This window comes from Symbiopectobacterium sp. Eva_TO (assembly GCF_053848865.1).
The window spans coordinates 2299239-2356909 of sequence record NZ_JBSPEY010000004.1; the positions used below are offsets into that span (position 1 = coordinate 2299239).

The window sequence follows — 57671 nt, forward strand, 5'->3', positions numbered from 1 at the left end:
AACAGTGCGTTAGAAAGATGTGTATAACGATATGGCTTAAATCTATCCGGCGTCTTTATGGCCAAGGATGCCCGCGCCACGATGAGTTTCGCACCTGATATTCCTAAAAAGGCCATCGGCTTCATTGAGCCATTTTCATTTTTTGGTTTTATATCAGGCCGTCAGGCCGTTCATGTCATCAATAATCAGTCTTCGCAAAACCAGATGGGTAACTTCGTTAAATTGCTGACTGTTAGACCAGCATTACTGTTCAAACACGGTATTTCGTGTCGTTATTGCCCAAGCTATTCGAGCTAATTTATTTGCTAATGCACAGCACACAACGCAAGAATGTTTCCTGCCCAACTGAGACCTTACCCAATCAGCTAATCTCCCTGATTGATGGTCAATTCTTAGGATAAATACCCGCGCACATTGAACAAGCAATCGGCGAAGGTTTTTATCTCCACGCTTGCTAATACCCAGCCGAGTATTCTTCCCTCCAGTACTGTATTGGCGGGGTACAAGACCGGTGGAAGCGGCAAAATTACGACTGTTTTCATATTGTTTGCCATCGCCTAACTGTGATGACAAAACGCTGGCTGTTATCGGTCCAACACCAGGGATGGTCATTAAATGCTGGCCAGTTTCATCTAGAGAGAGTGCCTGCCCAAGTTCTCTTTCGAGCTCTGCTATCTGCCCAACCAAATATTGGTAATGATCGTGTAATCGAAGCAGCAACTGTGCCAGATAAGGTGGCAAGTCATTATCAGCCAGAACAGCTGAAAGCCTTTTGATTACCGCAATACCTTTCGGCATGCTGATACCAAACTCCAGTAAAAAAGCATGCATTTGGTTAGTCGTTTTAACGTTGTCTCTGACCAACGACTCCCTGACGCGATGCAAGGCTCGCATAGCCTGCTGAGCCTCAGTTCTTGGCTGCACAAACCGCATGGAAGGGCGTGATCCGGCTTCGCATATTGCTTCGGCATCAACGAAATCGTTCTTGTTGCTCTTGACAAAAGGGCGGACAAACTGCGGAGAGATCAACTTTACTTCATGCCCCAGCTCACTGATCCGACGAGCCATAAAATGGGCACCGGCGCAGGCTTCCATTACAACGGTAGTAGGTGTACACGTAGCCAGAAACTCGATGAGTTTGGTGCGGGTAAACTTTTTCCGCAGTAATGCCTTGCTGTAGTGGTCAACTAATATTGGCCACCGCATTAGACTGTATGTAGAACAGTCGCTCAGATTCGTTTGGAGTTAAGCCGCCGTTATACCAGTGAGGCCGGATAGCGCTGTAATACCCCGTGATGTAGCGGATAATCGCGTCCTGGGCTTCGCTGAAGCTGTTGTAACCCTTTGTCGGCACCCATTCTGTCTTCAGGCTGCGGAAGAACCGCTCCATTGGCGCATTATCCCAGCAGTTACCCCGCCGACTCATACTCTGCTTTATCCGGCAGCGCCACAGGGCTTGCCGGTATTGACGGCTGGTATAGTGGCTGCCCTGGTCGCTGTGGAACATGACTCCTGTTGGTTGTCCCCGGAGTTCCCAGGCCATCTGCAACGCTTTAACTGTCAGCGCCGAGTCCGGCGGCGTCGACATGGCCCAGCCCACCGGTTTGCGGGCGAACAGGTCTAGCACCACCGCAAGGTAAGCCCAGCATTTGCCCGTCCAGATGTAGGTCACATCGCCGCACCAGACCTGATCCGGCGCGGTAACCGCGAACTGGCGGTTGAGATAGTTCGGTATTTCAACGTGTTCATTGCCGCCGCGTTTGTATTTGTGAGCCGGTCGCTGGCAGCTGGCGATACCCAGCTCCTTCATCAGCTTGCCAGCCAGCCAGCGCCCCATTTTGACACCAGAGCTGCCGGTGACGATGGTCGCGATACTTCGAGCGCCGGCAGAGCCGCCGCTGGCGTTCCAGGCTTCCATGACGCGACTACACTTAACCACGCGCTCACCGTCGGGTTCATTAGCGGAAGCCTGCCAGTGCCTGTAGCTGCTGCGATGTACCTCAAAAGTTTGGCACAACGCCGTGACCGGGTATCGCGCCCTCAGCCTGTCGACTACCGTGAACCGTTGAGTGAGTCCGACATTAAGAGCGCCGTAGCCTTTTTTAGGATTTCGTTCTCCATTTCAAGGCATTGGACTTTTTTCTTCATCTCACGCAGCTCGAGCTGTTCAGGGGTAAGAGGAAGTCCCGTTGGCGTTTTTCCCTGTCGTTCAAGGCGAAGCTTATTGACCCAGCGACTAATGGCAGAATGGCTGACATTAACCGCCTCTGCGGCCTTAACGTATGTGTAGCCGTGGTCGACAACCAGCTTTGCGGCTTCGAGCTTAAATTCCGCCGTAAAATGTTTACCCATGAGGTCACCTGTCGTGTTGATGAGGTGAGCATATCACCTCCGATCAGGTGGCCAGTATCAGTGTGCCACTACATGCCTGATTTATCCTGACAATGAATGTGAAAAGAATGTTTGCCGAGATCGATACCAATAAGCGTGACGTTTTGCATGATGGCCTTCTCCATAAAGAAACACCCTGTCAGCGTACCGCTCACAGGGTGGGGGTGACCATCTCATTAGGCCAAACACGCGTTTCATCATCAGGACTGTGGTGATGGCCATATCTGAGTAGTGGAGCGGTCGTCCACGCCGTTCAGTAGTCGTTTTTTCCGTCCATGCAGCAATGACTGATTCATCTAGCCATACGGTTAGAGAACCGCGCTGCTTGAGGGCCTTGTTATAGGACACCTCGTTATACACAAGTCCGCAACGCCTTATATGCCAAGGGTTAGCGGGCTGAAATAGGCAGCCAGTGGGGTTGTAAATGAAGTGAAACCGACGTGTACTATCGCCATTTACGGCGCTGAAAAATGACACGGGATTCAGATGGCTGGGCACACCAAGAACTGGAAGGGGTAAATCTTGGTGACACGAGGCTCAATAAGCGTGCCAAAGGGCTTTTGATACGGCTGGCTGAGAATCCGCAAGCCAGCATTCCGCATGCGTGCCTCGGATGGTCTGAGACGCTGGGTGCTTACCGCTTCATGGAGAACCAAGCATTCGAATGGCGAGACATTCTGCAACCTCACTGGCAGCGTACGCAGGAAAGGATCCGAGAACACGAGGTTGTGCTGTGTATCCAAGACACTACCGAGCTTGACTTCAACGGGCAGCAAATCCAAGGCTTGGGTCCCTTGAACTACGAAGCCAGGCGTGGTCTGTACCTGCATCCGACCTACGCGGTCAGTCCGGATCGCGTGGGGTTGGGCGTACTGGATGCGTGGATGTGGGCAAGAGAGCCGAAGGATGCAGACGGAAAACGCGATGGGATCAAGGAGAGTACGCGCTGGCTCGAGGGATACGAGCGAGTTGCTGAACTCGCCTCGGAGTTGCCAAACACACGTCTGGTGTACTTAGCCGATCGCGAAGCGGATATCAAGGCGTTGATGCAGCTCGCTGATGACCTTGGCACTCCGGCTGACTGGTTGATCCGCTCGACTCATAATCGCAGTCTGGACTGTAATGAGAAGCTTTGGCAGAAGGTTGGAAAGACCGTGCCGGTGGGAGAAATCCAATTCGTTATGGCGGCTCGCGCGGGGCAGAAGGCGCGTACGGTGAAACAGGCGCTGCGCGTGAAGCGAGTGTCGCTGCGTTGCGGGTTGGCAGTGACTTGTGTGATAGCCAAGGAAATTGAGCCGCCAGCAGGCGTGAAGCCGGTCGAGTGGCGGTTGCTGAGCAATCGCGTACCTGAAGGACGAGAAGATATCGTGGAGCTGATCGACTGGTATCGGGCTAGATGGGAAATCGAGATGTTCTTCAATGTGCTGAAGAACGGCTGCTGTGTCGAAGCGTTACAGTTATCGACCGTGGATCGCATTGAGCGGGCATTGGCGCTGTTCATGATCGTGGCATGGCGCATCGCCTATTTAATGCGTATGGGACGAACCTGTCCAGAGCTAGACGCAATGTTGTTCTTTGATTCCGACGAGACTCATGGAGCTTACCTACTGATGAACAAGCGTATGCCCAAGGGCCGCCCTAAGCTAAACGAAGTATTGCGCTTAGTTGCGCAACTCGGAGGCTTTCTTGCTCGAAAAGGCGACGGTGAACCAGGCGCAAAAACTATCAGGAAAGGCTTGCAGAAAGTCATGACGGCCGCCGAAACGCTACGCGCGCTCAGGCACGAACAGAGATGTGTATAACGAGGTGGTTATAGGAGGGCCAGTTAGTGATTTTAAAATTTTGTTTTGCCATGGAGACCTGATGTTGAAACAACTATGGTGATCTGATCCGATGATTACCCAAACTTTCTATTTATTCAACAAAGCCCTTAAGAATATGTCTAATTATCGCAAACCAAATAATTGTTTATATTTTGTTTAAATAAACGACAATAGAATTTTCAAAAAATTCAGCAAGCAGGAATGAAAATGCCGCTAATTGTCATGAAAAAAACAACCCAAATAGCATCAATTATTACTTTGTTTATCAAGCGTGACCGGGTGCGATCACTGGAGAAAGAACCCGCGTGAAACGCAAAATAATAAAAAATCTGGGATCGTTCTTGAAACGAGTATTGAAGATTACATTGTTATCCCCGTCGTGATAAACAACAAAACATTAAATTTTCTCGTTGATACTGGTGCCAGCGTAACCTTTATTGATGAAAAAATAGCGAACACGATAACACGTCCCTTACTCTCATCAGAAATTCCACAGAATTATCGCCAAGAATTTTCAAACGTCACGACGGTTTCTGGACGATTGGAGGGCCATCAGTTTGCCCTATTGAAACCAACCACCTTCGTCATCGGCACAAAAGAGATCAATGACAGCAACATATGGGTTTCTCTCGATTTATCACTGCTGACGCAATCGATGGGAACAAAAATAGACGGCATTATCGGTATTGATACGTTTAGACGGTTCAGTTGGAAAGTCGATAATGACCAAAAAAAGGTTATTATTTCCGACACGCTCCCCTCCGCATCGGATTATCAGGCGTGCACCGGCTATGATGACAGCTACAACCGAATGCCACAACTCTGGTTTAAATATAAAAATAATGATGTGGCCTTTCGCATGGATACCGGCGCCGATCACAGCTTCGTTTCCAATGAATTCCTCAATTATGTCAAAGAAAACAAGCTATCGCTTGAATTATTGTCTAGCAATGAACCGATGGCTGAAGCCACCTCGTTATACACAAGTCCGCAACGCCTTATATGCCAAGGGTTAGCGGGCTGAAATAGGCAGCCGGTGGGGTTGTAAATGAAGTGAAACCGACGTGTACTATCGCCATTTACGGCGCTGAAAAATGACACGGGATTCAGATGGCTGGGCACACCAAGAACTGGAAGGGGTAAATCTTGGTGACACGAGGCTCAATAAGCGTGCCAAAGGGCTTTTGATACGGCTGGCTGAGAATCCGCAAGCCAGCATTCCGCATGCGTGCCTCGGATGGTCTGAGACGCTGGGTGCTTACCGCTTCATGGAGAACCAAGCATTCGAATGGCGAGACATTCTGCAACCTCACTGGCAGCGTACGCAGGAAAGGATCCGAGAACACGAGGTTGTGCTGTGTATCCAAGACACTACCGAGCTTGACTTCAACGGGCAGCAAATCCAAGGCTTGGGTCCCTTGAACTACGAAGCCAGGCGTGGTCTGTACCTGCATCCGACCTACGCGGTCAGTCCGGATCGCGTGGGGTTGGGCGTACTGGATGCGTGGATGTGGGCAAGAGAGCCGAAGGATGCAGACGGAAAACGCGATGGGCTCAAGGAGAGTACGCGCTGGCTCGAGGGATACGAGCGAGTTGCTGAACTCGCCTCGGAGTTGCCAAACACACGTCTGGTGTACTTAGCCGATCGCGAAGCGGATATCAAGGCGTTGATGCAGCTCGCTGATGACCTTGGCACTCCGGCTGACTGGTTGATCCGCTCGACTCATAATCGCAGTCTGGACTGTAATGAGAAGCTTTGGCAGAAGGTTGGAAAGACCGTGCCGGTGGGAGAAATCCAATTCGTTATGGCGGCTCGCGCGGGGCAGAAGGCGCGTACGGTGAAACAGGCGCTGCGCGTGAAGCGAGTGTCGCTGCGTTGCGGGTTGGCAGTGACTTGTGTGATAGCCAAGGAAATTGAGTCGCCAGCAGGCGTGAAGCCGGTCGAGTGGCGGTTGCTGAGCAATCGCGTACCTGAAGGACGAGAAGATATCGTGGAGCTGATCGACTGGTATCGGGCTAGATGGGAAATCGAGATGTTCTTCAATGTGCTGAAGAACGGCTGCTGTGTCGAAGCGTTACAGTTATCGACCGTGGATCGCATTGAGCGGGCATTGGCGCTGTTCATGATCGTGGCATGGCGCATCGCCTATTTAATGCGTATGGGACGAACCTGTCCAGAGCTGGACGCAATGTTGTTCTTTGATTCCGACGAGACTCATGGAGCTTACCTACTGATGAACAAGCGTATGCCCAAGGGCCGCCCTAAGCTAAACGAAGTATTGCGCTTAGTTGCGCAACTCGGAGGCTTTCTTGCTCGAAAAGGCGACGGTGAACCAGGCGCAAAAACTATCTGGAAAGGCTTGCAGAAAGTCATGACGGCCGCCGAAACGCTACGCGCGCTCAGGCACGAACAGAGATGTGTATAACGAGGTGGGCTGAAGCGGGTGGCTTAACAAAAAGCACCAAATATATCTTGCAGGACTTTATATTTAATGGATTGCCATTAAATAAAATGGAGTTTTCAGATAATCAGGAAGGAAAATTTCATGTCGGGATGGATTTCCTGTCTCGGTTTAAATGTATTAGTCGCGACTTGATCTGACACTGGACCTTGAAAGGTTGAGAGTTACCGGTTTTGATATGGGTGTCGAATCCTTATACAAAACACGAGGTAACTCTCATGCTTCATACTAACAATCCCATCATCAAACACAAAGCCGGCCTGCTCAATCTCGCCGAAGAACTCGGTAATGTATCAAAAGCCTGTAAAATCATGGGTGTGTCACGCGACACGTTTTATCGCTATCAGGAACTGGCGGCAGAAGGCGGCATTGACGCTCTGGTTAACCAAAACCGCCGGGTTCCCAACCTGAAAAACCGTGCTGATGAAGCCACTGAACGTGCGGTTGTTGATTACGCCATTGAGTTCCCGGCTCATGGCCAGCACCGGACCAGTAATGAGCTGCGTAAAAAAGGCGTCTTCATTTCTGGCAGCGGTGTGCGCTCCATCTGGCAACGACACGATCTGGAAAACTTTCGTAAGCGCCTGAAGGCACTTGAGGAAAAAGTTGCCAGAGAAGGCATCGTACTTACTGATGCTCAAATCGCTGCACTGGAGAAGAAGGCGCACGACGACGAAGCCTGTGGTGAAATAGAGACTGCTCACCCGGGTTATCTGGGGTCGCAGGACACCTTCTACGTGGGTAATCTGAAAGGTGTTGGCCGTATCTACCAGCAGACGTTCGTGGATACGTACTCGAAAGTGGCGCACTGCAAGCTTTACACGAGTAAAGCACCGATCTCTGCCGCCGACCTGCTCAATGATCGCGTGCTGCCGTTCTACGAAGCTCAGGGGCTGCCAATGCTAAGAATACTGACGGACAGGGGGGACGGAATACTGCGGTAAAGTGGAACAACATGACTATCAGCTGTACTTGGCTATCAACGATATAGACCATACGAAAACGAAAGCGATGTCTCCGCAGACAAACGGTATCTGCGAGCGCTTCCATAAAACTATTTTGCAGGATTTTTATCAGGTTGCGTTCCGTAAGACGTTATACGAGGACCTAGAAAGTCGACAAAAGGATCTGGACAACTGGTTGTGGCATTACAATAATGAGCGAACTCATCAGGGTAAAATGTGCTGCGGGCGTACGCCAATGGCCACGTTACTTGATGGTAAACGAGTCTGGGCAGAAAAAAATCTGAACCAGATTTAATCTGACAGACACCTGTATAAATAACCGGTAACTGTCAGATCAGGTCTGAGCTAATACAGTTTAAACGCTATACGTTTATCTGTATTAGCTCAGGTGCATATTCGCATCGTGATCGATCAGTGATTCGCATGACAATCGATCACGATTTCGCATCTAAGGTCGATCACTGATTCGCGTCGTATCGATCACTCCGGGACTTAACTCTTCTAACCTCCTCTCCGTTCGCAGTTTCTACTGAAATGGAGATAACGATGGCCAGAAAGAGAAAAAGCAGGAGTCCCATGGAGACTTGTCTTCAGATCTTCAAACTCAAATTTGAGTGCAACCAGTCTAATCGCACCATCGCCGCTGCTCTTAGGGTCAGCCCTTCCACAGTTTATGAGGTGCTCTCCCGTTTTACCGCCGCATCGCTGTCGTGGCCATTGCCTGATGCGCTCTTGCCAGAAAAACTGGAAAAGATGCTGTTCCCCACCCGCAGAATGCGCACCTCGGAGCTTATCGCGCCAGACTGGCTGTATATCGATACCGAGCTAAGACGGCCAGGGGTTACCAGGCAGCTGTTGTGGATAGAATACAGCACCGAAACCGGAGAAATGGCGCTGGGCTACTCTCAGTTCTGCCGTTGTTATCGCCAATGGAAGAAATGCCAGAAACGCTCGATGCGCCAGACCCACCGTGCCGGTGAGAAGCTGTTCATCGACTTCTGCGGGCCCACGGTGCCGGTATCCGACCCCGATACGGGAAATGTGCGCCGGGTCGCCATCTTCGTCGCTGTCATGGGAGCGTCAAATTATACCTATGCAGAAGCCTGCCCCGGTCAGGACATGATGAGCTGGCTGAATGCTAACAGCCACTGCCTGACCTTCCTCGGCGGCGTTCCAGCCCTGCTGGTACCCGATAATCTGCGTAGCGCGGTGAGCAAAGCAGATCGCTACGAGCCGGTCATCAACGACAGCTATCAGTCTTTGGCCTCGCATTACAGCACGGTAGTGATGCCAGCCAGACCCTACAAACCGAAAGACAAGGCCAAAGTGGAAAACGGCGTCCTGCTGGTCGAAAGGTGGCTCCTGGCGCGAATACGCAATGAAACCTTCCATACGATGCATGCGCTCAACGTCAGGCTCAGTGAGCTGATGACCGAGCTGAATAACCGGCCAATGAAAGGTTATGGGGGCCAGAGCCGAGCGCAGCGCTTTGCGCTGCTCGATGCGCCGTGCCTGCAGCCGTTGCCAGCCATGCCCTATGAATACACCGAATACCGTGCGGTGAAGGTCGCTCCTGACTATCACGTCGAATACGACCGCCACTGGTACTCCGTTCCCCATGAGCTGGTTGGTGAAAGGCTGTCGGTAAAAGCGGGTCAGACGTTGGTCCAGGTCTGGCATAAGGGCCGCTGCGTGGCTCAGCACCCTCGCAGCGATCGGCAGTACAGCCACAGCACGAATCCGGCACACATGCCGGTCAATCACCGCGGGCACAGCAGCTGGACACCTGAAAAGCTGCTGGATAATGCCGCGAGAACCGGCAAGGCGACCCGGCAGGTGGTGGAAGCGATGCTAAACGCGAAGAATCATCCTGAGCAGGCTTATCGGGCTGTTCTCGGCCTACTGTCGCTCCAGAAAAAATACGGTGCCGAACGGCTGGAAAAAGCCTGTGACAAGGCCTGCGGGCTGAACCATCCGGAAAGGCGTTTTATCGAGAATCAGCTGCGTCACAACAGGGAGGGCATCGGAGAAACAGTTAAAGGAAATAGAGAGTTACAGCTTCCACTGGAGCACGAGAATCTGCGTGGTCCAAAATATTACCACTGAAAAAGGGAGTCGTTATGACTGATGACCTGCTAACCAAACTTAGAACGCTGAAGCTGTCGGCAATGGCCGATGGCATGATACGCCAGCGTGAGGCACCTGGTACATACAATGAGCTGGGGTTCGCAGAACGCCTGGGGTTACTTGTCGAAGAAGAGCTACTGAATCGTGAAAACAGCCGTGTTGGGCGGTTGAGAAAGCAGGCACGGTTGCGCCACGGTGCAACCCCTGAGGGTATGTACTATCCGGTCTCCCGAGGGTTAAAGGCCGAACAGATGCGCGAGCTTCTGAACGGGCATTACATCACCCACAGCAAGAATATCCTGATAACAGGGCCAACTGGCAGCGGAAAAAGCTGGGTAGGTTGTGCCCTGGGCGAGCAGGCGTGCCGGCAAAAGAGAAGCGTTCAATACTGGCGCATGGGTCGGCTGCTGGATCAGTTTGAGCAGGGCCGACTGGACGGCAGCTGGCTTAAGCAACTGAAACAGCTTCAAAAAATAGAGTTTCTTATCTTGGACGACCTTGGTCTTGAAGTTATCACAACGCGGCAATGCAATGACTTGCTGGAAATAACGGAAGAGCGATATGGGCAAACCAGCACGATCCTTATCAGCCAGTTGCCGGTGGAGCAATGGTACGGAGTGATGGAAAACCCGACGGCGGCAGATGCCTTCCTGGATCGGCTGATCCACAACTCTCACAGAGTGGAGCTTCAGGGAGAATCATTAAGGAAAAATAGCCTGGCAGTGGAAAGCGCAGAAGAAACACGCTAAAACGATAAAAAAGTTAGGTTCCCGGGTGATCGATTACGATGCGAAAACGTGATCGACCTTAGATGCGAATCGATGATCGATCGCATGCGAATACGCACTCAGACCTGATCTGACAGTTACCGGTTATTTATACAGGTGTCTGTCAGATTAAATCTGGTTCAGATTTTTTTCTGCCCAGACTCGTTTACCATCAAGTAACGTGGCCATTGGCGTACGCCCGCAGCACATTTTACCCTGATGAGTTCGCTCATTATTGTAATGCCACAACCAGTTGTCCAGATCCTTTTGTCGACTTTCTAGGTCCTCGTATAACGTCTTACGGAACGCAACCTGATAAAAATCCTGCAAAATAGTTTTATGGAAGCGCTCGCAGGTACCGTTTGTCTGCGGAGACATCGCTTTCGTTTTCGTATGGTCTATATCGTTGATAGCCAAGTACAGCTGATAGTCATGTTGTTCCACTTTACCGCAGTACTCCGTCCCCCTGTCCGTCAGTATTCTTAGCATTGGCAGCCCCTGAGCTTCGTAGAACGGCAGCACGCGATCATTGAGCAGGTCGGCGGCAGAGATCGGTGCTTTACTCGTGTAAAGCTTGCAGTGCGCCACTTTCGAGTACGTATCCACGAACGTCTGCTGGTAGATACGGCCAACACCTTTCAGATTACCCACGTAGAAGGTGTCCTGCGACCCCAGATAACCCGGGTGAGCAGTCTCTATTTCACCACAGGCTTCGTCGTCGTGCGCCTTCTTCTCCAGTGCAGCGATTTGAGCATCAGTAAGTACGATGCCTTCTCTGGCAACTTTTTCCTCAAGTGCCTTCAGGCGCTTACGAAAGTTTTCCAGATCGTGTCGTTGCCAGATGGAGCGCACACCGCTGACAGAAATGAAGACGCCTTTTTTACGCAGCTCATTACTGGTCCGGTGCTGGCCATGAGCCGGGAACTCAATGGCGTAATCAACAACCGCACGTTCAGTGGCTTCATCAGCACGGTTTTTCAGGTTGGGAACCCGGCGGTTTTGGTTAACCAGAGCGTCAATGCCGCCTTCTGCCGCCAGTTCCTGATAGCGATAAAACGTGTCGCGTGACACACCCATGATTTTACAGGCTTTTGATACGTTACCGAGTTCTTCGGCGAGATTGAGCAGGCCGGCTTTGTGTTTGATGATGGGATTGTTAGTATGAAGCATGAGAGTTACCTCGTGTTTTGTATAAGGATTCGACACCCATATCAAAACCGGTAACTCTCAACCTTTCAAGGTCCAGTGTCAGATCAAGTCGCGACTAATACAGTTTATCCCTTCACGTATAATGTTTTGCTATGACGCTGACTCTATTGAAAAAAACAGCATTCCTCATGAACGTTCCATTGCCATTCGCTATATGGATGGAAGCATTGAAGTGTTTTACAACAATAATGAAGAAATACAAAAATATGGATTAAAAAATGGTGTGATGTAGCCCCCTGTAACACCAGACAGTAGCTGTATCTCCAGATAAGAGATAGGCTTAGATATATGTCTAACAATCATGCTAATTTTGAAATGACCGGGATCCTGTTAGGGCAAGAAGTCCGTAAGCGTAAAACTCCGCAAGAGAAAATCGCCATCATTCAGCAGACAATGGAGCCGGGGATGAACGTCTCCCATGTAGCCCGCCTGCATGGCATCCAGCCCAGCCTTTTGTTTAAGTGGAAGAAGCAATACCAGGAAGGAAGCCTCACCGCCGTTGCGGCCGGAGAAGAAGTGGTTCCAGCTTCGGCGCTGGCGACTGCCCTCAAGCAGGTCCGGGAGCTACAGCGCCTTCTGGGTAAGAAGACGATGGAAGTTGAGATCCTCAAAGAAGCAGTGGAGTACCGCCAGTCGCGAAAATGGATAGCGCACGCGCCCTTGTTGCCAAAGGACGGGGAATAGCTCTGGTCAGCCGCGCCATGAGCGTGTCGCGTGCGCAGCTGTCACTGCGGGTTAACCGTTCTGCCGACTGGCTGGACAGGCGCAGCAACCGGCGTAATGACGAAGCTGATGCTGAGATATTATCGGACATCCTCCGTATCATCAGCGACATGCCCAGTTACGGTTACCGCCGAGTGTGGGGTATCCTGCGTAAGCAACGTCGTGCAGAGGGACTTCCACCGGTGAACGCCAAACGGCTTTACAGGATAATGAGCGAGCATAACCTGCTGTTGTTGCATGATAAAACTGAACGTCCGAAGCGGGAGCATAAAGGCAAAATCGCGGTAGCAGAGAGCGATATGCGCTGGTGCTCAGATGGCTTCGAGTTCGGTTGTGACAACGGCGAGAAGCTGCGGGTGACGTTCGCACTGGACTGCTGCGACCGGGAGGCCATAGACCATATCGTTATACACATCTTTCTAACGCACTGTTTAATCAATGAGTTACGGGTTTATCTCAGAGTGGCATTTTGAACCTCAAAAAGCCAATGGGATGGCTTGAATGCCTTAATTCACGGGGTTCTGAGCATCCTGTTCAAAAAATGGCCAAAAGATGTGTATAACGATATGGCCATAGACTGGGCAGCGAGCACCAGGGGTTATGACAGTTCAACCGTGCAGGATGTGATGCTGAGGTCGGTGGAAAAACGCTTCGGTAGCGCGCTGCCGGATAAACCAGTGCAATGGCTGACGGATAATGGTTCAGCGTACACAGCGCATGAAACGCGGAAGTTCGCCAGAGAACTGAATCTGGAGCCCTGCACAACAGCAGTGAGCCGTCCACAGAGTAACGGCATGGCAGAACGGTTCGTGAAGACGATGAAGGAAGATTACATCGCCTTCATGCCAAAACCCGATGTGCGAACAGCGCTGAAGAACCTTGCAGCGGCGTTCAATCATTACAATGAAAACCATCCGCACAGTGCGCTGGGATACAACTCCCCAAGAGAATATCGGCGCCAGCGGGCATCGTTAACTTAAGATACAAAAGCTGTCCGGAGATGGTGGGTCAAGATCAGATTAAAAAATGGTGATAAGATATTAACCATCAACAATACCACCTATTCTCCAGAAAAAATAAAAACGGTGAGGAAATTGTTACTTCAGGAGCCAAAAGGAACATTGGCACTGACTATTCAGCGTGAAAATCAAGTAATGGATATTGTGCTCTAGGCTGTGTCCCTTAATTACATAACCTCTGGTAAAACAGGCGGATGCAGCCCAGTTTCAACATTGCCAGATAATTCCTCGCCGTTTTGTCGTAACGTGTCGCAATGCGACGGTATTCTTTCAGACGGCCAAAGCACCGCTCAACAACGTTCCGATTGCGGTAGGCGTCACGATCGAGCTGGCTTTGTTGAATAAACAGATTTTATGCTACCAGCCCAGTAAAACGATTGTTTCCAGCAACGTAAAATCATGCAGTTAAGCATCATGAGAAAACGGAATGCCTGAGGTGATAAGCATTTTCTACCAAAATGGGCATAGTAAAACAGCACGATTCCCTATTATTCAACAAAGCCGATCGAGCTTTGAACGACCATCTACCGCCATTTTTTCAGTGGATTTTCGGGGGATGACAGTTTTTATACCTCTGTTTTTCAGCTCGTTACGTAATACATGCCCGGAGTACGCCTTGTCAGCGAGTACCGCATGACCACGGCGTTTCATACTGCCGTTCTGGCGTTGAACACCAATACCGTCCAAAAGACGTAGTGCAAACTGACTTTCATGAGCCTGACCGGGGCTCAACACGATGTTTAACGGAAGACCACTTCCGTCTGTAGCCATATGGATTTTGGTGCCAAAACCACCTCGAGAGCGACCCTGCCCATTATCTCCGGTGATATCGGGATGTTTTTTTGAGCACCGGCAGCACATTTCAGCGCCCTGATATTGCTACCATCCAGCGCAGTCGCTGACCAGTCCACGAGGCCATGGGCATCAAGTGATGAAAGTAACTTATTGAAAATAATGTTAATGACTCCCGATTTTGACCATCGGTTAAAGCGGTTATAAACGGTTTTCCATGGGCCGTATCGCTCAGGTAAATCACGCCATGGGGCACCAGAGCACAGCCCCCAGAACATGCCATTGATAATCATGCGATGCTCAGCCCATGGGCGTCCGGCCTGTGGTGTTGCTGGTTCAGCAGGGAGTAAGGGCTGGATGATAGCCCATGCTTCATCGGGAAGGTCGTAGCGAGCCATAGTTCAAAATGATGTAGAAACAAACAGTTAGTATAACTCATGGGATTAAGGGACACAGCCTAACACACAAACCTCTGCATCCGACCATCAACAACATGCCCCTTACTGGGCGTATGAGGTTGCTGATAAACAGCCAGACTCCCACTGTCATTCCCGCGAAAGCGGGAATCTCTTGCCGAAGAAACGCGTTTATTCACACAGAGATCCCCGGCTTCCGCCGAGGATGACGAGGGGGTAGAGAGACTTTGTCAGCAGTCTGCCCCCCCCTGACAGGGGATATTGTCAGTGAAAATCACTGAGGTGCAGGTCCGTTTTTCTCTTTCTCCAGCAGTTTTTCCAGCGCATCACCACCAATATGGCGGAAATCCTGCCCTTTAACGAAGTAGAAAATAAACTCGCAGATGTTCTGGCAACGGTCGCCAATGCGTTCGATTGAGCGGGCGCAAAACAGCGCGGTCAATACGCTCGGAATGGTGCGTGAGTCTTCCATCATGTGCGTCATCAGTTGGCGCACAATGCCTTCATACTCTTTATCGACCTTCTTGTCTTCGCGATAAATACGGATAGCTTCATCCAGATCCATGCGCGCAAAGGCGTCCAGTACGTCATGCAGCATTTCTACCGTATGACGACCCAACGATTCCAGGCTAACCAGCAAAGGCTGATGCTGATGCGAATATTTCTCCAATGCGGTGCGACAGATTTTATCCGCTACATCGCCAATACGCTCCAGTTCAGAAATGGTTTTGATGATTGCCATCACCAGACGCAAATCACTCGCCGTTGGCTGACGCTTAGCGATGATACGCACACAGGCTTCATCGATGGTCACCTCCATCAAGTTCACCTTGGCATCACCTTCAATCACGCGTTGGGCCAATTCCGCGTCACGGTTGTGCATTGCCGTAATGGCATCCGTCAGTTGCTGCTCAACCAAACCGCCCATGGTCATCACCTGGGTGCGAATGTGCTCAAGCTCAGCGTTGAACTGCTCGGAAATGTGTTTGTTCAGATTCAGATTGTCCATGATGCTTCCTGTAATCAACCATAGCGACCGGTAATGTAGTCTTCGGTCTGTTTCTGTTTGGGCGCGGTAAACAGGGTATCTGTATCGCTAAATTCGATCAGTTCGCCCAAGTACATAAATGCCGTATGATCCGAACAGCGTGCCGCCTGTTGCATGTTGTGGGTGACGATCACCACGGTATAATCTTTCTTCAATTCGGAAATCAGTTCTTCGATACGGCCCGTAGAGATAGGGTCCAGCGCCGAACAAGGTTCATCAAGCAGCAACACATCAGGACGGATAGCGATACCGCGCGCAATGCACAAACGCTGCTGCTGACCACCCGAGAGACTGTATCCGCTCTGGTGCAGCTTATCTTTGGTTTCCTGCCACAATGCGGCTTTGGTCAATGCCCACTGCACGCGCTCATCCATATCGGCGCGGGAAAGTTTTTCGAACAAACGCACACCGAAGGCAATATTGTCATAAATCGACATCGGGAACGGGGTTGGCTTCTGGAACACCATGCCCACCTTGGCACGCAGCAACGCCACATCCTGCTTGTCAGTAAGAATGTTGTTACCATCCAGCAAGATATCCCCTTCCGCGCGCTGTTCCGGATACAGTTGATACATTTTATTCAGCGTGCGCAACAGTGTGGATTTGCCGCAGCCAGACGGGCCGATAAATGCGGTCACCTGATTGGTGGCAATATCCAGCGTAATGTCTTTCAGCGCATGGAATTTTCCATAATAGAAATTCAAATTGCGCACCTGGATTTTGTAGTTGGATGTCTCGGTAGCCATACTCATTAAGACTTCTCTCTTTTAACTGGTGTGTCGTCCGACACACCGTTGAATCCATTAATGTTTCTTTTTCGCGAACAAAATACGCGCGACAATGTTCAGCAGCAGCACGCACAGCGTAATCAGTAGCACCCCCGCCCAGGCCAGCTGTTGCCACTCGACAAACGGGCTCATGGCAAACTTAAAGATGGTGACGGGCAGGTTGGCAATCGGGTGCATCATGTCGGTGTTCCAGAACTGGTTGGACAGCGACGTAAACAGCAACGGTGCGGTTTCCCCGGCGATGCGGGCGATTGCCAGCAGTACGCCAGTGATAATGCCGGAGACAGAGGCTTTCAATGTGATGGCCGAAATCATTTTCCACTTCGGCGTTCCCAGCGCATAAGCCGCTTCACGCAGGCTATCGGGAACCAGTTTCAGCATGTTCTCTGTGGTACGAATCACGATAGGCACCTGCAATAGCGCCAGCGCAATCACCCCCGCCCACCCCGAGAAGTGCTGCATCTTTGTCACGACAATCGAGTAGACAAACAAGCCAACCACAATCGAAGGTGCTGACAATAAGATATCGTTAATAAAGCGAATCACTTCGGCAACAATGGATTTGCGACCATATTCCGCCAGGTAGATACCCGCCATAATGCCGAGCGGTGTACCAAAGACCGTGGCCCAGAAAATCAGCAATCCACTGCCGACAATGGCGTTGGCAAGCCCACCACCTGCGGTATTGGGCGGCGGCGTCATTTCGGTAAACAATGCCAGCGACATGCCGTCGATCCCTCTCACTACGGTAGAGAACAGGATCCACACCAGCCAGAACAGGCCGAATGCCATGGTTGTCATGGAGAGGCATAGCGCAATGCGGTTCTTCTGGCGACGCCAGGCCTGCATTTTCTGCCGGGTACGCGCCAGTGTGGCTTCTTGTTCCATTCCTAACGCCGCCATTAGCGTGCTCCCTCATTTTTTGCCAAACGCATAATCATCAACTTAGACAGCGCCAGCACGATAAAGGTAATCACAAACAGGATAAAACCAAGCTGCATCAATGCCGCCGTATGCAGGCCAGATTCCGCTTCGGCAAACTCGTTCGCCAGCGCGGAAGTGATACTGTTGCCGGGCATAAACAGAGACAGGCTGTCCAACTGGTAGGTGTTACCGATAATAAAGGTCACCGCCATGGTTTCACCCAGTGCGCGCCCCAGCCCCAGCATGACGCCGCCAATCACCCCGTTTTTGGTGTATGGCAATACGATGCGCCAAATCACTTCCCAGGTGGTGCAACCAATACCGTAGGCTGACTCTTTCATCATTACCGGTGTTTGCTCAAACACGTCACGCATTACGGCAGCGATATAAGGAATGATCATGATGGCCAGAATCACACCGGCGGCCAGAATACCGATACCAAACGCAGGACCAGAGAACAGTGTGCCCAAAATAGGAATGCCGGACAGGATACTCCCGACCGGTTGCTGGAAGTATTTGGCAAACAACGGTGCGAAAATAAACAGACCCCACATGCCGTAAACGATACTCGGAATGGCGGCCAATAATTCGATGGCAACGCCCAGCGGGCGTTTCAGCCAGTTCGGTGCTAACTCCGTCAGGAACAGGGCGATACCGAAGCTGATAGGAATAGCAATGATCAGGGCAATCAGCGAGGTCACGACGGTACCGTAAATCGGCACCAGCGCACCAAACTGCCCGGCAGGCGCGTCCCACTCTTTAGTCCACAGAAACGCAAAGCCAAACTTCTCAATGCTCGGCCAGGATGCCACGATCAGCGATACGATGATGCCGCCCAGCAGCAGCAGCGTCAGCAGCGCGGAGAATCTCACCAGTGCGATAAAGATGACGTCGCCCAGCTTTCCGGGGGCTTTCATGGTTGGCTTATACTCAGCCATAGTGCTCTCTTCTTCAGTGTTAATCATTTGACAGGCAAAGGCGGACGGGCTTCCCGCCCATCCGCCATAACTTATGTCAGTGCCTTGTTAACCGCACAAGGGCTTGCATAGCGTTTCAATGCTTATTTAAACAGCGCGTTACCGCTGCTGTCTTTTACACTGGTTTTCCATGCGGCACGAATCTGCTCAACCACTTCGGTTGGCAGCGTAGCGTAATCCAGTGCTAACGCTTGCTCACCGCCTTTCTTGAACGCCCAGTCAAAGAACTTCAGCACTTCAGCGCCCTGCTCTGGTTTTTCTTGTTTCTGGTGAACCAGAATGAAGGTGGTAGAGGTGATTGGCCATGCGTCAGCACCGTGCTGGTTGGTCAGGTCTTGGGCAAAAGATTTGCTCCAGTCGATGCCTTTGGCCGCGTTGCTGAATGATTGGCCGGTCGGTTGAACGGCTTTACCGTCGGCAGAAATCAGCTTGGTGTAAGCCAGGTTATTCTGCTTGGCATAAACGTATTCAACATAACCGATAGAGCCCGGCAGACGCTGAACGAACGCGGCAATACCGTCGTTACCTTTACCGCCTAGACCGGTCGGCCAGTTAACCGTAGAACCAGCACCAATTTTCTCTTTCCATTCAGCGTTCACTTTCGCCAGATAGCTGGTGAACACGAAAGAGGTACCGGAACCGTCAGCGCGACGAACGACGGCGATATCCTGATCCGGCAGTTTAACGCCCGGGTTCAGTTTAGTGATGGCCGCATCATTCCATTTTTTGATTTTACCCAAGTAGATATCACCCAGCGTTTTACCATCCAGCGTCAGTTCGCCAGATTTAATGCCCGGGACGTTTACCGCTAATACCACACTACCGATTACGGTAGGGAACTGGAACAGGCCATCTTCAGCCAGCTTCTCATCAGCCAGTGGTGCATCAGATGCACCGAAATCAACGGTTTTTGCTTGAATCTGCTTAACGCCGCCAGAAGAACCAATACCTTGATAGTTAACTTTATTGCCCGTTTCTTTCTGGTAAGAGTCTGCCCACTTGGCGTAGACCGGCGCTGGGAACGTAGCACCTGCACCGGTAAGGTTAACGGCAGCTGAGGCGTTGACCGCCGTCAGGGAGAAGGTTGCCATAACGAGACCGGCAATCGTGGTACGCATCAGTTTCATAATCCCTCCTGTGGGATTTTTTAAAGGTGTCGACCCAGATTCTTTATTGATCAGAGTGTAGTTCGCAGGAGGAAAAATAGGACAATTACATGACAGTAAAATGTATTGAATGTGACAGTTTTATGACATACAAAATTTGTTCACAATCAATTGCATTAAACGCGGCATTTTACCTGAACACGCGCGGCGTTGATTCAGGCCATAGCGCACAACCAGGCCAATAGATCTGTCTGAAAAGTATCAGGAAATAACGGGGAAGGCGACAGCAGGCAGTAACAGGAGCCCTTCTCGACAAATCCTGGCGGTGTAAGTCGGTTACGGTATTTTTGGCTTTGTTGAATAAATCAGAACTTGTAACGACTGTGCCCCAGGTCGATTGTTACGTGATGCGAATACTGTTCGGCATTCCTAATAGCGTGATCCGGTTAAGCGCTTTGACCATCGCCATGGCTTCACCCACCTGAGCATCGTAGTCACGCAGACTTAGATGACCACCCAGAAGCGTTTTGAACCGGAACATGGCCGTTTCAGCCACTGAGCGTCGGTGATAGCCCACTTTCTTTTTCCAGGTATCGTTGCTGCCGCTCAGGCGCTGATTTGCAACAGCGTGGTTACGCTCGTGGTAGTGGTCCGGCCAATATTGCGCCCCCCTTCGCGGCGGGATAAGCGGCCTTATTTTCTTCCTCAGCAGAGCATCATGGCAGTAACCTGTATAGTAAGCGCCGTCAGCCGATGCCTCTCTGATTTTCCGGTGGGTCTGGTTTATCAGTGCTGGTAGAGCCTGGGCATCATTCGTACCACTGAGCGACAAATCCGCACAGATAATCTCATGCGTCGCACTGTCTACTGCCAGATGCAGCTTACGCCACACCCTGCGTCTGTCGGCACCATGCTGCCGGACTTTCCATTCGCCTTCGCCAAAGACCTTCAGGCCGGTTCCATCAATGACCAGATGTGAGATTTCACCACGGGTTGGCGTTTTTATGCTGATGTTCACTGTCTTTGCTCGCTTGCTGAGCAGCGAATAGTCTGGACAATGCAGCGACAATTTAATCAGTTTAAAAATCGAGTCAACAAAACCCTGTAAAGCCCTCAATGAATCTATGGTCACCCCCATTTTTGCAACACTGATCTTTGATTAATGGTGGGCTTGCTTAAATCTATCCGGCGTCTTTATGGCCAAGGATGCCCGCGCCACGATGAGTTTCGCACCTGATATTCCTAAAAAGGCCATCGGCTTCATTGAGCCATTTTCATTTTTTGGTTTTATATCAGGCCGTCAGGCCATTCATGTCATCAATAATCAGTCTTCGCAAAACCAGATGGGTAACTTCGTTAAATTGCTGACTGTTAGACCAGCATTACTGTTCAAACACGGTATTTCGTGTCGTTATTGCCCAAGCTATTCGAGCTAATTTATTTGCTAATGCACAGCACACAACGCAAGAATGTTTCCTGCCCAACTGAGACCTTACCCAATCAGCTAATCTCCCTGATTGATGGTCAATTCTTAGGATAAATACCCGCGCACATTGAACAAGCAATCGGCGAAGGTTTTTATCTCCACGCTTGCTAAATAGCTGTTCCGAATACCGCTACACTTTTGCCTGTCCATGTTTTCCACTGGGAAACGGGCTGACGGTTTCCATGAAGCGGCGAACCTTGTTCAGTCACTGCCACATTGAACAGCATTGATGATTGCGGGTAATGGTTTCATGCAACGCCTGCCATAACCGCTCTACATGATTTACCCATGGTGAGTACACCGGCTGATAAATAACCCTGAATTTCGGGTTTTCTTCCAGCCAGCGCTGCGTCTCCCGGCTTTTGTGAATAATGTAGTTATCAACTATCAGCGTGAGCGTTTTTGCCCGTCTGTACGTTGCTCTCAGATGCTATAAAATACTGATAAAAAACGAATTTTTACTGTTTCCTCCAACATAGCTGACTTTTCCCGTCCCGCTGTGTAATGCACCCGCCAGATAATATTTCTCGTTCTGGCCCGGCGTCACGATGCGTTTCTGCTTCCCGCGAACCTGCCAGTCCGCGCCAATTTTGGGATTCAGATGAATATCCACTTCGTCTTCGTAAAAGACGGGATGTTCCGCGCTACATTGTTCCAGCGCCATCGCGATGGCCTCCATTTTTTCTTCCTTATGCGGGTCGCGGATACGCAGCGTAGGAGCTGCGCGTCGCCACACCAAACCGGCAGAAGGCCGCCAACGGCGCACCGTGGAAGCATGCAACTGGCAACCGGTTATCTCATTGATTTTTATCGCTAGCAGTTCCGTGCTCCAGCGCGAACGCTGATAGCCAAAATCATGAGGGGAACGCTTTACGAGCTGGATTAACAGTGCGCAGATCTGTTCAAACGGCCAGCGACGGCCACGACCGGGCCGCAGAGATTTGAGGCCTTCAATGCCGTACAGGGTGAGCCAGTTAATCCATCTGCCGATTGACGAACGGGCGCAGCAAAGCATTCTGGCGACATCGCTCACGCGCTCGCCCCGGTGCAACATCAGGATGGCGGTCAGCCTGCGGGTGTAGTGGTCAACTAATATTGGCCACCGCATTAGACTGTATGTAGAACAGTCGCTCAGATTCGTTTGGAGTTAAGCCGCCGTTATACCAGTGAGGCCGGATAGCGCTGTAATACCCCGTGATGTAGCGGATAATCGCGTCCTGGGCTTCGCTGAAGCTGTTGTAACCCTTTGTCGGCACCCATTCTGTCTTCAGGCTGCGGAAGAACCGCTCCATTGGCGCATTATCCCAGCAGTTACCCCGCCGACTCATACTCTGCTTTATCCGGCAGCGCCACAGGGCTTGCCGGTATTGACGGCTGGTATAGTGGCTGCCCTGGTCGCTGTGGAACATGACTCCTGTTGGTTGTCCCCGGAGTTCCCAGGCCATCTGCAACGCTTTAACTGTCAGCGCCGAGTCCGGCGACGTCGACATGGCCCAGCCCACCGGTTTGCGGGCGAACAGATCTAGCACCACCGCAAGGTAAGCCCAGCATTTGCCCGTCCAGATGTAGGTCACATCGCCGCACCAGACCTGATCCGGCGCGGTAACCGCGAACTGGCGGTTGAGATAGTTCGGTATTTCAACGTGTTCATTGCCGCCGCGTTTGTATTTGTGAGCCGGTCGCTGGCAGCTGGCGATACCCAGCTCCTTCATCAGCTTGCCAGCCAGCCAGCGCCCCATTTTGACACCGGAGCTGCCGGTGACGATGGTCGCGATACTTCGAGCGCCGGCAGAGCCGCCGCTGGCGTTCCAGGCTTCCATGACGCGGCTACACTTAACCACGCGCTCACCGTCGGGTTCATTAGCGGAAGCCTGCCAGTGCCTGTAGCTGCTGCGATGTACCTCAAAAGTTTGGCACAACGCCGTGACCGGGTATCGCGCCCTCAGCCTGTCGACTACCGTGAACCGTTGAGTGAGTCCGACATTAAGAGCGCCGTAGCCTTTTTTAGGATTTCGTTCTCCATTTCAAGGCATTGGACTTTTTTCTTCATCTCACGCAGCTCGAGCTGTTCAGGGGTAAGAGGAAGTCCCGTTGGCGTTTTTCCCTGTCGTTCAAGGCGAAGCTTATTGACCCAGCGACTAATGGCAGAATGGCTGACATTAACCGCCTCTGCGGCCTTAACGTATGTGTAGCCGTGGTCGACAACCAGCTTTGCGGCTTCGAGCTTAAATTCCGCCGTAAAATGTTTACCCATGAGGTCACCTGTCGTGTTGATGAGGTGAGCATATCACCTCCGCTCAGGTGGCCAGTATCAGTGTGCCACTACACTCTTATTGGTATCGATCTCGGTAAACATTCTTTTCATCTTCATTGCCAGGATAAGTCAGGTAAAGCGCTTCTGAGTAAGAAGTTTACGCGCACAAAGCTAATGCAGTTTTTGGCGACGTGCCCGCCCTCGGTTGTTGTTATGGAAGCTTGTGCCGGTGCACACTTTATGGCGCGGCGTATCAATGATAGCGGCCATGAAGCAAAACTTATCTCTCCGCAATTTGTGCGCCCGTTTGTCAAGGGCAATAAAAATGATTTTGTTGATGCAGAGGCGATATGTGAAGCCGCATCCCGGCCGTCAATGCGTTTTGTTCAGCCGAAAACGGAGGTTCAGCAGGCGATGCGAGCACTGCATCGGGTCAGGGAATCTCTTATCAGAGATAAAGTAAAAACCACTAACCAGATCCACGGTTTTCTGCTGGAGTTTGGGATAAGCCTGCCAATCGGCGAGGCGGTAATAAAGCGACTGTCTCTGGTGCTGGCTGAGCACGAAATCCCCGCATACCTGAGCCGTCTGCTGATGAAGTTACATGCCCACTATCTTTACCTTGTCGAGCAAATAACAGCGCTGGAATCAGAATTAAATCAGTCAATCAAAGCTGATGATACTGCACAGCGAATTATGACAATTCCAGGCGTCGGTCCGATTACTGCCAGCTTACTTTCATCACAGTTCGGCGATGGAAAACAATTTTCATGTAGCAGGGATTTTGCGGCTTCCACAGGGCTTGTACCGCGACAATACAGCACAGGAGGCAAACCGACTCTGCTGGGGATAAGCAAACGAGGTGATAAAAATTTACGCAAACTTCTGGTTCAATGTGCTCGCTCGTTCATGATGCGACTTGAATATCAGCAGGGCAGGCTTGCTGAATGGGTTCGGGGGCAACTCGATAACAAACATTCAAATATTGTCGCCTGTGCTCTGGCAAACAAATTGGCGCGAATAGCCTGGTCAATCACAACTAATCACAATGAATATCAGGCCTGATGTTATGTAGAACTAAATCAACAGACTGATTATTAAGTAATTAAACAGCAGTTACCTATCTAGTTTTGCGAAGACTGATTATTGATGACATGAACGGCATATCGGCCTGCTGAAAAACCTGACGACAAAAATGGCTCACTGAAGCCGAGGGCTTTTTCAGGTTCACCAGGCGCGGAACTCATCGAGGCGCGGGCATCTCGCCCACAGAGACGCCGGATAGATTGAAGCAAGCCCACCATTAGTCAAAAATCAGTGTTGCAAAAATGGGGGTGACCATAGATTTATTCGCACAAGATACTTATGGATTACAGCGCGGCAATGGTGGCCTGCTGTTCCAATAGTTTGGCTTTCGCTACCGCATAGCCGTCACGTTTTTCACGCTCTTTGGCAATAACCGCCTCTGGTGCGCGCGCAACAAAGCCTTCATTGGAGAGCTTGCTGTCGATGCGGTTGATTTCCGCTTCGACCTTGGCAACTTCCTTCGCCAAACGCTCCATCTCTGCGTCTTTGTCGACCAGATCCAGCATCGGGATCAGCAGCTCCGCGCCTTCCAGCAGGGAAGTGACGGATACCGGGCCTTTTTCACCGGCAGGCAACAGTTGAACGCTTGCCAGACGCGCCAGGGTTTGGATAAAGCTGCGGTTCGCTTCCACGCGGCGTTGCGTTTCCGGCGTTGCATCACGCAACAGCACATCGAGCGGTTTACCCGGCGCGATGTTCATCTCGGCGCGAATATTACGCACGGCGGTGATCGCCTGCTTGATCCATTCCAGATCGGCCAGCGCCTGCGCATCTTCTGCGGTGGCATCATAGGTCGGGAACGGTTGTAGCATGATAGTATCGCCGGTAACGCCTTTCAGTACTTTGACCTGCTGCCAGATGGTTTCGGTAATGAATGGAATGATCGGGTGCGCCAGACGCAGCAGTGCTTCCAACACGGTAACCAGCGTGTGGCGCGTGCCGCGCAGCTCCGCCTCGCTGCCACCGTTCATCACCGGTTTAGCCAGCTCCAGATACCAGTCGCAGAACTGGTTCCAGGTGAACTCATACAGGATACCGGCAGCAATATCGAAGCGGTAACCGTCCAACGCATCGCGGAAGGCTTTCACCGTGCGGTTGAATTCGGCCAAAATCCAGCGATCGGCCAGTGACAGCACTTTCTCACCACAGTTAAAACCGCAATCTTGCCCTTCGGTGTTCATCAGCACAAAACGGCTGGCGTTCCACAGTTTGTTACAGAAGTTGCGATAACCTTCCAGACGCTTCATGTCCCAGTTAATATCACGACCGGTCGATGCAAGTGCCGCCAGCGTGAAGCGCAGAGCATCCGTACCGTGCGGTTCGATACCGTTCGGGAACTGCTTCTCGGTGCGCTTGCGGATTTTCTCCGCCAACTGCGGCTGCATCATGTTGCCGGTGCGTTTTTCCAGCAGCGCCTCAAGCGAGATGCCGTCTACCATGTCCAGCGGATCGATCACGTTCCCTTTGGACTTGGACATCTTCTGCCCTTCTTCATCGCGGATAAGTCCGGTCATGTAGACGGTATGGAACGGTACCTGCGGTTTGCCTTCGTCATCTTTCACGAAGTGCATGGTCAGCATGATCATGCGTGCAATCCAGAAGAAGATGATGTCGAAGCCGCTCACCATAACGCTGCTCGGATGGAACGCTTTCAGCTCTGGCGTCTGTTCCGGCCAGCCGAGCGTGGAGAAGGTCCACAGCCCGGAGGAGAACCAGGTGTCCAGCACGTCTTCGTCCTGGCGCAGTTCAACCGCGTCGGCGAGCTGATAGTCGCGGCGCACTTCCGCTTCATCACGGCCTACGTAAACCTTGCCGCTGTTGTCGTACCACGCAGGAATACGGTGACCCCACCATAATTGGCGCGAGATACACCAGTCCTGAATGTCACGCATCCAGCTAAAATACATATTCTCGTACTGCTTCGGCACAAACTGGATACGGCCATCTTCCACCGCTTCCACCGCCGGTTTCGCCAGTACCCCAGCACGCACGAACCACTGGTCGGTCAGCATCGGTTCGATGACCAAGCCGCCGCGATCGCCGTAGGGAACGGTCAGATCGTGCGGTTTGATCTCATCGAGCAAGCCCAACTCATCGAGCTTGGCAACCACCGCTTTACGAGCGGCAAAACGCTCGACGCCACGCAGGAAATCAGGAATGTCGTTGCTGTATACCGTGCTGGCTTCGCCGTTGGTATCAAACACTTCAGCTTCCTGACGGATGTCGCCATCGAACGTCAGGATGTTGATCATCGGCAACTGGTGACGTTTACCGACTTCATAGTCGTTAAAATCGTGCGCTGGCGTGATCTTCACGCAGCCGGTGCCTTTTTCCATGTCGGCGTGTTCATCAGCGACGATCGGAATACGGCGATTCACCAGCGGCAGGATCAGAAACTTGCCGATCAGATCTTTGTAACGAGGATCTTCCGGGTTGACCGCAACACCGGTATCCCCCAGCACGGTTTCCGGACGTGTGGTGGCGACCACCAAATAGTCTTTGCCATCAGCGGTTTTTGCGCCATCGGCCAGCGGGTAGCGCAGGTGCCACATGGAGCCTTTGCTCTCGCGGTTTTCCACTTCCAGATCGGAGATGGCGGTGCGCAGTTTCGGGTCCCAGTTCACCAGGCGCTTGCCACGGTAGATCAAGTCTTCTTTATACAGACGAACGAATACCTCTTTCACCGCGTTGGACAGGCCTTCATCCATGGTGAAGCGCTCGCGCTCCCAGTCCACCGAGTTACCCAGACGACGCATTTGGCGGGTAATGGTGCCGCCGGACTCTGCTTTCCATTGCCAGATTTTTTCGATAAAGGCATCGCGACCATAATCGTGGCGCGTTTTGCCCTCTTCAGCAGCGATTTTACGCTCAACCACCATCTGGGTGGCGATACCCGCATGGTCAGTACCCGCCTGCCACAGCGTGTTTTTCCCTTGCATACGCTGATAGCGAATCAGGGTATCCATAATGGTTTGTTGGAACGCATGGCCCATATGCAAGCTGCCGGTGACGTTCGGCGGCGGGATCATGATGCTGAAGCTTTCCTGGCTCGTGTCACCGTTTGGCTTAAAGTAGCCTTGCTGTTCCCAGCGCTCATAGAGCGGCTGTTCGATATCTTTCGGGTTATATTTGGTATCCATTATGTTTACTATTCAGTGTGTTGGCGGCGTCGCCGTAGTCAATTGAAAGCCGACGCTGCGATACGCTTTGTAGCGATCGCGCGCCAACGGTTTCAGGGATTCTTGATGAGGGACAAAGTCTATCACTTCATGGAAAGCGGTGGCAAAATCTGCGAACTGCGGCAGGAGGCTGATCAGCACATCGCGTGAGGTGCTGCCCCGGCGTTGAGGCCAGGCCAGTTCGACGGGCGCGCCCTGTCGCGGGCCTTCGCCAGCAAGGTTATGCGGCACAAAGGCGCTGGCGTCGCGCTGCCACAGTGCATCGTCCAGTCGCAACGCTTGCTGCTCATCTTCACAGGCGATAAGCACACGCTGCCCGCTGCGCCAACGTTCCGCTGCCAGCTCGCAGGCCAGCGCCTCACAGGCACTAAGCCCATCGACATCGTCACTGTGTTCGAGAAGGTAGAACGTTGCGTTTTTCATTGTTTACTGTAGGTGAGGGGACGATATAAACCGGCCCTGGGTTGCTGACAATGTCTGTTCTCTGAGCCATTCCTACAAACTTATTCTCATTCTCGCGAACTTACCGTCATTCCTGCGTAGGCGGGAATCCCTCACAGAGGAAACACGTACTTCCTGTAAGAGGTCCCCGGCTGTTGCCGAGGACGACAGAGAACGGCCTACGTCATTTAACCCGGCGCGATTAAGCAGGAACTGCGACAACATGGCCACTGGACGGCCCGTTGCCCCTTTAGCCTTACCGGAACGCCAGGCTGTGCCCGCGATATCCAAGTGTGCCCAGTTGTATTTCCGGGTAAAGCGCGACAGGAAGCACGCGGCGGTAATTGCACCGCCGGGACGTCCGCCGATGTTCGCCATATCGGCGAAGTTCGACTCCAACTGCTCCTGAAACTCATCGCCCATCGGCAAACGCCAGGCGCGGTCGCCCGCTTGCTCCGATGCTCCGAGCAACTCGTGCGCCAGCGGGTTATGGTTCGACATCAACCCGGTAAGGTGATGACCGAGCGCGATCACGCAGGCACCGGTCAGGGTGGCGATATCAATCACCAGTTCCGGCTCGTAGCGTTCCACATAGGTCAGTGCATCGCACAGCACCAAACGGCCTTCGGCATCAGTATTCAGCACTTCAACCGTTTGACCCGACATGGTGGTTAACACATCGCCCGGACGATAGGCGCGGCCATCAACCATGTTTTCACAGCCGGCCAATACACCAACAATATTCAGCGGCAGCGCCAGCTCGGCGGCCATGCGCATCACTCCGTATACCGTAGCGGCACCGCACATGTCGTACTTCATTTCATCCATGCTGTCGGCTGGCTTGATCGAGATACCACCGGAGTCAAAGGTCAGGCCTTTGCCAACCAGCACGATAGGGCGATTTTCCGGATTAGGATCGCCTTTGTACTCAATCACTGACATCAGCGATTCATTTTGCGAGCCTTGTCCAACGGCCAGATAGGCGTTCATGCCTAGCTCTTTCATCTGCTGTTCGCCAATCACGCGCGTCACGATGTTCGGGCTGTAGGTGTCCGCCAGTTGACGTGCCTGCGAGGCCAGATAGCCAGCGTTACAGATATTCGGCGGCATATTGCCGAGATCTTTCGCGGCCTTGATGCCTGCGGCAATGGCAAGTCCGTGCTGAATGGCGCGCTCGCCGCTGGTGAGTTCACGGCGCGTTGGCACATTGAACACCAGTTTGCGCAGCGGACGACGCAGTTCGACCTTATTGCTTTTCAACTGATCGAAGGTGTAGAGCGTCTCTTTTGCTGTCTCTACCGCCTGACGCACTTTCCAGTAAGTGTTGCGTCCTTTGACATGCAGCTCTGTCAGGAAGCAAACGGCTTCCATTGAACCGGTATCATTCAGCGCATTGATGGTTTTCTGGATGATTTGCTTATATTGACGCTCATCCAGTTCACGCTCTTTCCCACAGCCAATCAGCAGAATACGTTCTGACAGAATGTTCGGCACGTAGTGCAACAGCAGGGATTGTCCTACTTTGCCTTCCAACTCGCCGCGGCGCAGGAGTGCGCTGATATAACCGTCGCTGATTTTGTCCAATTGTTCGGCAATAGGGGACAGGCGGCGAGGCTCAAACACGCCGACGACAATGCAGGCACTGCGTTGTTTTTCCGGGCTACCGCTTTTTACACTGAACTCCATGTACTCTCCTGAATCTTAAAGACAAAGACGGGGCCAATGGCTAGAATGTGACACTCCGTAATACTTTCCCGCCGTTACACTTACCTAACCTGTGTTAATCTTAACGGCGCGGCGAATCTGTTTTGGTGATGATAAGCAGGTTCTGATACAACGCGCGGTATGCTGTAATGCATCATAGCGACAAAGGTTGCCACAAATGCGTATAAATGGCGAGTTAGCGATGAAATTATCGACTTTCCTGCAAAAAGACAAGTTTTCACAGGTTTAATTAAGCGTGATCATCATTCGATATCTGGCACGGGAAACCTTTAAGAGCCAACTGGCCATCCTGTTTATTCTGTTACTGATCTTCTTTTGTCAGAAGTTAGTGCGGATATTGGGTGCGGCAGTTGATGGTGAAATCCCGACAAACTTAGTGCTCTCCCTGATGGGGCTGGGCGTGCCTGAAATGGCGCAGCTCATTCTGCCCTTGAGCCTGTTTTTAGGGCTGCTGATGACGTTCAGCCGCATGTATACCGAGAGCGAAATCACCGTCATGTATGCCTGTGGACTGGGCAAAACGGTGCTGCTCAAGGCTGCCTTTATTCTGGCGGTGATGACCGGCGCGGTGGCGATGATCAATGCGCTGTGGGTTAGCCCGTGGTCTTCGCGCCATCAGGATATCGTGATGGCAGAAGCCAAGGCCAACCCGAGCGTTGCGGCTCTGGTGGAAGGGCAGTTTCAATCGGTGCAGGGCGGCAATGCCGTGCTGTTTGTCGGCGATGTCAAAGGGCAGGAGTTTGAGCATGTGTTTCTGGCGCAGTTGCGTCCGAGCGGCAATGCCCGACCTTCGGTGGTTATTGCCGACCGTGGGCGTGTGGACGTTGACCAAAACGGTGCACAGGTGGTGACGCTCAACAAGGGCTCCCGCTACGAAGGTACGGCGATGTTGAGGGATTTCCGCATCACGGATTTCACCAACTATCAGGCAGTTATCGGGCACCAGAACGTGTCGCTCCAGAACACTGGCGTAGAACAGATGACGATGCACCAACTGTGGCAGTCGGATGAGAACGCCGCGCGTGCCGAGTTTCATTGGCGCATTACGCTGGTGCTGTCGGTGCTGATCATGGCGATTATTGTGGTGCCGCTCAGTGCGGTAAACCCACGCCAAGGGCGAGTGCTGAGCATGCTGCCCGCCATGCTGCTTTATCTGATTTTCTTCCTGTTGCAAAGCTCGCTGCGTTCCAATGCCAGCAAGGGAAGAATTGATCCGATGGTGTGGATCTGGCTGACCAATCTGGCCTATATCGGGATTGCGCTGCTGCTCAATGTCTGGGACAGCGTTCCTCTGCGCCGGTTGCGCGCGCGGGTGAAAGTACAAGGAGCAGCCTGATGTTTGGTGTACTGGATCGCTATATCGGCAAAACTATCTTTAACACCATCATGATGACGTTGTTCATGCTGGTTTCGCTCTCGGGCATCATCAAGTTTGTCGATCAGTTGCGCAAAATTGGGCGCGGCGACTATACCGCGCTGGGCGCGGGCCTCTATACACTGCTGAGCGTGCCAAAGGATATCGAAATCTTTTTCCCGATGGCGGCGCTGCTCGGTGCGCTGCTGGGGCTGGGGACGCTGGCGACACGCAGTGAACTGGTGGTGATGCAGGCCTCTGGTTTTACCCGCTTACAGATTGCCGGGGCGGTGATGAAAACCGCTATCCCGTTGGTGTTGCTCACCATGGCAATTGGCGAATGGATTTCACCTGCCGGTGAACAAATGGCGCGCAACTACCGCTCGCAGATGATGTACGGCGGCTCGATGCTCTCGACCCAGAACGGGCTGTGGGCGAAAGACGGCAACGACTTTATCTATATTGAGCGTGTGGTGGGGGATAAAGAGCTGGCGGGCGTGAATATCTACCAGTTTGACCCGGAACAAAAACTGCTCTCCGTGCGCTACGCTGCCTCTGCGGAATTTGATGACGATGCCAAGCTGTGGCAACTCTCTCAGGTTGATGAATCTAACCTGCGCGATGGCAAACAGATTTCGGGTAGCCAGACCATCAGCGGAGAGTGGAAAACCACCCTGACACCGGACAAATTGGGCGTAGTGGCGCTGGACCCGGACGCACTCTCGATTCTTGGCCTGTATGACTACATCAACTACCTGAAGCAGAGCGGGCAGGAAGCGGGCCGTTACAAGCTCAACATGTGGAACAAGACGTTTGCCCCGCTTTCGGTGGCGGTGATGATGCTGATGGCGCTCTCCTTTATCTTTGGGCCATTGCGCAATGTGCCTGCGGGCGTGCGTATAGTCACCGGTATCAGCTTTGGCTTCCTGTTTTACGTGCTGGACAAGGTGTTTGGTCAGCTCAGTCTGGTGTATGGCCTACCACCGGTGCTGGGCACGCTGGTGCCGAGGCTGCTGTTTATGGTTATCAGTCTGCTGTTACTGTTAAAACGACGCTGAGTGCATCCGGCACGTCATGGCGTGCCGGTAAAATGCGCAAAAAAGTGTGCTGGCGCTGTTTTTTTCAGCATTCAACGCGCCAGAGTGCGGAATAGTGTTGTGTCATCAATCTCAAACGGTATAATGCACCTCGTTTTCCGCATACTACTTCAGTGCCGAAGTGGCGAAATCGGTAGACGCAGTTGATTCAAAATCAACCGTTGAAAGACGTGCCGGTTCGAGTCCGGCCTTCGGCACCAAGACTCATCTAATTAGTTGTTTTTAAATAACTTTTTTCATGTTTCTGCTTGTATTCGCGTAGCCCCTCTTACAAAAGGCTATACGAGGCGATGTCTCAGCGATATAAACTCTATCGACGTCCTAGCGGCATTTATGTTATCCGCATTAGCGTTCCCCAACGTTTTCGTCGATACGCAGGACAGTGTGAGATTCACACTTCAACAGGCACTCACGATCTTCATGAAGCTAAGCTGAAGTCCGCGCTCCTGTTGGCGGTCTGGTATCAGACCTTACATGAGTATGAACTAATGGATTATCTGTATTAGCTCAGACCTGATCTGACAGTTACCGGTTATTTATACAGGTGTCTGTCAGATTAAATCTGGTTCAGATTTTTTTCTGCCCAGACTCGTTTACCATCAAGTAACGTGGCCATTGGCGTACGCCCGCAGCACATTTTACCCTGATGAGTTCGCTCATTATTGTAATGCCACAACCAGTTGTCCAGATCCTTTTGTAGACTTTCTAGGTCCTCGTATAACGTCTTACGGAACGCAACCTGATAAAAATCCTGCAAAATAGTTTTATGGAAGCGTTCGCAGATACCGTTTGTCTGCGGAGACATCGCTTTCGTTTTCGTATGGTCTATATCGTTGATAGCCAAGTACAGCTGATAGTCATGTTGTTCCACTTTACCGCAGTACTCCGTCCCCCTGTCCGTCAGTATTCTTAGCATTGGCAGCCCCTGAGCTTCGTAGAACGGCAGCACGCGATCATTGAGCAGGTCGGCGGCAGAGATCGGTGCTTTACTCGTGTAAAGCTTGCAGTGCGCTACTTTCGAGTACGTATCCACGAACGTCTGCTGGTAGATACGGCCAACACCTTTCAGATTACCCACGTAGAAGGTGTCCTGCGACCCCAGATAACCCGGGTGAGCAGTCTCTATTTCACCACAGGCTTCGTCGTCGTGCGCCTTCTTCTCCAGTGCAGCGATTTGAGCATCAGTAAGTACGATGCCTTCTCTGGCAACTTTTTCCTCAAGTGCCTTCAGGCGCTTACGAAAGTTTTCCAGATCGTGTCGTTGCCAAATGGAGCGCACACCGCTGCCAGAAATGAAGACGCCTTTTTTACGCAGCTGATTACTGGTCCGGTGCTGGCCATGAGCCGGGAACTCAATGGCGTAATCAACAACCGCACGTTCAGTGGCTTCATCAGCACGGTTTTTCAGGTTGGGAACCCGGCGGTTTTGGTTAACCAGAGCGTCAATGCCGCCTTCTGCCGCCAGTTCCTGATAGCGATAAAACGTGTCGCGTGACACACCCATGATTTTACAGGCTTTTGATACGTTACCGAGTTCTTCGGCGAGATTGAGCAGGCCGACTTTGTGTTTGATGATGGGATTGTTAGTATGAAGCATGAGAGTTACCTCGTGTTTTGTATAAGGATTCGACACCCATATCAAAACCGGTAACTCTCAACCTTTCAAGGTTCAGTGTCAGATCAAGTCGCGACTAATACACCTAATGAGATGGTCACCCCCACCCTGTGAGCGGTACGCTGACAGGGTGTTTCTTTATGGAGAAGGCCATCATGCAAAACGTCACGCTTATTGGTATCGATCTCGGCAAACATTCTTTTCACATTCATTGTCAGGATAAATCAGGCAAGGCATTACTGCGGAAAAAGTTTACCCGCACCAAACTCATCGAGTTTCTGGCTACGTGTACACCTACTACCGTTGTAATGGAAGCCTGCGCCGGTGCCCATTTTATGGCTCGTCGGATCAGTGAGCTGGGGCATGAAGTAAAGTTGATCTCTCCGCAGTTTGTCCGCCCTTTTGTCAAGAGCAACAAGAACGATTTCGTTGATGCCGAAGCAATATGCGAAGCCGGATCACGCCCTTCCATGCGGTTTGTGCAGCCAAGAACTGAGGTTCAGCAGTGTAGTGGCACACTTATACTGGCCACCTGATCGGAGGTGATATGCTCACCTCATCAACACGACAGGTGACCTCATGGGTAAACATTTTACGGCGGAATTTAAGCTCGAAGCCGCAAAGCTGGTTGTCGACCACGGCTACACATACGTTAAGGCCGCAGAGGCGGTTAATGTCAGCCATTAGTCGCTGGGTCAATAAGCTTCGCCTTGAACGACAGGGAAAAACGCCAACGGGACTTCCTCTTACCCCTGAACAGCTCGAGCTGCGTGAGATGAAGAAAAAAGTCCAATGCCTTGAAATGGAGAACGAAATCCTAAAAAAGGCTACGGCGCTCTTAATGTCGGACTCACTCAACGGTTCACGGTAGTCGACAGGCTGAGGGCGCGATACCCGGTCACGGCGTTGTGCCAAACTTTTGAGGTACATCGCAGCAGCTACAGGCACTGGCAGGCTTCCGCTAATGAACCCGACGGTGAGCGCGTGGTTAAGTGTAGCCGCGTCATGGAAGCCTGGAACGCCAGCGGCGGCTCTGCCGGCGCTCGAAGTATCGCGACCATCGTCACCGGCAGCTCCGGTGTCAAAATGGGGCGCTGGCTGGCTGGCAAGCTGATGAAGGAGCTGGGTATCGCCAGCTGCCAGCGACCGGCTCACAAATACAAACGCGGCGGCAATGAACACGTTGAAATACCGAACTATCTCAACCGCCAGTTCGCGGTTACCGCGCCGGATCAGGTCTGGTGCGGCGATGTGACCTACATCTGGACGGGCAAATGCTGGGCTTACCTTGCGGTGGTGCTAGATCTGTTCGCCCGCAAACCGGTGGGCTGGGCCATGTCGACGTCGCCGGACTCGGCGCTGACAGTTAAAGCGTTGCAGATGGCCTGGGAACTCCGGGGACAACCAACAGGAGTCATGTTCCACAGCGACCAGGGCAGCCACTATACCAGCCGTCAATACCGGCAAGCCCTGTGGCGCTGCCGGATAAAGCAGAGTATGAGTCGGCGGGGTAACTGCTGGGATAATGCGCCAATGGAGCGGTTCTTCCGCAGCCTGAAGACAGAATGGGTGCCGACAAAGGGTTACAACAGCTTCAGCGAAGCCCAGGACGCGATTATCCGCTACATCACGGGGTATTACAGCGCTATCCGGCCTCACTGGTATAACGGCGGCTTAACTCCAAACGAATCTGAGCGACTGTTCTACATACAGTCTAATGCGGTGGCCAATATTAGTTGACCACTACACAGTAGGTAAGCTCCATGAGTCTCGTCGGAATCAAAGAACAACATTGCGTCTAGCTCTGGACAGGTTCGTCCCATACGCATTAAATAGGCGATGCGCCATGCCACGATCATGAACAGCGCCAATGCCCGCTCAATGCGATCCACGGTCGATAACTGTAACGCTTCGACACAGCAGCCGTTCTTCAGCACATTGAAGAACATCTCGATTTCCCATCTAGCCCGATACCAGTCGATCAGCTCCACGATATCTTCTCGTCCTTCAGGTACGCGATTGCTCAGCAACCGCCACTCGACCGGCTTCACGCCTGCTGGCGGCTCAATTTCCTTGGCTATCACACAAGTCACTGCCAACCCGCAACGCAGCGACACTCGCTTCACGCGCAGCGCCTGTTTCACCGTACGCGCCTTCTGCCCCGCGCGAGCCGCCATAACGAATTGGATTTCTCCCACCGGCACGGTCTTTCCAACCTTCTGCCAAAGCTTCTCATTACAGTCCAGACTGCGATTATGAGTCGAGCGGATCAACCAGTCAGCCGGAGTGCCAAGGTCATCAGCGAGCTGCATCAACGCCTTGATATCCGCTTCGCGATCGGCTAAGTACACCAGACGTGTGTTTGGCAACTCCGAGGCGAGTTCAGCAACTCGCTCGTATCCCTCGAGCCAGCGCGTACTCTCCTTGAGCCCATCGCGTTTTCCGTCTGCATCCTTCGGCTCTCTTGCCCACATCCACGCATCCAGTACGCCCAACCCCACGCGATCCGGACTGACCGCGTAGGTCGGATGCAGGTACAGACTACGCCTGGCTTCTTAGTTCAAGGGACCCAAGCCTTGGATTTGCTGCCCGTTGAAGTCAAGCTCGGTAGTGTCTTGGATACACAGCACAACCTCGTGTTCTCGGATCCTTTCCTGCGTACGCTGCCAGTGAGGTTGCAGAATGTCTCGCCATTCGAATGCTTGGTTCTCCATGAAGCGGTAAGCACCCAGCGTCTCAGACCATCCGAGGCACGCATGCGGAATGCTGGCTTGCGGATTCTCAGCCAGCCGTATCAAAAGCCCTTTGGCACGCTTATTGAGCCTCGTGTCATCAAGATTTACCCCTTCCAGTTCTTGGTGTGCCCAGCCATCTGAATCCCGTGTCATTTTTCAGCGCCGTAAATGGCGATAGTACTCGTCGGTTTTACTTCATTTACAACCCCACCGGCTGCCTATTTCAGCCCGCTAACCCTTGGCATATAAGGCGTTGCGGACTTGTGTATAACGAGGTGAGTTAAAACGACTAACCAAATGCATGCTTTTTTACTGGAGTTTGGTATCAGCATGCCGAAAGGTATTGCGGTAATCAAAAGGCTTTCAGCTGTTCTGGCTGATAATGACTTGCCACCTTATCTGGCACAGTTGCTGCTTCGATTACACGATCATTACCAATATTTGGTTGGGCAGATAGCAGAGCTCGAAAGAGAACTTGGGCAGGCACTCTCTCTAGATGAAACTGGCCAGCATTTAATGACCATCCCTGGTGTTGGACCGATAACAGCCAGCGTTTTGTCATCACAGTTAGGCGATGGCAAGCAATATGAAAACAGTCGTAATTTTGCCGCTTCCACCGGTCTTGTACCCATATCGTTATACACATCTTTCTAACGCACTGTTTAATCAATGAGTTACGGGTTTATCTCAGAGTGGCATTTTGAACCTCAAAAAGCCAATGGGATGGCTTGAATGCCTTAATTCACGGGGTTCTGAGCATCCTGTTCAAAAAATGGCCAAAAGATGTGTATAACGATATGTCTTGTACCCCGCCAATACAGTACTGGAGGGAAGAATACTCTGCTGGGTATTAGCAAGCGTGGAGATAAAAACCTTCGCCGATTGCTTGTTCAATGTGCGCGGGTATTTATCCTAAGAATTGACCATCAATCAGGGAGATTAGCTGATTGGGTAAGGTCTCAGTTGGGCAGGAAACATTCTTGCGTTGTGTGCTGTGCATTAGCAAATAAATTAGCTCGAATAGCTTGGGCAATAACGACACGAAATACCGTGTTTGAACAGTAATGCTGGTCTAACAGTCAGCAATTTAACGAAGTTACCCATCTGGTTTTGCGAAGACTGATTATTGATGACATGAACGGCCTGACGGCCTAATATAAAACCAAAAAATGAAAATGGCTCAATGAAGCCGATGGCCTTTTTAGGAATATCAGGTGCGAAACTCATCGTGGCGCGGGCATCCTTGGCCATAAAGACGCCGGATAGATTTAAGCAAGCCCACCATTAATCAAAGATCAGTGTTGCAAAAATGGGGGTGACCATAGATTCATTGAGGGCTTTACAGGGTTTTGTTGACTCGATGTTTAAACTGATTAAATTGTCGCTGCATTGTCCAGACTATTCGCTGCTCAGCAAGCGAGCAAAGACAGTGAACATCAGCATAAAAACGCCAACCCGTGGTGAAATCTCACATCTGGTCATTGATGGAACCGGCCTGAAGGTCTTTGGCGAAAGCGAATGGAAAGTCCGGCAGCATGGTGCCGACAGACGCAGTGTGTGGCGTAAGCTGCATCTGGCAGTAGACAGTGCGACGCATGAGATTATCTGTGCGGATTTGTCGCTCAGTGGTACGACTGATGCCCAGGCTCTACCGGCACTGATAAACCAGACCCACCGGAAAATCAGAGAGGCGTCGGCTGACGGCGCTTACGATACAGGTTACTGCCATGATGCTCTGCTGAGGAAGAAAATAAGGCCGCTTATCCCGCCGCGAAGGGGGCGCAATATTGGCCGGACCACTACCACGAGCGTAACCACGCTGTTGCAAATCAGCGCCTGAGCGGCAGCAACGATACCTGGAAAAAGAAAGTGGGCTATCACCGACGCTCAGTGGCTGAAACGGCCATGTTCCGGTTCAAAACGCTTCTGGGTGGTCATCTAAGTCTGCGTGACTACGATGTTCAGGTGGGTGAAGCCATGGCGATGGTCAAAGCGCTTAACCGGATCACGCTATTAGGAATGCCGAACAGTATTCGCATCACGTAACAATCGACCTGGGGCACAGTCGTTACAAGTTCTGATTTATTCAACAAAGCCAAAATAATCTTGAAATTTTGAGGGATGACCTCATTTAATCTTCAGTAGCAATTTTGACCAGTATGTATGGGAGGAGTTATGCGTCTGGATCGTCTTACCAATAAATTCCAGCTTGCCCTTGCGGATGCACAATCTCTAGCGCTCGGCAAGGATCATCAGTTTATCGACCCGTTACACGTCATGAGTGCGCTGTTGCAGCAGGAGGGCGGTACGGTCAGCCCGCTGTTGACCACGGCAGGTGTAAACGCTGTTCGTCTGAAAGCGGACATAGAACAGGCCATCGCGCGTTTACCGCAAGTGCAGGGCGTTGATGGCGATGTGCAACCCTCCAATGAATTCGTCCGTACTCTCAATCTGTGTGACAAGATTGCACAGAAGCGCGGCGACGCGTTTATCTCTTCCGAACTGTTTTTGCTGGCGGCGTTGGATACTCGCGGCACGTTGAGCGATCTCCTGGCGCGTGCAGGGGCAACTAAAGAAGCCGTCTCTAAAGCCATTGATCAGATACGTGGTGGTGAACAGGTGAACGATCAAAATGAGGAAGATCAGCGACAAGCGCTAAAGAAATTCACCATCGATTTAACCGAACGCGCTGAACAGGGCAAATTGGACCCGGTCATTGGCCGTGATGAAGAAATTCGCAGAACTATTCAGGTGCTGCAACGCCGTACTAAAAATAACCCTGTGCTGATCGGTGAACCTGGCGTCGGGAAAACGGCAATCGTAGAAGGATTAGCTCAGCGTATCGTTAACGGTGAAGTGCCTGAAGGGCTTAAACACAAGCGCGTACTGTCGTTAGACATGGGAGCATTGATTGCCGGTGCTAAATACCGTGGTGAATTCGAAGAACGTCTGAAAGGGGTACTTAACGATCTGGCAAAACAGGAAGGCAGCGTCATCTTGTTTATCGATGAGTTGCATACCATGGTTGGCGCGGGCAAAGCTGACGGTGCAATGGATGCGGGTAACATGCTCAAGCCTGCATTGGCGCGCGGGGAGTTGCATTGCGTTGGCGCGACCACGCTGGACGAATACCGGCAATACATTGAGAAAGACGCTGCGCTGGAACGCCGATTCCAAAAGGTGTTTGTGGCGGAACCCAATGTTGAAGACACGATCGCAATTCTGCGTGGGCTTAAAGAACGTTATGAATTGCACCATCATGTGCAGATCACTGATCCGGCTATTGTGGCGGCGGCCATGTTGTCGCACCGCTACATTGCAGACAGGCAACTGCCGGATAAAGCCATTGACCTGATTGATGAAGCGGCATCAAGCATCCGTATGCAGATGGATTCGAAACCGGAATCTCTGGATCGTCTGGACAGGCGCATCATCCAGTTAAAGCTGGAACAGCAGGCGCTGAAAAAAGAGTCCGATGAGGCCAGTCAAAAGCGACTGTCTTTGCTAAACGAAGAGCTTGAGCAGAAAGAGCGCGACTACTCCAAACTTGAAGAAGAGTGGAAAGCGGAGAAAGCCTCTCTCAGTGGTACGCAAAATATCAAGGCCGCATTGGAACAAGCGAAGATCGAACTGGAGCAGGCACGTCGTCAGGGCGATCTCGCTCGCATGTCGGAGTTGCAGTATGGGCGCTTGCCCGAGCTTGAAAAACAGCTAGCGGCGGCGACGCAGGCGGAAGGGAAAACCATGCACCTGTTACGCAACAAAGTGACCGATGCCGAAATTGCCGAAGTGCTAGCTAGATGGACGGGAATTCCCGTTGCGCGCATGTTGGAAAGTGAACGAGACAAGCTGCTGCGTATGGAGCAAGAACTTCATCAGCGCGTTATCGGGCAAGATGAGGCGGTCAGCGCCGTGGCGAACTCGATTCGTCGCAGTCGTGCAGGCCTTTCCGATCCTAATCGACCCATTGGATCGTTCCTGTTCTTGGGGCCAACCGGGGTGGGGAAAACTGAACTGTGTAAAACGCTGGCGGCCTTCTTGTTCGACAGCGATGACGCTATGGTGCGCATCGACATGTCTGAATTTATGGAAAAGCACTCAGTGTCTCGTTTGGTCGGCGCACCTCCGGGATACGTGGGGTATGAGGAAGGGGGGTATCTCACCGAAGCGGTTCGGCGGCGTCCTTATTCCGTGATCCTGCTTGATGAAGTTGAAAAAGCCCATCCAGATGTATTCAACATTTTGTTGCAGGTGCTTGACGATGGCCGCTTGACGGATGGGCAAGGCAGAACGGTAGATTTCCGTAATACAGTTATCGTGATGACCTCGAACCTGGGTTCCGATCTCATTCAGGAACATTTCGGTGAAATGGATTATGTCGGGATGCGTGACATGGTTATGGATGTGGTCAGCCATCGTTTCCGTCCGGAGTTTATCAACCGTATTGATGAAGTCGTGGTATTCCACCCATTGGGTCAGGCACACATCATGTCCATCGCGCGTATTCAGTTGCAGCGGCTGTACAAGCGGCTGGAAGAACGTGGCTATCAGGTCACGATGACCGAGGCCGCATTGGAACACTTGGGGCTAAGTGGTTTTGACCCGGTTTACGGTGCTCGACCGCTCAAACGTGCTATCCAGCAGCAGATTGAAAACCCGCTGGCCCAGGAAATCCTTTCGGGCAAATTGATTCCAGGGAAACCGGTCACCTTGGATGTTGAGGGCAGCGAAAAGCATATTGTTGCCCGACAGTGATTAACATCATGTTTTATATGATGAAAGTATTAAGCGGCACAGACGTGCCGCTTTTTTTATACAGAGTGGTTGTGTTAAAAATAAGCGCTTGGAATTTTTTTTGCATTTAGCGCTTGTCAGCGCGAAAGAACTCCCTATAATGCGCCTCCACTGACACGGCAACAGCGACACGCGGTTGCGGTAACAGTCGGAAAGTTAAACGCGAAATTGAAAAATTAACGTTGACTTTTCAGCGGTGCAGCGTAATATACGCCTCCCCCGCCACGGTAGATGTGGCAACGCTCTTTAACAATTAATCAGACAATCTGTGTGGGCACTCACAGGACTTTATCGTAAAGCCTCAGGGCTTAAAAAATAAAAGTCTTGAAGAGTGAACAACAGTTAATTCATTACGAACTAACAGTAATAATTCTTTGAGCATCGCTTCTCGAGTAGAAGCAAATCAAACTTTAAATTGAAGAGTTTGATCATGGCTCAGATTGAACGCTGGCGGCAGGCCTAACACATGCAAGTCGAGCGGTAGCACAAGGGAGCTTGCTCCCCGGGTGACGAGTGGCGGACGGGTGAGTAGTGTCTGGGAAACTGCCTGATGGAGGGGGGATAACTACTGGAAACGGTAGCTAATACCGCATAACGTCGCAAGACCAAAGTGGGGGACCTTCGGGCCTCACGCCATCAGATGTGCCCAGATGGGATTAGCTAGTAGGTGGGGTAACGGCTCACCTAGGCGACGATCCCTAGCTGGTCTGAGAGGATGACCAGCCACACTGGAACTGAGACACGGTCCAGACTCCTACGGGAGGCAGCAGTGGGGAATATTGCACAATGGGCGCAAGCCTGATGCAGCCATGCCGCGTGTGTGAAGAAGGCCTTCGGGTTGTAAAGCACTTTCAGCGAGGAGGAAGGCAGTAAGGTTAATAACCTTGCTGATTGACGTTACTCGCAGAAGAAGCACCGGCTAACTCCGTGCCAGCAGCCGCGGTAATACGGAGGGTGCAAGCGTTAATCGGAATGACTGGGCGTAAAGCGCACGCAGGCGGTTTGTTAAGTTGGATGTGAAATCCCCGGGCTTAACCTGGGAACTGCATTCAAAACTGGCAAGCTAGAGTCTCGTAGAGGGGGGTAGAATTCCAGGTGTAGCGGTGAAATGCGTAGAGATCTGGAGGAATACCGGTGGCGAAGGCGGCCCCCTGGACGAAGACTGACGCTCAGGTGCGAAAGCGTGGGGAGCAAACAGGATTAGATACCCTGGTAGTCCACGCTGTAAACGATGTCGATTTGGAGGTTGTGCCCTTGAGGCGTGGCTTCCGGAGCTAACGCGTTAAATCGACCGCCTGGGGAGTACGGCCGCAAGGTTAAAACTCAAATGAATTGACGGGGGCCCGCACAAGCGGTGGAGCATGTGGTTTAATTCGATGCAACGCGAAGAACCTTACCTACTCTTGACATCCAGAGAATTTAGCAGAGATGCTTTAGTGCCTTCGGGAACTCTGAGACAGGTGCTGCATGGCTGTCGTCAGCTCGTGTTGTGAAATGTTGGGTTAAGTCCCGCAACGAGCGCAACCCTTATGCTTTGTTGCCAGCGATTCGGTCGGGAACTCAAAGGAGACTGCCAGTGATAAACTGGAGGAAGGTGGGGATGACGTCAAGTCATCATGGCCCTTACGAGTAGGGCTACACACGTGCTACAATGGCGTATACAAAGAGAAGCGACCTCGCGAGAGCAAGCGGACCTCATAAAGTACGTCGTAGTCCGGATTGGAGTCTGCAACTCGACTCCATGAAGTCGGAATCGCTAGTAATCGTAGATCAGAATGCTACGGTGAATACGTTCCCGGGCCTTGTACACACCGCCCGTCACACCATGGGAGTGGGTTGCAAAAGAAGTAGGTAGCTTAACCTTCGGGAGGGCGCTTACCACTTTGTGATTCATGACTGGGGTGAAGTCGTAACAAGGTAACCGTAGGGGAACCTGCGGTTGGATCACCTCCTTACCTAATGATACTGATTCTGTGAAGTGTTCACACAGATTGTCTGATGAAAATGCTGAGCAAAAGCACCTGTTGATGAATGAGTCTCTGACTCATGCTGATACGAACCTATTAGAGCAGTTGAGTTAATCGGGTTTTCGTGTCCCCATCGTCTAGAGGCCCAGGTGTAGTGGTCAACTAATATTGGCCACCGCATTAGACTGTATGTAGAACAGTCGCTCAGATTCGTTTGGAGTTAAGCCGCCGTTATACCAGTGAGGCCGGATAGCGCTGTAATACCCCGTGATGTAGCGGATAATCGCGTCCTGGGCTTCGCTGAAGCTGTTGTAACCCTTTGTCGGCACCCATTCTGTCTTCAGGCTGCGGAAGAACCGCTCCATTGGCGCATTATCCCAGCAGTTACCCCGCCGACTCATACTCTGCTTTATCCGGCAGCGCCACAGGGCTTGCCGGTATTGACGGCTGGTATAGTGGCTGCCCTGGTCGCTGTGGAACATGACTCCTGTTGGTTGTCCCCGGAGTTCCCAGGCCATCTGCAACGCTTTAACTGTCAGCGCCGAGTCCGGCGACGTCGACATGGCCCAGCCCACCGGTTTGCGGGCGAACAGATCTAGCACCACCGCAAGGTAAGCCCAGCATTTGCCCGTCCAGATGTAGGTCACATCGCCGCACCAGACCTGATCCGGCGCGGTAACCGCGAACTGGCGGTTGAGATAGTTCGGTATTTCAACGTGTTCATTGCCGCCGCGTTTGTATTTGTGAGCCGGTCGCTGGCAGCTGGCGATACCCAGCTCCTTCATCAGCTTGCCAGCCAGCCAGCGCCCCATTTTGACACCGGAGCTGCCGGTGACGATGGTCGCGATACTTCGAGCGCCGGCAGAGCCGCCGCTGGCGTTCCAGGCTTCCATGACGCGGCTACACTTAACCACGCGCTCACCGTCGGGTTCATTAGCGGAAGCCTGCCAGTGCCTGTAGCTGCTGCGATGTACCTCAAAAGTTTGGCACAACGCCGTGACCGGGTATCGCGCCCTCAGCCTGTCGACTACCGTGAACCGTTGAGTGAGTCCGACATTAAGAGCGCCGTAGCCTTTTTTAGGATTTCGTTCTCCATTTCAAGGCATTGGACTTTTTTCTTCATCTCACGCAGCTCGAGCTGTTCAGGGGTAAGAGGAAGTCCCGTTGGCGTTTTTCCCTGTCGTTCAAGGCGAAGCTTATTGACCCAGCGACTAATGGCAGAATGGCTGACATTAACCGCCTCTGCGGCCTTAACGTATGTGTAGCCGTGGTCGACAACCAGCTTTGCGGCTTCGAGCTTAAATTCCGCCGTAAAATGTTTACCCATGAGGTCACCTGTCGTGTTGATGAGGTGAGCATATCACCTCCGCTCAGGTGGCCAGTATCAGTGTGCCACTACAAGCTTTGAACGACCATCCACCGCCATTTTTTCAGTGGATTTTCGGGGGATGACTGTTTTTATACCTCTGTTTTTCAGCTCGTTACGTAATACATGCCCGGAGTACGCCTTGTCAGCGAGTACCGCATGACCACGGCGTTTCATACTGCCGTTCTGGCGTTGAACACCAATACCGTCCAAAAGACGTAGTGCAAACTGACTTTCATGAGCCTGACCGGGGCTCAACACGATGTTTAACGGAAGACCGCTTCCGTCTGTAGCCATATGGATTTTGGTGCCAAAACCACCTCGAGAGCGACCCAGCCCATTATCTCCGGTGATATCGGGATGTTTTTTTGAGCACCGGCAGCACATTTCATCGCCCTGATATTGCTACCATCCAGCGCAGTCGCTGACCAGTCCACGAGGCCATGGGCATCAAGTGATGAAAGTAACTTATTAAAAATAAGGTTAATGACTCCCGATTTTGACCATCGGTTAAAGCGGTTATAAACGGTTTTCCATGGGCCGTATCGCTCAGGTAAATCACGCCATGGGGCACCAGAGCACAGCCTCCAGAACATGCCATTGATAATCATGCGATGCTCAGCCCATGGGCGTCCGGCCAGTGGTGTTGCTGGTTCAGCAGGGAGTAAGGGCTGGATGATAGCCCATGCTTCATCGGGATGGTCGTAGCGAGCCATAGTTTAAAATGATGTAGAAACAAACAGTTAGTATAACTCATGGGATTAAGGGACACAGCCTAAATAGCTGTTCCTAATACCGCTACACTTTTGCCTGTCCATGTTTTCCACTGGGAAACGGGCTGACGGTTTCCATGAAGCGGCGAACCTTGTTCAGTAACTGCCACATTGAACAGCATTGATGATTGCGGGTAATGGTTTCATGCAACGCCTGCCATAACTGCTCTACATGATTTACCCATGGTGAGTACACCGGCTGATAAATAACCCTGAATTTCGGGTTTTCTTCCAGCCAGCGCTGCGTCTCCCGGCTTTTGTGAATAATGTAGTTATCAACTATCAGCGTGAGCGTTTTTGCCCGTCTGTACGTTGCTCTCAGATGCTATAACATACTGATAAAAACACGAACTTTTACTGTTTCCTCCAACATAGCTGACTTTTCCCGTCCCGCTGTGTAATGCACCCGCCAGATAATATTTCTCGTTCTGGCCCGGCGTCACGATGCGTTTCTGCTTCCCGCGAACCTGCCAGTCCGCGCCAATTTTGGGATTCAGATGAATATCCACTTCGTCTTCGTAAAAGACGGGATGTTCCGCGCTGCATTGTTCCAGCGCCATCGCGATGGCCTCCATTTTTTCTTCCTTATGCGGGTCGCGGATACGCAGCGTAGGAGCTGCGCGTCGCCACACCAGACCGGCAGAAGGCCGCCAACGGCGCACCGTGGAAGCATGCAACTGGCAACCGGTTATCTCATTGATTTTTATCGCTAGCAGTTCCGTGCTCCAGCGCGAACGCTGATAGCCAAAATCATGAGGGGAACGCTTTACGAGCTGGATTAACAGTGCGCAGATCTGTTCAAACGGCCAGCGACGGCCACGACCGGGCCGCAGAGATTTGAGGCCTTCAATGCCGTACAGGGTGAGCCAGTTAATCCATCTGCCGATTGACGAACGGGCGCAGCAAAGCATTCTGGCGACATCGCTCACGCGCGCGCCCCGGTGCAACATCAGGATGGCGGTCAGCCTGCGGGCGTGATTCTTGTCACGCGTTTTATGGAGAGTTTTCTTCATCAGGCGTCGTTCGTTACGGGGTATCGGTGCTATGCTCGACATCGCTCAGTCCGGTTGATGATTTGGGATCTTTATCGATTGATCAGATCGCTCAACTCGGACTGAGTTCCCTTCAGGTGATCTACTATTCGGAACAGTTATTTAGTATTGGGGTGGGTAAGGGTATTCGCATCATATCGCGCTCAAAATCATGTATGACGCCCACAAAAAAGCCGCTATAAGAGCGGCTATGGCTAGCTTTGCTGTTAGCGCTGTTCGCTTCATGATTCACCTTTGGCCTTGGCTATGGCGGCAACTGCCTTATCGTAATGCTCGCGTGCCAGCCCGTTATTGAGCCAGCCTAAAGCACCTTCCAGCGCCTCAAGCAAATCCGGTGAGGCTTTAATCAGCTCCATATTAGCCTTGCTCACGATTAAATCAGGGTGCCCGTCACTTTTGCTCACAGTCGGGCAAAGTACGCCACCATCCTTACCGTCTGGACCACTCAGGCGGCGAAAGCTATTACTCGTCCACCATTTCCACGGCCCCGGCGTATGCTTACTCATCCTCATCTCCTTAATTCAGGCGTAATTTCGACTGCCCACTGTATTGAAAAATATATGGATTTTCTATTTTTGCCATCAATTCACGATCACTGAAGTCGCTCATGTATTGAGTTTTAATTGACATCCTCCCCGCCCTGAAGGACGGGGCTTTACGGCGCACTGAGTAAAATTTTGCAGATTGGCGGTCAGATCGCTTACACTTGGCTTAACACAGGAGGATCCGCTATGGGCCAGGTTGCATTTGATACTCAAGAGTTCGTTGAAACGCTGGAAAACGCCGGGTTGCCGAAAGACCAGGCCAAGGCGATATCTCTTGTTGTGCGAAAATCACACGAAGTAGCAGATCTTGCTACAAAGCGCGATCTTGAAGATGTGCGCAAAGACCTGTCTTCGGATATTGCCGAAGTGAAGCGCGATATCGCTGACGTTCGCAAAGAGATAGCCGATGTCCGCAAGGACCTGTCCGCAGAGATAGCCGATGTCCGCAAGGACCTATCCGCAGAGATAGCCGATGTCCGTAAGGATATTGATGCTCGTTTCGAGAAGAACGAAGCTCAGATGCAGGCTCGCTTCGAGAAAACTGAAGCTCAGATATCTTTAGTCCGCAAGGATTTACAGCTTGAGATGGCGGGTATTCGCTCAGAGCAGAAGTTAATTCGCTGGATGCTGAGTGCTGGAATTTTGGGTATTATCTCTCTGGTTGTGAAAGCTTTTCTCGTTACGGCCCTTTAATCAATTCTGCCACCTTGGGTTGTTAGCTCAGTTGGTAGAGCAGTGGACTCTTAATCTGTATTAGCTCAGACCTGATCTGACAGTTACCGGTTATTTATACAGGTGTCTGTCAGATTAAATCTGGTTCAGATTTTTTTCTGCCCAGACTCGTTTACCATCAAGTAACGTGCCTATTGGCGTACGCCCGCAGCACATTTTACCCTGATGAGTTCGCTCATTATTGTAATGCCACAACCAGTTGTCCAGATCCTTTTGTAGACTTTCTAGGTCCTCGTATAACTTCTTACGGAACGCAACCTGATAAAAATCCTGCGAAATAGTTTTATGGAAGTGTAGTGGCACACTGATACTGGCCACCTGAGCGGAGGTGATATGCTCACCTCATCAACACGACAGGTGACCTCATGGGTAAACATTTTACGGCGGAATTTAAGCTCGAAGCCGCAAAGCTGGTTGTCGACCACGGCTACACATACGTTAAGGCCGCAGAGGCGGTTAATGTCAGCCATTCTGCCATTAGTCGCTGGGTCAATAAGCTTCGCCTTGAACGACAGGGAAAAACGCCAACGGGACTTCCTCTTACCCCTGAACAGCTCGAGCTGCGTGAGATGAAGAAAAAAGTCCAATGCCTTGAAATGGAGAACGAAATCCTAAAAAAGGCTACGGCGCTCTTAATGTCGGACTCACTCAACGGTTCACGGTAGTCGACAGGCTGAGGGCGCGATACCCGGTCACGGCGTTGTGCCAAACTTTTGAGGTACATCGCAGCAGCTACAGGCACTGGCAGGCTTCCGCTAATGAACCCGACGGTGAGCGCGTGGTTAAGTGTAGTCGCGTCATGGAAGCCTGGAACGCCAGCGGCGGCTCTGCCGGCGCTCGAAGTATCGCGACCATCGTCACCGGCAGCTCTGGTGTCAAAATGGGGCGCTGGCTGGCTGGCAAGCTGATGAAGGAGCTGGGTATCGCCAGCTGCCAGCGACCGGCTCACAAATACAAACGCGGCGGCAATGAACACGTTGAAATACCGAACTATCTCAACCGCCAGTTCGCGGTTACCGCGCCGGATCAGGTCTGGTGCGGCGATGTGACCTACATCTGGACGGGCAAATGCTGGGCTTACCTTGCGGTGGTGCTAGACCTGTTCGCCCGCAAACCGGTGGGCTGGGCCATGTCGACGTCGCCGGACTCGGCGCTGACAGTTAAAGCGTTGCAGATAGCCTGGGAACTCCGGGGACAACCAACAGGAGTCATGTTCCACAGCGACCAGGGCAGCCACTATACCAGCCGTCAATACCGGCAAGCCCTGTGGCGCTGCCGGATAAAGCAGAGTATGAATCGGCGGGGTAACTGCTGGGATAATGCGCCAATGGAGCGGTTTTTCCGCAGCCTGAAGACAGAATGGGTGCCGACAAAGGGTTACAACAGCTTCAGCGAAGCCCAGGACGCGATTATCCGCTACATCACGGGGTATTACAGCGCTATCCGGCCTCACTGGTATAACGGCGGCTTAACTCCAAACGAATCTGAGCGACTGTTCTACATACAGTCTAATGCGGTGGCCAATATTAGTTGACCACTACAGTGTCAAAATATTCTGCAAGACCAACTCGATTTTGCGCTGGTCTTTGGTCAGCAAGTGCCTGCCGCCCTGCTGGCCGAGCCGCTGTTTCAAGCCTATATGGTCGCTGTGTTGCCCAAAGACAGCACGCAGAACGGGCCGGTATCGCTGGAGTGGCTCTGTTCCAATAACCTGCTGATGATGCAGCAGCAAGATCCGTTAGGCCAGGTGCTGCACCGTGCGTTACGCGCCAAAGGACTGACACCGATGTCATCGGTATATATTAAAACCTACTCAGTGATTGCCGATATGGTGCTGCCAGGCGGCGGCGCGAGTATCGTCGATCTGTTTACCGCGCATCGCTATGCCGATATGTTGAAAATCGTACCGATTGCACAGCCGCTGCCGTTCGAAGTGACACTGATCAGCCGCGGCGACAACCCGCAATCACGCGCCGCATTACAGCTGAAGCAACTGATGAAAAACAAATGCTGGGAGATTGCCCAACAAAACGAAGGTCTGTTTCACGCGGCATAATGCGGCAGCGTTCTGAAATCCTGGTGTGCGCCAGCCACTCAACTGATTTTATCCTACCCTGCAAAACCATGGGCGCGTTATACTCGCCTTATCACTTGCTAAACAGGTAAATACCGATGATCCGCAGTATGACCGCCTACGCCCGCCGTGACATCAAGGGCGGCTGGGGTAACGCCGCGTGGGAGCTTCGCTCCGTTAACCAGCGTTATCTTGAAACATACATCCGTTTACCGGAACAGTTCCGCAGTCTGGAGCCGGTGATTCGTGAGCGTATTCGCGCCCGTCTGACGCGCGGAAAAATCGAATGCAACCTGCGTTTTGAACTCGACCCGAGTGCGCAAGGCAGCTTGATCCTGAATGAAAAGTTGGCAAAACAACTGGTTGAAGCCGCCAACTGGGTCAAAATGCAGAGTGATGAGGGGGAAATCAATCCCGTTGATATCCTGCGTTGGCCGGGCGTGATGTCCGCGCAAGAGCAAGATCTCGATGCGATCAGCAAGGAGTTGATGACCGCACTGGAAAAAGCGCTGAATGATTTTATCACCGCGCGCGAGACCGAAGGTGCCGCGCTGAAGCTGCTCATTGAACAACGCCTTGCGGGCGTGAGTGCCGAAGTGGTGAAAGTGCGCACACACATGCCGACCATTCTGCAATGGCAGCACGAACGCCTGCTCAACAAGCTGGAAGAAGCGCAGGTGCAGTTAGAAAACAACCGGCTGGAACAGGAACTGGTGCTGTTAGCACAGCGTGTTGACGTTGCCGAAGAGCTAGACCGGCTCGAAGCGCACGTTAAAGAGACCTACAACATCCTGAAAAAACCGGAAGCCGTTGGCCGCCGTCTGGACTTCATGATGCAAGAATTCAACCGCGAATCTAATACTTTGGCCTCCAAATCCATCAACGCCGACGTCACTGCCAGCGCCATTGAGCTGAAGGTACTGATTGAGCAGATGCGCGAGCAAATCCAGAACATTGAGTAATTCCAAGTAGCATACATTGAATTCCACAACGCTCTTTTCAGGGCGTTTTTATTGCCAGCAACCCCATCGTTAGAAGACAAATGAAGCAAGCCGTTCTGATCGCTTCCGAAGATCGTTTCTCGGACAACGGGAAGGGGTTAACATCAACACTCAGGACTAACCATATAATTTTTATCATTGAATCAAACAGCGCTAAGCGTACAACTGAAATGTACATTTCAGGAGACATATCATGCGTACTTACACCTCAACGCAGGCACGGGCCAAGATTTCAGAGGTATTGGATGCGGCCACGCATGGCGAACCGGTTGAAATCACTCGTCGAGACGGTAGCGCAGCAGTGGTTATCAGCAAGGCTGAATTTGAGGCATACTAAAACGCTAAGCTGGATGCCGAGTTTGATATGATGATGCAACGTCATGGTCATACGGTTGAAGCGCTGACAAACCGATGATAGGGATCAGCACTCAGGAAGTTATCGCTTTCCATAACCGCATCTTGTCATGGCGAGCTGACAGCCCTGGGCAGGCAACTACCTGACAACCTGCAACGCCACATGCAGCAAGTATTCCACCTCAAAATCTCCTGAGCCACTTCTCGCAGAGAAATGGATATCACCCACGTAACGCCCTGGCGGCAAGGTTGCATTATCGTCTGCCGAGAACACCAACTCAGCATCCATACCATTCCCGGCCTTGGCACAGCCAATCGCGTCATTGAGCGGCCTGAGCTTACAGCCAGAGTGGCGATACCCTCTGAATTTCACCGTATAGCGATTTTCATTCGCTTGATTCATCAACGTCGCTGCTAAAGCCTGATCGTTACGTGATGACCAGACCAATTGCTGGGGGCCAAGGGTCGGCGCTTTTGCGACAAACCCTAGGCTGTGTCCCTTAATTACATAACCTCTGGTAAAACAGGCGGATGCAGCCCAGTTTCAACATTGCCAGATAATTCCTCGCCGTTTTGTCGTAACGTGTCGCAATGCGACGGTATTCTTTCAGATGGCCAAAGCACCGCTCAACAACGTTCCGATTGCGGTAGGCGTCACGATCGAGCTTTGAACGACCATCCACCGCCATTTTTTCAGTGGATTTTCGGGGGATGACAGTTTTTATACCTCTGTTTTTCAGCTCGTTACGTAATACATGCCCGGAGTACGCCTTGTCAGCGAGTACCGCATGACCACGGCGTTTCATACTGCCGTTCTGGCGTTGAACACCAATACCGTCCAAAAGACGTAGTGCAAACTGACTTTCATGAGCCTGACCGGGGCTCAACACGATGTTTAACGGAAGACCACTTCCGTCTGTAGCCAGATGGATTTTGGTGCCAAAACCACCTCGAGAGCGACCCAGCCCATTATCTCCGGTGATATCGGGATGTTTTTTTGAGCACCGGCAGCACATTTCAGCGCCCTGATATTGCTACCATCCAGCGCAGTCGCTGACCAGTCCACGAGGCCATGGGCATCAAGTGATGAAAGTAACTTATTGAAAATAATGTTAATGACTCCCGATTTTGACCATCGGTTAAAGCGGTTATAAACGGTTTTCCATGGGCCGTATCGCTCAGGTAAATCACGCCATGGGGCACCAGAGCACAGCCCCCAGAACATGCCATTGATAATCATGCGATGCTCAGCCCATGGGCGTCCGGCCTGTGGTGTTGCTGGTTCAGCAGGGAGTAAGGGCTGGATGATAGCCCATGCTTCATCGGGAAGGTCGTAGCGAGCCATAGTTCAAAATGATCTAGAAACAAACAGTTAGTATAACTCATGAGATTAAGGGACACAGCCTAATTCTGCTGGCGATTATGACTCTGGTAAAGGTAGCGATACCGTTTTTGCCTATGGTGCTGGTGTTCAGATAGTGCCAGCAGCAAATTGGAGTATTGATCTGGGCTATGAAGGATCAAAGTTCAAAGCAGTAAAAATCAACGGATTCAATATCGGCCTTGACTATCGCTTCTGATCCTCAATAGAGTGACTACGCCGAAGTGGACTTCGGCGTTTCCTTTCCCTCTAGAGAATCTGTCATCGCATGCTCGTCGTCAGGCGTAAACCGATGCTTGGCGTGGTAATGCTGCCACACGGTAAAATTTTCATTATCCATAGGTTTGGCATACAAAAATCCCTGAATGTAGCCCACACCGTGTTGTGTCAGGTAGTGAAGCTGACGCGCGGTTTCCACCCCTTCTGCTACTATCTTCAAATTAAGGCGGTGAGTGAGACTGATAATGGTATCTAAAATCGGCGTCTCTTCTTCCTGTGACGAAATGGTGCGAACAAACCCCTGATCGACTTTCAAGTAATCGAGAGGGAAGCTTTGCAGGTAAGACAGAGAGCAATGGCCAGTGCCAAAATCATCAATCGCGACATGTATGCCTGCCTGACGTAGTTGTTGCAAGCGCTGCGCCACTTCCGGTCCTGCGCTAATGAGACTGCGCTCGGTCAGTTCTAGCGTTATCAAAAAGCGGTGGGCCGCCACATTCGCCGCAAACTGGCGGATATCGGCGATAAATTCGCTGTCTTGCAGATGCTCAGCCGACACATTCAAGCCCAGATGAAAATTCGGCTCGATATGCCAACTGGTAACGTCTTCCTCCACCAGTTTCAACAAATGGCGTGTCAGTGGGATAATCATATTTTCCGCTTCAACGGCGGCAATAAACACATCCGGGCGAATCCACTGTCCATCGGCGCGCCGCCAGCGCAATAACGCTTCTGCGCCGGTGCAGCGTTGTGCCTCGGTACCGTAAACCGGCTGATAGTAGACAGAAAACTCATTGTTGGTGATGCCGCGGCGTAATTCGTCCTGAAAGGAGAGCTTGCGTTTTTGCCAATACAGCGCGGCCAGAATAAACAGCGCGGAAAGTACCAGTGTGAGCGGCAACAGCGTCAGAAAGGCAAACTGCCAGGCCTTACCCATTTCTGTAGCGGGAGCGGTAATGGAGACAACAATGGGGAAGCGTTCCGATGTGATGTGATATTCGACACCAGAAAGCCATTCAGGTTGATGCGGTACGGTGGTGGCACTGGGATGAATCAAATCGCCATCCCCCACTCTGATATTCAGTTGAAAGCCTCACAGCTTGTTGACAGCATTCATTAGCGTCACCAGATATTGCGCATCAACCAGGCCAAAAGCGCCCCAACCATCGTCCGGCGTGCGAATAAAAATGAGCGTTGGGCTGATGTCGGCATCTTTGATCTGATCGACAGAGAGGCTCCAGGCGGGAGGTAATTTTGCCGGAAGCGGCATAATGATCACATCGCTGATTTCCAGAGCGTTATGGGCAAACAGCGAGGAGCAGTAAATGCTCTTGTCATAGGTCAGGCCGATGGAGCGAAAATAAGCGAACTGCGCGCTGAGCCGTTGGAGATCGTCTCTGATATCCTCACACAGCTTTCCTTGCAGCGGTTGCAGGGCTTCCAGCAGTGACCAGGCACGGGTGGTAATGCTTTCCGCCTGATCGAGCGCCAGCGTTGCCGTGGATTGCAGATCTCGTTGCACGATTTGTCGTGATTCAACAAAGGTGAAAAGTAATATCAATAGCAATGGGAATACCCCGGCGCAGAGAATCAGCCAGCGGCCCCGTTGTTGTGCGCGTTTATGCTGTGGACTCACGTCACTACTCCTTGGTACCACGTAGATATGACTCTGCCTGTCGTGGCGTATATCAATGTGAAGAACCAGGCAGCCAGCGCACCCTGAAACGCGTCGCGACATAAATATGTCTACGCGCTTTTTAAGTATATCAATCCGCTGTAAATCGATCGGAAATTGTTTTGAACGCAAAGGATGAAAAAAAGGGAGCCACGAGACGGCTCCCTGAAGGGGGCGGCAAACGTTAGCCTTCGTTGAGAATAAACATGCCGTAAGGGTGAATCTGCAAATAGAGGTCGTCGCCCACGTTGGGTTGCAAATGGGTGGCATTTACCTGTAGCAGCAGCGATTGCCCGTGCCAGATGACGCTCACTTCATACTGTGAACCCATGTAAGCCCATATCGTTATACACATCGTTCTAACGCACTGTTTAATCAATGAGTTACGGGTTTATCTCAGAGTGGCATTTTGAACCTCAAAAAGCCAATGGGATGGCTTGAATGCCTTAATTCACGGGGTTCTGAGCATCCTGTTCAAAAAATGGCCAAAAGATGTGTATAACGATATGAGTTTTACTACCTAATACTGATTGAGGCAATTCCTGATTGTAGAGCCAAACATATCGATGCAGAGTGATCTCAAGCTCTTCACCAGAATTGAAATGGTGGCTCTGCAGCACATCTTCTATGCGCCCATTAAATCGCTCGACCATACCATTTGTTTGAGGATGCATCGGTGGGCTAAGTCGGTGTTCTATATCAGGCTCTGCACACAAACGGTCGAATTCATGTTTCCCGGTGGCTGAACGTTTTCGCAGACCAAAAAGACGGTCTGTAAATTCCTTGCCATTGTCTGTAAGTACCCGATGGATAGCCATGGGACATGCCCGGTTAAGATCACGCAAGAAACGCCGCGCATTAGCCGCCGTCTTGGCTTTGTAGAGACGGATAAAAACCCATCGAGTCGCGCGATCTATACCTACGAAAAGATAGCGTCGCGAGGTTTCATTTGACATTTGTGGAAGATATTTCACATCAACATGCAGATAACCAGGTTCGTAGCTTTTAAACGCTTTGTGCTTTGGTTTTGGTGCTTTCTCCTTCATGTCACGCAAACTCCCCACTCCGTGCCTGCGTAAACAGCGATCCAGGCCAGATCGAGATACGGCGGGATTCAAGAATTCGCGTACGACCGCCAACAGATCGTCAAGAGGAAGAAAAAGCGTTTTTCGCAGGGAGACAGCCACGGCTTCCTGAGCCGGCGACAGAGTCGTCTGCAAACGATGGGGAATATGGCTATGATCCTCAACACTATCTCGTTTTTTCCATTTATAAACAGTCAGTTAAGAGATACCATAACGCTTAGACAAAGTAGATGCAGGCTCGTTGCTTGCCTGAAGAGATGCTCTGATTTTAGGTGTTGTAGTTGCCTGACGATGGAGTCTAATCATCATGATATTTTGCCCTCAACTATATCCCTCAGTAGCCATCTTGCCATGAACAGCGCGGTGCGACGAGGGTCTATATAATGATCCGGTACTAGGCTGTGTCCCTTAATCCCATGAGTTATACTAACTGTTTGTTTCTACATTATTTTAAACTATGGCTCGCTACGACCTTCCCGATGAAGCATGGGCTATCATCCAGCCCTTACTCCCTGCTGAACCAGCAACACCACAGGCCGGACGCCCATGGGCTGAGCATCGCATGATTATCAATGGCATGTTCTGGGTGCTGTGCTCTGGTGCCCCATGGCGTGATTTACCTGAGCGATACGGCCCATGGAAAACCGTTTATAACCGCTTTAACCGATGGTCAAAATCGGGAGTCATTAACATTATTTTCAATAAGTTACTTTCATCACTTGATGCCCATGGCCTCGTGGACTGGTCAGCGGCTGCGCTGGATGGTAGCAATATCAGGGCGCTGAAATGTGCTGCCGGTGCTCAAAAAAACATCCCGATATCACCGGAGATAATGGGCTGGGTCGCTCTCGAGGTGGTTTTGGCACCAAAATCCATATGGCTACAGACGGAAGTGGTCTTCCGTTAAACATCGTGTTGAGCCCCGGTCAGGCTCATGAAAGTCAGTTTGCACTACGTCTTTTGGACGGTATTGGTGTTCAACGCCAGAACGGCAGTATGAAACGCCGTGGTCATGCGGTACTCGCTGACAAGGCGTACTCCGGGCATGTATTACGTAACGAGCTGAAAAACAGAGGTATAAAAACAGTCATCCCCCGAAAATCCACTGAAAAAATGGCGGTGGATGGTCGTTCAAAGCTTGTAGTGGCACACTGATACTGGCCACCTGAGCGGAGGTGATATGCTCACCTCATCAACACGACAGGTGACCTCATGGGTAAACATTTTACGGCGGAATTTAAGCTCGAAGCCGCAAAGCTGGTTGTCGACCACGGCTACACATACGTTAAGGCCGCAGAGGCGGTTAATGTCAGCCATTCTGCCATTAGTCGCTGGGTCAATAAGCTTCGCCTTGAACGACAGGGAAAAACGCCAACGGGACTTCCTCTTACCCCTGAACAGCTCGAGCTGCGTGAGATGAAGAAAAAAGTCCAATGCCTTGAAATGGAGAACGAAATCCTAAAAAAGGCTACGGCGCTCTTAATGTCGGACTCACTCAACGGTTCACGGTAGTCGACAGGCTGAGGGCGCGATACCCGGTCACGGCGTTGTGCCAAACTTTTGAGGTACATCGCAGCAGCTACAGGCACTGGCAGGCTTCCGCTAATGAACCCGACGGTGAGCGCGTGGTTAAGTGTAGTCGCGTCATGGAAGCCTGGAACGCCAGCGGCGGCTCTGCCGGCGCTCGAAGTATCGCGACCATCGTCACCGGCAGCTCTGGTGTCAAAATGGGGCGCTGGCTGGCTGGCAAGCTGATGAAGGAGCTGGGTATCGCCAGCTGCCAGCGACCGGCTCACAAATACAAACGCGGCGGCAATGAACACGTTGAAATACCGAACTATCTCAACCGCCAGTTCGCGGTTACCGCGCCGGATCAGGTCTGGTGCGGCGATGTGACCTACATCTGGACGGGCAAATGCTGGGCTTACCTTGCGGTGGTGCTAGACCTGTTCGCCCGCAAACCGGTGGGCTGGGCCATGTCGACGTCGCCGGACTCGGCGCTGACAGTTAAAGCGTTGCAGATGGCCTGGGAACTCCGGGGACAACCAACAGGAGTCATGTTCCACAGCGACCAGGGCAGCCACTATACCAGCCGTCAATACCGGCAAGCCCTGTGGCGCTGCCGGATAAAGCAGAGTATGAGT

At 51.8% G+C, this 57671-nt stretch carries 36 protein-coding genes, 1 tRNA gene, 1 rRNA gene and 25 pseudogenes (1 of these 63 only partly in view); 31 read left to right on the forward strand and 32 right to left on the reverse strand.

Features of this window, described 5'->3' with window-relative positions; genetic code table 11:
• The first annotated feature begins 57 nt into the window (after positions 1–57).
• The gene (locus ACWWJF_RS14095) at positions 58–297 is read left to right on the forward strand and encodes a hypothetical protein (RefSeq protein ID WP_455868475.1); all 240 of its coding nucleotides are present in this window, start codon (positions 58–60) and stop codon (positions 295–297) included.
• Here ACWWJF_RS14095 and ACWWJF_RS14100 read toward each other — a convergent pair.
• From ACWWJF_RS14100 to ACWWJF_RS14110, 3 genes and pseudogenes are all read right to left on the reverse strand, one after another.
• A pseudogene (locus ACWWJF_RS14100) lies at positions 244–1185 on the reverse strand (IS110 family RNA-guided transposase); the annotation flags it as partial. The gene ACWWJF_RS14095 and the pseudogene ACWWJF_RS14100 sit on opposite strands and share 54 nt — an antisense overlap.
• Positions 1184–2352 (reverse strand): IS3 family transposase gene (locus tag ACWWJF_RS14105; RefSeq protein ID WP_455869794.1). Its coding sequence is split into 2 segments (ribosomal slippage): positions 1184–2097 and positions 2097–2352, totalling 1170 coding nucleotides; the frame shifts between segments, so codons are not numbered across the junction. The pseudogene ACWWJF_RS14100 and the gene ACWWJF_RS14105, both read right to left, overlap by 2 nt.
• A gap of 216 nt (positions 2353–2568) precedes the next feature.
• Positions 2569–2769: pseudogene (locus ACWWJF_RS14110) on the reverse strand (transposase); the annotation flags it as partial.
• A 92-nt stretch (positions 2770–2861) separates the two neighbouring features.
• On the opposite strand from ACWWJF_RS14110, the gene ACWWJF_RS14115 reads away from it, so the two are divergent.
• The 6 genes and pseudogenes from ACWWJF_RS14115 to istB all read left to right on the forward strand — a co-directional run bounded on the left by ACWWJF_RS14115 (position 2862) and on the right by istB (position 10517).
• The gene (locus ACWWJF_RS14115; protein WP_455869795.1) at positions 2862–4193 is read left to right on the forward strand and encodes an IS4 family transposase; all 1332 of its coding nucleotides are present in this window, start codon (positions 2862–2864) and stop codon (positions 4191–4193) included.
• 292 nt (positions 4194–4485) lie between these two features.
• Positions 4486–5238: a retropepsin-like aspartic protease gene (locus tag ACWWJF_RS14120; protein ID WP_455869796.1), complete on the forward strand. Its 753-nt coding sequence runs from the start codon at positions 4486–4488 to the stop codon at positions 5236–5238.
• A gap of 70 nt (positions 5239–5308) precedes the next feature.
• Positions 5309–6640: an IS4 family transposase gene (locus ACWWJF_RS14125; protein ID WP_455869797.1), complete on the forward strand. Its 1332-nt coding sequence runs from the start codon at positions 5309–5311 to the stop codon at positions 6638–6640.
• A 254-nt stretch (positions 6641–6894) separates the two neighbouring features.
• A pseudogene (locus ACWWJF_RS14130) lies at positions 6895–7936 on the forward strand (IS481 family transposase).
• 281 nt (positions 7937–8217) lie between these two features.
• Complete coding sequence (istA, locus tag ACWWJF_RS14135; RefSeq protein ID WP_455868672.1) at positions 8218–9747, forward strand: IS21 family transposase; 1530 nt, start codon at positions 8218–8220, stop codon at positions 9745–9747.
• Between the two features lie 14 nt (positions 9748–9761).
• Positions 9762–10517: an IS21-like element helper ATPase IstB gene (gene istB / locus ACWWJF_RS14140; protein WP_455869798.1), complete on the forward strand. Its 756-nt coding sequence runs from the start codon at positions 9762–9764 to the stop codon at positions 10515–10517.
• 147 nt (positions 10518–10664) lie between these two features.
• On the opposite strand, the gene ACWWJF_RS14145 is transcribed toward istB, so the two are convergent.
• Positions 10665–11705, reverse strand: coding sequence for an IS481 family transposase (locus ACWWJF_RS14145; protein WP_455869799.1), 1041 nt, complete (start codon positions 11703–11705; stop codon positions 10665–10667).
• 121 nt (positions 11706–11826) lie between these two features.
• Between ACWWJF_RS14145 and ACWWJF_RS14150 the strand changes: the two genes are divergently transcribed.
• The 3 genes and pseudogenes from ACWWJF_RS14150 to ACWWJF_RS14160 all read left to right on the forward strand — a co-directional run bounded on the left by ACWWJF_RS14150 (position 11827) and on the right by ACWWJF_RS14160 (position 13447).
• Complete coding sequence (locus ACWWJF_RS14150; RefSeq protein WP_455869800.1) at positions 11827–11976, forward strand: hypothetical protein; 150 nt, start codon at positions 11827–11829, stop codon at positions 11974–11976.
• 83 nt (positions 11977–12059) lie between these two features.
• Positions 12060–12856: pseudogene (locus ACWWJF_RS14155) on the forward strand (transposase); the annotation flags it as partial.
• 108 nt (positions 12857–12964) lie between these two features.
• The gene (locus ACWWJF_RS14160) at positions 12965–13447 is read left to right on the forward strand and encodes an integrase core domain-containing protein (RefSeq protein ID WP_455869801.1); all 483 of its coding nucleotides are present in this window, start codon (positions 12965–12967) and stop codon (positions 13445–13447) included.
• 202 nt (positions 13448–13649) lie between these two features.
• Here the strand turns inward: ACWWJF_RS14160 and ACWWJF_RS14165 are convergent, their stop codons facing one another.
• The 8 genes and pseudogenes from ACWWJF_RS14165 to ACWWJF_RS14200 form a co-directional block, all read right to left on the reverse strand.
• Positions 13650–13835 (reverse strand): transposase, encoded by a 186-nt coding sequence (locus ACWWJF_RS14165; protein ID WP_455871093.1) that lies wholly within the window; start codon positions 13833–13835, stop codon positions 13650–13652.
• A 152-nt stretch (positions 13836–13987) separates the two neighbouring features.
• Positions 13988–14676: pseudogene (locus ACWWJF_RS14170) on the reverse strand (IS5 family transposase); the annotation flags it as partial.
• Between the two features lie 292 nt (positions 14677–14968).
• Positions 14969–15703 carry a phosphate signaling complex protein PhoU gene (gene phoU, locus ACWWJF_RS14175; RefSeq protein ID WP_455869802.1) on the reverse strand — a complete coding sequence of 245 codons (735 nt, stop codon included), beginning with the start codon at positions 15701–15703 and terminating at the stop codon, positions 14969–14971.
• A gap of 14 nt (positions 15704–15717) precedes the next feature.
• Positions 15718–16494: a phosphate ABC transporter ATP-binding protein PstB gene (gene pstB / locus ACWWJF_RS14180; RefSeq protein WP_264624463.1), complete on the reverse strand. Its 777-nt coding sequence runs from the start codon at positions 16492–16494 to the stop codon at positions 15718–15720.
• Positions 16495–16545: 51 nt separating this feature from the next.
• The gene (gene pstA / locus ACWWJF_RS14185; RefSeq protein ID WP_455869803.1) at positions 16546–17433 is read right to left on the reverse strand and encodes a phosphate ABC transporter permease PstA; all 888 of its coding nucleotides are present in this window, start codon (positions 17431–17433) and stop codon (positions 16546–16548) included.
• Positions 17433–18392, reverse strand: a complete 960-nt coding sequence (pstC, locus tag ACWWJF_RS14190) for a phosphate ABC transporter permease PstC (protein WP_455871094.1) — start codon at positions 18390–18392, stop codon at positions 17433–17435. Before pstC ends, pstA begins: the two co-directional genes overlap by 1 nt.
• A gap of 122 nt (positions 18393–18514) precedes the next feature.
• The gene (gene pstS, locus ACWWJF_RS14195; protein WP_455869804.1) at positions 18515–19558 is read right to left on the reverse strand and encodes a phosphate ABC transporter substrate-binding protein PstS; all 1044 of its coding nucleotides are present in this window, start codon (positions 19556–19558) and stop codon (positions 18515–18517) included.
• A 379-nt stretch (positions 19559–19937) separates the two neighbouring features.
• Positions 19938–20654 (reverse strand): annotated as a pseudogene (locus ACWWJF_RS14200) (IS5 family transposase); the annotation flags it as partial.
• A gap of 79 nt (positions 20655–20733) precedes the next feature.
• Between ACWWJF_RS14200 and ACWWJF_RS14205 the strand changes: the two are divergent.
• On the forward strand, positions 20734–20973 hold the full coding sequence (locus ACWWJF_RS14205) for a hypothetical protein (RefSeq protein ID WP_455869805.1): 240 nt from the start codon (positions 20734–20736) through the stop codon (positions 20971–20973).
• On the opposite strand, the pseudogene ACWWJF_RS14210 reads toward ACWWJF_RS14205, so the two are convergent.
• From ACWWJF_RS14210 to ACWWJF_RS14220, 3 genes and pseudogenes are all read right to left on the reverse strand, one after another.
• Positions 20920–21132 (reverse strand): annotated as a pseudogene (locus tag ACWWJF_RS14210) (IS110 family transposase); the annotation flags it as partial. The gene ACWWJF_RS14205 and the pseudogene ACWWJF_RS14210 sit on opposite strands and share 54 nt — an antisense overlap.
• Before the next feature lie 21 nt (positions 21133–21153).
• A pseudogene (locus ACWWJF_RS14215) lies at positions 21154–22107 on the reverse strand (IS630 family transposase); the annotation flags it as partial.
• Position 22108: 1 nt separating this feature from the next.
• Positions 22109–23277 (reverse strand): IS3 family transposase gene (locus ACWWJF_RS14220; RefSeq protein WP_455868400.1). Its coding sequence is split into 2 segments (ribosomal slippage): positions 22109–23022 and positions 23022–23277, totalling 1170 coding nucleotides; the frame shifts between segments, so codons are not numbered across the junction.
• A gap of 60 nt (positions 23278–23337) precedes the next feature.
• Here ACWWJF_RS14220 and ACWWJF_RS14225 point away from each other — a divergent pair.
• Entirely contained in the window at positions 23338–24342 is a 1005-nt protein-coding gene (locus ACWWJF_RS14225; RefSeq protein WP_455869806.1) for an IS110 family RNA-guided transposase, read from the forward strand.
• A gap of 305 nt (positions 24343–24647) precedes the next feature.
• Here ACWWJF_RS14225 and ACWWJF_RS14230 read toward each other — a convergent pair whose 3' ends face one another.
• The 3 genes and pseudogenes from ACWWJF_RS14230 to pepA form a co-directional block, all read right to left on the reverse strand.
• Positions 24648–27503 carry a valine--tRNA ligase gene (locus ACWWJF_RS14230; RefSeq protein WP_455869807.1) on the reverse strand — a complete coding sequence of 952 codons (2856 nt, stop codon included), beginning with the start codon at positions 27501–27503 and terminating at the stop codon, positions 24648–24650.
• Positions 27504–27515: 12 nt separating this feature from the next.
• Positions 27516–27965, reverse strand: coding sequence for a DNA polymerase III subunit chi (locus tag ACWWJF_RS14235; protein WP_455869808.1), 450 nt, complete (start codon positions 27963–27965; stop codon positions 27516–27518).
• Positions 27966–28169: 204 nt separating this feature from the next.
• Positions 28170–29669, reverse strand: a pseudogene (gene pepA / locus ACWWJF_RS14240) (leucyl aminopeptidase); the annotation flags it as partial.
• A gap of 274 nt (positions 29670–29943) precedes the next feature.
• Between pepA and lptF the strand changes: the two are divergent.
• The 4 genes and pseudogenes from lptF to ACWWJF_RS14260 all read left to right on the forward strand — a co-directional run.
• Positions 29944–31044, forward strand: a complete 1101-nt coding sequence (lptF, locus tag ACWWJF_RS14245) for an LPS export ABC transporter permease LptF (protein ID WP_455869809.1) — start codon at positions 29944–29946, stop codon at positions 31042–31044.
• Positions 31044–32120: an LPS export ABC transporter permease LptG gene (gene lptG, locus ACWWJF_RS14250; RefSeq protein WP_455871095.1), complete on the forward strand. Its 1077-nt coding sequence runs from the start codon at positions 31044–31046 to the stop codon at positions 32118–32120. The genes lptF and lptG overlap by 1 nt, the downstream gene beginning before the upstream one ends.
• Before the next feature lie 154 nt (positions 32121–32274).
• Positions 32275–32359 (forward strand) — tRNA-Leu (locus ACWWJF_RS14255).
• A gap of 90 nt (positions 32360–32449) precedes the next feature.
• A pseudogene (locus tag ACWWJF_RS14260) lies at positions 32450–32656 on the forward strand (DUF6538 domain-containing protein); the annotation flags it as partial.
• 59 nt (positions 32657–32715) lie between these two features.
• On the opposite strand, the gene ACWWJF_RS14265 reads toward ACWWJF_RS14260, so the two are convergent.
• Positions 32716–33756, reverse strand: coding sequence for an IS481 family transposase (locus ACWWJF_RS14265; protein ID WP_455868509.1), 1041 nt, complete (start codon positions 33754–33756; stop codon positions 32716–32718).
• 173 nt (positions 33757–33929) lie between these two features.
• Here ACWWJF_RS14265 and ACWWJF_RS14270 point away from each other — a divergent pair.
• Both ACWWJF_RS14270 and ACWWJF_RS14275 read left to right on the forward strand, forming a co-directional pair.
• Positions 33930–34295, forward strand: a pseudogene (locus ACWWJF_RS14270) (IS110 family transposase); the annotation flags it as partial.
• Positions 34296–34353: 58 nt separating this feature from the next.
• A pseudogene (locus ACWWJF_RS14275) lies at positions 34354–35514 on the forward strand (IS3 family transposase).
• 8 nt (positions 35515–35522) lie between these two features.
• On the opposite strand, the pseudogene ACWWJF_RS14280 reads toward ACWWJF_RS14275, so the two are convergent.
• Positions 35523–36662, reverse strand: a pseudogene (locus ACWWJF_RS14280) (IS4 family transposase); the annotation flags it as partial.
• A gap of 126 nt (positions 36663–36788) precedes the next feature.
• Between ACWWJF_RS14280 and ACWWJF_RS14285 the strand changes: the two are divergent.
• Together ACWWJF_RS14285 and ACWWJF_RS14290 are read left to right on the forward strand one after the other, a co-directional pair.
• Positions 36789–37139, forward strand: a pseudogene (locus ACWWJF_RS14285) (transposase); the annotation flags it as partial.
• 132 nt (positions 37140–37271) lie between these two features.
• Positions 37272–37574: pseudogene (locus tag ACWWJF_RS14290) on the forward strand (transposase); the annotation flags it as partial.
• On the opposite strand, the gene ACWWJF_RS14295 reads toward ACWWJF_RS14290, so the two are convergent.
• Entirely contained in the window at positions 37521–37760 is a 240-nt protein-coding gene (locus ACWWJF_RS14295; protein WP_455869810.1) for a hypothetical protein, read from the reverse strand. The pseudogene ACWWJF_RS14290 and the gene ACWWJF_RS14295 overlap by 54 nt on opposite strands.
• 79 nt (positions 37761–37839) lie before the next feature.
• Between ACWWJF_RS14295 and ACWWJF_RS14300 the strand changes: the two are divergent.
• The 3 genes and pseudogenes from ACWWJF_RS14300 to ACWWJF_RS14310 all read left to right on the forward strand — a co-directional run.
• A pseudogene (locus tag ACWWJF_RS14300) lies at positions 37840–38555 on the forward strand (IS5 family transposase); the annotation flags it as partial.
• 129 nt (positions 38556–38684) lie between these two features.
• Positions 38685–41264 carry an ATP-dependent chaperone ClpB gene (gene clpB, locus ACWWJF_RS14305; RefSeq protein WP_455869811.1) on the forward strand — a complete coding sequence of 860 codons (2580 nt, stop codon included), beginning with the start codon at positions 38685–38687 and terminating at the stop codon, positions 41262–41264.
• Between the two features lie 451 nt (positions 41265–41715).
• Positions 41716–43258: ribosomal RNA gene (locus tag ACWWJF_RS14310) — 16S ribosomal RNA — on the forward strand.
• A 170-nt stretch (positions 43259–43428) separates the two neighbouring features.
• On the opposite strand, the gene ACWWJF_RS14315 is transcribed toward ACWWJF_RS14310, so the two are convergent.
• The 4 genes and pseudogenes from ACWWJF_RS14315 to ACWWJF_RS14330 all read right to left on the reverse strand — a co-directional run bounded on the left by ACWWJF_RS14315 (position 43429) and on the right by ACWWJF_RS14330 (position 46865).
• Positions 43429–44597, reverse strand: a protein-coding gene (locus ACWWJF_RS14315) for an IS3 family transposase (RefSeq protein ID WP_455868400.1) whose coding sequence is annotated in 2 segments (ribosomal slippage) — positions 43429–44342 and positions 44342–44597 — 1170 coding nt in all. Because the reading frame shifts where the segments join, the coding sequence is not laid out codon by codon here.
• Between the two features lie 72 nt (positions 44598–44669).
• A pseudogene (locus ACWWJF_RS14320) lies at positions 44670–45352 on the reverse strand (IS5 family transposase); the annotation flags it as partial.
• Positions 45353–45434: 82 nt separating this feature from the next.
• A pseudogene (locus tag ACWWJF_RS14325) lies at positions 45435–46464 on the reverse strand (IS630 family transposase).
• A 218-nt stretch (positions 46465–46682) separates the two neighbouring features.
• Entirely contained in the window at positions 46683–46865 is a 183-nt protein-coding gene (locus tag ACWWJF_RS14330) for a hypothetical protein (RefSeq protein WP_455869812.1), read from the reverse strand.
• Positions 46866–47192: 327 nt separating this feature from the next.
• Between ACWWJF_RS14330 and ACWWJF_RS14335 the strand changes: the two genes are divergently transcribed.
• The gene (locus tag ACWWJF_RS14335) at positions 47193–47699 is read left to right on the forward strand and encodes a coiled-coil domain-containing protein (protein ID WP_455869813.1); all 507 of its coding nucleotides are present in this window, start codon (positions 47193–47195) and stop codon (positions 47697–47699) included.
• 114 nt (positions 47700–47813) lie between these two features.
• On the opposite strand, the pseudogene ACWWJF_RS14340 reads toward ACWWJF_RS14335, so the two are convergent.
• Positions 47814–48029: pseudogene (locus ACWWJF_RS14340) on the reverse strand (IS481 family transposase); the annotation flags it as partial.
• Positions 48030–48103: 74 nt separating this feature from the next.
• On the opposite strand from ACWWJF_RS14340, the gene ACWWJF_RS14345 reads away from it, so the two are divergent.
• The 4 genes and pseudogenes from ACWWJF_RS14345 to ACWWJF_RS14360 all read left to right on the forward strand — a co-directional run bounded on the left by ACWWJF_RS14345 (position 48104) and on the right by ACWWJF_RS14360 (position 51228).
• Positions 48104–49272 (forward strand): IS3 family transposase gene (locus ACWWJF_RS14345; RefSeq protein WP_455869814.1). Its coding sequence is split into 2 segments (ribosomal slippage): positions 48104–48359 and positions 48359–49272, totalling 1170 coding nucleotides; the frame shifts between segments, so codons are not numbered across the junction.
• 9 nt (positions 49273–49281) lie between these two features.
• Positions 49282–49794, forward strand: a pseudogene (locus ACWWJF_RS14350) (substrate-binding domain-containing protein); the annotation flags it as partial.
• A 116-nt stretch (positions 49795–49910) separates the two neighbouring features.
• On the forward strand, positions 49911–50774 hold the full coding sequence (locus ACWWJF_RS14355; RefSeq protein WP_455869815.1) for a YicC/YloC family endoribonuclease: 864 nt from the start codon (positions 49911–49913) through the stop codon (positions 50772–50774).
• Between the two features lie 232 nt (positions 50775–51006).
• Positions 51007–51228: pseudogene (locus tag ACWWJF_RS14360) on the forward strand (type II toxin-antitoxin system Phd/YefM family antitoxin).
• Positions 51229–51306: 78 nt separating this feature from the next.
• On the opposite strand, the gene ACWWJF_RS14365 reads toward ACWWJF_RS14360, so the two are convergent.
• Together ACWWJF_RS14365 and ACWWJF_RS14370 are read right to left on the reverse strand one after the other, a co-directional pair.
• Positions 51307–51570, reverse strand: a complete 264-nt coding sequence (locus ACWWJF_RS14365) for a hypothetical protein (protein WP_455869816.1) — start codon at positions 51568–51570, stop codon at positions 51307–51309.
• 97 nt (positions 51571–51667) lie between these two features.
• Positions 51668–52512, reverse strand: a protein-coding gene (locus ACWWJF_RS14370; RefSeq protein WP_455869817.1) for an IS5 family transposase whose coding sequence is annotated in 2 segments (ribosomal slippage) — positions 51668–52167 and positions 52167–52512 — 846 coding nt in all. Because the reading frame shifts where the segments join, the coding sequence is not laid out codon by codon here.
• 85 nt (positions 52513–52597) lie between these two features.
• On the opposite strand from ACWWJF_RS14370, the pseudogene ACWWJF_RS14375 reads away from it, so the two are divergent.
• Positions 52598–52747, forward strand: a pseudogene (locus ACWWJF_RS14375) (Ail/Lom family outer membrane beta-barrel protein); the annotation flags it as partial.
• A gap of 15 nt (positions 52748–52762) precedes the next feature.
• On the opposite strand, the gene ACWWJF_RS14380 reads toward ACWWJF_RS14375, so the two are convergent.
• The 4 genes and pseudogenes from ACWWJF_RS14380 to ACWWJF_RS14395 all read right to left on the reverse strand — a co-directional run bounded on the left by ACWWJF_RS14380 (position 52763) and on the right by ACWWJF_RS14395 (position 55836).
• Positions 52763–53824 (reverse strand): EAL domain-containing protein, encoded by a 1062-nt coding sequence (locus tag ACWWJF_RS14380; RefSeq protein ID WP_455869818.1) that lies wholly within the window; start codon positions 53822–53824, stop codon positions 52763–52765.
• Positions 53825–53860: 36 nt separating this feature from the next.
• A complete protein-coding gene (locus tag ACWWJF_RS14385; RefSeq protein WP_455869819.1) occupies positions 53861–54289 on the reverse strand; it encodes a CSS-motif domain-containing protein in 429 nt (142 codons plus the stop codon).
• Positions 54290–54626: 337 nt separating this feature from the next.
• Positions 54627–54791 (reverse strand): annotated as a pseudogene (locus ACWWJF_RS14390) (ABC transporter ATP-binding protein); the annotation flags it as partial.
• A 97-nt stretch (positions 54792–54888) separates the two neighbouring features.
• Positions 54889–55836: pseudogene (locus ACWWJF_RS14395) on the reverse strand (IS481 family transposase).
• A gap of 148 nt (positions 55837–55984) precedes the next feature.
• Between ACWWJF_RS14395 and ACWWJF_RS14400 the strand changes: the two are divergent.
• A pseudogene (locus ACWWJF_RS14400) lies at positions 55985–56667 on the forward strand (IS5 family transposase); the annotation flags it as partial.
• 72 nt (positions 56668–56739) lie between these two features.
• Positions 56740–57671 (forward strand): IS3 family transposase gene (locus ACWWJF_RS14405; protein WP_455868400.1). Its coding sequence is split into 2 segments (ribosomal slippage): positions 56740–56995 and positions 56995–57671, totalling 1170 coding nucleotides; it runs 237 nt beyond the window's last position; the frame shifts between segments, so codons are not numbered across the junction.

Coding starts and splice junctions, on each gene's coding strand:
- pstA (WP_455869803.1), bottom strand. CDS start 17,433: ATGGCGGCGTTAGGAATGGAACAAGAAGCCACACTGGCGCGTACCCGG.
- pstS (WP_455869804.1), bottom strand. CDS start 19,558: ATGAAACTGATGCGTACCACGATTGCCGGTCTCGTTATGGCAACCTTC.
- ACWWJF_RS14095 (WP_455868475.1), top strand. CDS start 58: ATGGCCAAGGATGCCCGCGCCACGATGAGTTTCGCACCTGATATTCCT.
- ACWWJF_RS14145 (WP_455869799.1), bottom strand. CDS start 11,705: ATGCTTCATACTAACAATCCCATCATCAAACACAAAGCCGGCCTGCTC.
- ACWWJF_RS14355 (WP_455869815.1), top strand. CDS start 49,911: ATGATCCGCAGTATGACCGCCTACGCCCGCCGTGACATCAAGGGCGGC.
- ACWWJF_RS14235 (WP_455869808.1), bottom strand. CDS start 27,965: ATGAAAAACGCAACGTTCTACCTTCTCGAACACAGTGACGATGTCGAT.
- ACWWJF_RS14265 (WP_455868509.1), bottom strand. CDS start 33,756: ATGCTTCATACTAACAATCCCATCATCAAACACAAAGTCGGCCTGCTC.
- ACWWJF_RS14115 (WP_455869795.1), top strand. CDS start 2,862: ATGACACGGGATTCAGATGGCTGGGCACACCAAGAACTGGAAGGGGTA.
- pstB (WP_264624463.1), bottom strand. CDS start 16,494: ATGAGTATGGCTACCGAGACATCCAACTACAAAATCCAGGTGCGCAAT.
- istA (WP_455868672.1), top strand. CDS start 8,218: ATGGAGACTTGTCTTCAGATCTTCAAACTCAAATTTGAGTGCAACCAG.
- lptG (WP_455871095.1), top strand. CDS start 31,044: ATGTTTGGTGTACTGGATCGCTATATCGGCAAAACTATCTTTAACACC.
- clpB (WP_455869811.1), top strand. CDS start 38,685: ATGCGTCTGGATCGTCTTACCAATAAATTCCAGCTTGCCCTTGCGGAT.
- istB (WP_455869798.1), top strand. CDS start 9,762: ATGACTGATGACCTGCTAACCAAACTTAGAACGCTGAAGCTGTCGGCA.
- ACWWJF_RS14335 (WP_455869813.1), top strand. CDS start 47,193: ATGGGCCAGGTTGCATTTGATACTCAAGAGTTCGTTGAAACGCTGGAA.
- pstC (WP_455871094.1), bottom strand. CDS start 18,392: ATGGCTGAGTATAAGCCAACCATGAAAGCCCCCGGAAAGCTGGGCGAC.
- ACWWJF_RS14295 (WP_455869810.1), bottom strand. CDS start 37,760: ATGGCCAAGGATGCCCGCGCCACGATGAGTTTCGCACCTGATATTCCT.
- ACWWJF_RS14125 (WP_455869797.1), top strand. CDS start 5,309: ATGACACGGGATTCAGATGGCTGGGCACACCAAGAACTGGAAGGGGTA.
- phoU (WP_455869802.1), bottom strand. CDS start 15,703: ATGGACAATCTGAATCTGAACAAACACATTTCCGAGCAGTTCAACGCT.
- ACWWJF_RS14365 (WP_455869816.1), bottom strand. CDS start 51,570: ATGAATCAAGCGAATGAAAATCGCTATACGGTGAAATTCAGAGGGTAT.
- ACWWJF_RS14150 (WP_455869800.1), top strand. CDS start 11,827: ATGTTTTGCTATGACGCTGACTCTATTGAAAAAAACAGCATTCCTCAT.
- ACWWJF_RS14230 (WP_455869807.1), bottom strand. CDS start 27,503: ATGGATACCAAATATAACCCGAAAGATATCGAACAGCCGCTCTATGAG.
- ACWWJF_RS14205 (WP_455869805.1), top strand. CDS start 20,734: ATGGCCAAGGATGCCCGCGCCACGATGAGTTTCGCACCTGATATTCCT.